Here is a 53877-nt window from a genome sequence, read left to right as displayed (position 1 = left end):
TCTTCCAGTCGCCGTGGGCCGGGGCCGTGGTCGGCCAGCACGTCGCCGGGGTTGCGCAGGCGGCAGGCATTGATCGACAGGCAGCCGCAGCCGATGCAGTCGGTGAGCTGGTCACGCAGCTGGGTGAGTGTCTGGATGCGCTGGTCCAGCTGGTGACGCCAGCGGGCTGACAGGCTCTTCCAGTCGCCGGCATTGGGCGTACGGCCTTCGGGCAGGGATGCCAGGGCCTCGGCCACCTCCGCAAGTGGAATGCCGATGCGCTGGGCTACCTTGATAACCGCCACCCGTCGCAGCACGTCACGGTGATAGCGGCGCTGGTTGCCGGCGCTGCGCCAGCTGTGAATCAGCCCCTTGTTCTCGTAGAAGTGCAGCGTGGAGACCGGCAGGCCGCTGCGCTCGGCCACTTCGCCGACGCTGAGGGGGTGATGAAGGGTTTCCGGGGTGACCCGAGCCATGACGTTTGACCTCAACCAATATTGAGGTATTAGGGTGGGCGTTTCCGCTTTGTCGTGCAAGCCAGGGCGAGAAACCGGTAATCACAGCGGCGCTCCGCTTGTGCATAATGGGGCACGGCCACCCACTGCCCGTTGACCGGCCGCAAAGGAGAGTACGCGTGAGCGCAGTCATATCCGTCAACAATCTTAGCAAGATCTATGAGTCCGGCTTCCAGGCCCTGAAAAACGTCAACCTGGACATCAATGCCGGCGAAATCTTCGCCCTGCTGGGCCCCAACGGCGCCGGCAAGACCACCCTGATCAGCATTATCTGCGGCATCGTCAACCCCAGTGACGGCGCTGTCCTGGCCGATGGCCATGACATCGTTCGTGACTACCGCAAGGCGCGTAGCAAGATCGGCCTGGTGCCCCAGGAAATCGCCACCGATGCCTTCGAGTCCGTGTGGGGCTCGGTAAGCTTCAGCCGTGGCCTGTTCGGCAAGCCGCGCAACGATGCTTATATCGAGAAGGTGTTGCGTGACCTGTCCCTGTGGGACAAGAAGGACAGCAAGATCATGATGCTGTCCGGCGGCATGAAACGCCGGCTGATGATTGCCAAGGCGCTCTCCCACGAGCCGAAAATTCTCTTTCTGGATGAGCCCACCGCCGGGGTGGATGTGGAGCTACGCCGGGACATGTGGGAAATGGTGCGCAAACTGCGCGAGCAGGGCGTGACCATCATTCTCACCACCCACTACATCGAGGAAGCCGAGGAAATGGCTGACCGGGTCGGTATCATCAACCACGGCGAAATCGTGCTGGTGGACGAGAAGACCCGCCTCATGCAGCAACTCGGGCGCAAGCAGCTCACTGTGCACCTGGCCGCGCCCATGGCCGCCATCCCGGCGCCGTTGAGCAACCTGCCGCTGACCCTGGCGGATGACGGCATGGCGCTGGTTTACGACTACGATGCCAACCAGGAGCGCACCGGCATCGAGGAGCTGCTGCGCACCCTCAATCAGCACAACATCGAATTCAAGGACCTGCATTCCCGGCAGAGTTCGCTGGAGGATATCTTCGTGGATCTGGTCAAGAACGGCGTTAACCGGGAGGCAATGGCATCATGAATTTCTACTCCATCCGTGCCATCTACAAATTCGAAATGGCCCGTACCTGGCGCACGCTCATGCAAAGCGTGGCCTCGCCGGTGATTTCCACCTCGCTGTATTTCATCGTCTTTGGCTCGGCCATCGGCTCGCGCATGGTGGCCATCGATGGCGTCAGTTATGGCGCCTTCATCATTCCCGGCCTGATCATGATGTCGCTGATGACGCAGAGCATTTCCAATGCTTCCTTCGGCATCTACATGCCGACCTTTTCCGGCACCATCTACGAGGTGCTGTCGGCGCCGGTGTCGGCGCTGGAAATCGTCATCGGCTATGTCGGCGCCGCGGCTACCAAGTCCACCATTCTGGGCTTGCTGATTCTGATTACCGCGCGCCTGTTCGTGGACTACCAGGTGCAGCACCCGGTGATGATGCTGGCCTTTCTGGTGCTCACCGCGGTGACCTTCAGCATGTTCGGTTTCATCATCGGCGTGTGGGCGGATACCTTTGAAAAACTGCAGATCATTCCGCTGATGATCATCACACCGCTGACATTCCTGGGCGGCAGTTTCTATTCCATCAAGATGCTGCCGGAGTTCTGGCAGACCGTAACCCTGTTCAACCCGGTGGTTTACCTGATTAGCGGTTTCCGCTGGAGTTTCTTCGGCGTGGCGGATGTGCACATGGGAGTCAGCCTGGGGATGACACTGGTGTTTCTGCTGGTGTGCATGCTGGCGGTGTGGTGGATCTTCAAGACCGGCTACAAGCTGAAAAGCTGACCCGCGAGCCGGGCTGACAATTGCAGCCCGGCGCCAGTCGTGGTTAATTGAATGTTGTGGGGAGATGGTATTCCTCCCGGTCGCGCGGCGACCAAACCACTGTGCCTGGCACAGTTGATGATGCCTGCCAAACGTGTCGGGGGACACGGGGTGCAGGCTGCCTGCGTGTTTCCCGCCGGACGTTCACTCAACTCAGGAAAAACCGATGTGGTTATCTGTTGTTGCCATTGGTGCCGGAGCGGCAATCGGCGCCAACCTTCGCTGGCTGCTGGGCATGTGGCTTAACGCCCTGTTCCCGGCCATTCCTCCGGGCACGCTGGCGGCCAACCTGCTTGGCGCCTGGCTGATCGGCATGGCCATCGGCCTGTTTGCCTGGCTGCCTCAGCTGGCGCCGGAATGGCGCCTGTTTCTGATCACCGGCATGCTCGGTGCGCTGACCACCTTTTCCACCTTTTCGGCGGAAATGTTCACCAACCTGCAGACCGGCCGCTGGGGCATGGCCTTTGCCGGCATCGCCATCCATGTGGTCGGCAGTCTGTGCATGACCGGCCTGGGCATGGCCACCCTGGCCCTGATCCGCAACCTGATGGGAGCCGCACGATGAACAAACTGAAAACCGGTTATGAAGTCATCTTTATCGCGCCCCAGAATCGCCGTCACGAGGGCAAGCTGGTCACCGACCGGGTGATTGAGGAGGCCGAAAAGCTGGGTCTGCACCGGGTCACCAAGCGCAGTGATCTGGAGGGCACTGGCCACAGTGGTCACACCCATGCGGCGCACTTTTTCGAGCTGGCCGACCAGCCCATCGAGCTGATCTACCTGCTCGATGACGCCACCGCCGACAAGCTGATAACGGCGGTGGATGCCGCCGGTATTCCGGTCTTTTGCGTGCAGTGGCAGGCCGCGTTCGGCGAGCTTGGCGGGTAATCAGGCAGTGGCGTCAGGAGGTGGCGTTGCCGGCGTCAGGCCGGCGCCACCAGTTGTTCGCCGCGCAGGCGGTTCACATCCGCCCGGGGCGGTGCGCCGAACATGCGGCTGTATTCGCGGCTGAAGTGAGACGGGCTTTCATAGCCCACCCGGTAGCTGGCAGTGGCCGCCTCCAGCCCTTCGGTGAGCATCAGACGGCGCGCTTCATGCAGACGCAGCTTCTTCTGGAACTGCAGCGGCGACATGCGCGTCACCTGCTTGAAGCTGTGGAACAGGGACGACTCGCTCATGTTCACCTGGTCGGCCAGGTCGCGCACGCGCAGCGGCTCGGTATAACGGTGCTTGAGCACCGCAATCACCTTGGAAATCCGGTTGGCCTGGCTGTCGGCGGTGGCGAACTTGCGCATGCGCGCGCCCATCTCGCCAATCAACGCCCGGTACAGAATTTCGCGGAACGCCAACGGTGCCAGCACCGGAATATCATCGGGCTTGTCGAGCAGGCCCAGCAGGCGAGTCAGGGCGTTGCCCATGGCCTCATCCATTTGTGCAATACACAGCCCGCAGGTGATTTCCGGGCAGGGCGAGTCCGGATCGACGCTGTCGATCTTGTCGCCCAACTCCAGCACCAGCTCGCTGACCTGCTTCGGGTCCACGGTAATCTTCAGGGCCAGGTAGGGCTCGTCCTCACTGGCATCAATGACCTGGCCCAGCACCGGCAAGTGCACGGAGCTGGCCAGATAGGTCAACGGGCCATAAACGATCTGCCGGTCGCCCAGCTGGATGCTCTTGCTGCCCTGGATGATGAACACCAGCGACGGGTCATACACCGAGGACATGCAGCTGCTCGGCACATGGGAGCGGAACAGCTGCACACCGGTAAGCGCCGTGGGGTTCGGTTCGCCGGCCCGGAGCGCATGCCGGGAGACAATGTCGGCAAGCGCGGTGGCGATATTGCCGGCGGCGATGTTGCTGGAAGATGCCATACCCACTCCCTGAAGCAGTCTGAATGGCCGTATACAGGCCAGGGGCACCAGTATAAGCACGGGGTTTGCCGGAAAGGGCGCTCGGCGGGCAAGGTTTGCAGGATTGGGCAATCACCTCGCAGAAATGAGCAATCAGGCAAGCCGCCGGCGAGGATGGTGCAACCGCGCCGGGCTTTGCGGAACCTGCACCATGGTACGCGGCCTTCCTGCACATTTCCCGCAGAATTGATGAAATAACCGTGACATATCGGTGACATCATGCATTTTCAGTCGGCGCCAATTGCCTGAAACCCGCGTGCTGGGGGCTTTTCAGGCACGATGAGGCTCCCGGTTGTGCCCCTGCTTGCGCTCAAAGTCTGGAGAATCAGGCAATCACCGGGCAGTAACCGGATACCGCCGGTGGGGCCGGCCTGGCTATTCTGGCTGCCATGATCGGGTGAGGGGAAGCGGCCCCGGCGATTTGCACAGGCGCCGCCGGCCGACCCGGGTTCCAGGGGCGGCTTTCTTTTCGGTGCCACTATTGACCTCAACTTAACTTGAGGAATTAACGTGTCGCCGAATCGGGGGCAAAACGTATCGGACCTGTCGTTCCTGCCCGCCCGTCACAACCCTAACCGTCTCAACGGGAGCAAGAAGTCATGGAAACGATCAATGCCGACAGTGCCGGTGGGGCCGGCCTGTTTCTGGGAATCACGTTGCTGGTGCTCGCCGCGGTAATGCTGGCGGGCTGCGATGCCCGCAGCGAAGCGGCGCCGGCCATGCAGGCACCGGCGGTGGATGTGGCCACCGTGCAGGCCACCCCGGTGACCGTGTGGGGCAGTTTCACCGGCCGCGTGGCCGCCCCGGAGACCGTGGAGCTGCGCCCCCGGGTCAGCGGTTATATCAACAAGGTGGCCTTTGAAGAAGGCGCCATGGTGGAGCAGGGCGATCTGTTGTTCGAGATCGATCCGCGCCCCTATCAGGCCAGGGAACGTGCTGCCCGCGCGCGCCTGGCCACCGCCCGCAGCGAACTGTCGCTGGCGGACAGCGAGGCCGGCCGCGCCAAACAGCTGCTCAGCAGCCACGCCATTTCCCGCGAGGAATACGACCGCCGCAGCGCCGCGCAGGCCAATGCCCGGGCCCAGCTGGACGAGGCTCGCGCCGCGCTGGACAGCGCCCGGCTGGACCTGGAATACACCCGTGTCACCGCGCCGATTACCGGCCGGGTGGGGCGGGCCTACGTGACCCGCGGCAACCTGGCCAGCAGTGACCAGACATTGCTGACCACGGTGGTGTCGGTGGACCCGCTCTACGTCTACTTCGACAGCAACGAGCAGACCGTGCAGCAGAGCCCGGATTTTTTCCAGCAGGGAAAAGGCCCGGCGGTGCATATCGGCCTGGCTGGCGAGCCCGGTTACCCGCATCGTGGCCAGGTGGACTTCATCGACAACCGCCTGAACGCCAGCACCGGCACCCTGCAGTACCGGGCGGTGGTGGCCAACCCCGCTGGCACTTTTAAGCCGGGCCAGTTCGCCCGGGTGGAAATACCGGTGGCCCAGCTCAGCGACGCCCTGCTGGTGGACCAGAAAGCGGTACTCACCGACCAGGACCGCCGCTACGTCTATGTGGTGGACAAGGACAACAAGGTGGCCCGCCGCGACGTGCAGCCCGGGCGCCGGGTGGATGACCTGCTGGTGATCCGCGATGGCCTCAAGCCCGGTGACCGGGTGGTGGTCAATGGCGTGCAGAAGATCTTCGGGTCCGGCATGCCGGTGGTGCCCCAGGACGTGGCCATGGCCAAGCCGGACAGCAGCTCGCAGCTGGCTGCCATGCCCTGACCGTCTGTTAAAACCGTCAGGTCGTTTATTCAGGTAACGCCCCTCTCCCCTTGCGGGAGAGGGGCTGGGGGAGAGGGGGCGAGGCAGAGACCGAATCAATGCCAAATCATTGAGATGTCGTTGCCCCCTCTAACTCCCCCTCAATGAGGGGGAGAACTCCCTCCCCTGCCAAGGGGAGGGCTGGGGTGGGGTCGCTGCCAAGCTGGCCTGCCTCGCTTGCCGCAATCCCGTATCATGATCACAACCTGCCAACGGAATTGTTCATGATCGTTCGCGACCGCCCCAATGCCTTTGCCCTGCTGATCACCCTGCGCGGCTCCATCGTGCTGGATATCCTGCCGCACATGTTGCTGGTGGCGCTGTTTGCCGCCGGGCTCACTGCCGCCCATCACTATGGCTGGCTGGATATCAGCAGCCTGACGGTATTGCCGATCACGCTTCTGGGGTTGGTGCTGTCGATCCTGCTCAGCTTCCGCAACAACGCCTCCTACGAGCGCTGGTGGGAAGCGCGTAAACAATGGGGGCAGATGGTCTACGAGATTCGCAGCCTGGCCCGGGCCAGTGCGTCACTGCTGGGCGACGGGCATCCGGCGCGCCGGCGCATACTCTCTCTGGTACTGGCCCATGCCCACGCCCTGCGTGGGCAACTGCGCGGCGAAGATGTCAGCGACACACTGACAACCTGGCTGAGCAAGCAAGAGCTGCAACATGTGCAGGGGCTGCGCAATGGCGCGGAGGGGTTATTGCAACAGGTGGGTGGTGAGCTGGGCGTGCTTTATCGCGAGGGCGCACCGGATTCGGTGGGGCTGCAAATGCTCAACCATCATGTCACTGCCCTCAGTGGCATCCAGGCGGCCTGCGAACGGATTGCCCATACCCCGTTGCCGTTCGCCTATACCCTGCTGGTGCATCGCACCGCCTACATTTACTGCTACCTCTTGCCGTTCGCTCTGGTAGGGGCGGTGGGCTGGGCCACGCCGGTGTGCGTGGCCGTGGTGGCCTATACCTTCTTCGGACTGGACTGCCTGGCCGAACATCTGGAAACACCCTTCGGGCGTGATGCCAACGACCTGCCGCTGGATTCCCTGTGCCGTATCCATGAAATTTCCGTGGCGGAAGCACTGGGCGACATCGCGCCGCCCCCGTTGCAGGTGGTCAACCACCAGCTGATGTAATTATGCCTCGCGCAAATTCTCCAGCATCTTGTGGGCCAGGCTCACGAAGGTGCTGACTTCCTCTTTGCTCATACCCTTGAGCAGACGTTTCTCCACCGCTTTTTCCGCCTCCACCGTACGCGCCATCAGCTCGCGGCCCGTGTCGCTGAGCGCCACAATCTGGCTGCGCCTGTCGCCGGGGTGGGGCGTGCGCGTGATCAGTGCCATGGCCTCCAATTCCTTGAGCAGCCGGGTAATCTGTGCCTTGTCGCGGCCGGTAATGGTGGCCAGCTGGTTGGCGGTACAATCCGGCTGGCTGCGGATCAGGTGCAGGGTGCGCACATGCATGCCGTTGAGCGGCAGGCCATAGTCGCGGATAGCGCGCTTGGTGCTGACCTTGAACTGGAAGGCCAGTTGCCACAGGGCATGGCGGATATCGGAGTCCGGGTTCATATGGTTGACTTTATCAATTAATTTGCTTTATGGTTGATATTGTCTACTAAATAGTCCGGGGCAACAACTTCGGCCCCATCGCCCTGCGAGGTTTCCCATGCCAAGACCGGCTCCCCGTATTCTCGAGGTGCGCCGCACTGAGTGTCTGACCCCCAACATGAAGCGGGTCGTGCTCGGTGGCGACAACCTGGATGACTTTCCCGAAGGCCATGAAAGCGCCAACTTCAAACTGCTGATCCCCCGCCCGGGGCAGGCCACCATCGCCCGCCCGCCCTTCGGCGATCTGCCCGAGCACGAACGCCCGGTGGTGCGCACCTATACCTTGCGCCACTTTGACCGGGGGCGCGGCGAGGTGGTGGTGGATTTCATGATGCACAGTGACCACGGCCCGGCCTCTCACTGGGCGGCCACCGCTCGCCCCGGTGACCGGGTCGGCTTCGCCGGCCCTGGCCAGCCCAAGTGGGTGGATCTTGAGGCGGACTGGTTTCTGTTTGCCGGCGACATGTCGGCCCTGCCTGCCATCGCCGCTAACATCGAGCGCCTGCCCAGGGGTGCCAAAGGCCATGCGGTACTGGAAATCATGGATCCGGCGGACAAACAGCCATTGCCGTTCCCGCCCGGATTGCAGGTGCACTGGCTCCTCAACCCGACCCCGTCACAACCGTCCACCGCTCTGGTGGATGCGGTCATCGACCTGCCCTGGCAGGCTGGCTCGCCGTCCGTGTGGGTGGCCGGTGAAAGCGGCGCCGTTCGCGCCATCCGCCGTTACCTGGTCAGCGAACGTGATATCCCGCGCCGGCGCCTCTATGCCAGCGGCTACTGGCAGATCGGCATGACCGAAGATGTTCACCAGGTGGCAAAACGCAAGGCCCCCTGACCCCCTCTAGCTCCCCCTCAACGAGGGGGAGGACCGTTTTTTGCTCCCTCCCCTGCCAAGGGGAGGGCCGGGGAGGGGGTGGCTCTCGTCAACACCGCCACCCCACCGTAGGCGCGACGCTGGCGCCGCTCCTGACAAACCGTCGTTACGTTTTGCCGGTACCGGTAAGGGGAATGATGTTGTTGGGGAATTCCCGGCTGGCCACCTCCCGGGAAAAATCCCGGGCCACCTGCGCAATGGTGCGGCTGGCGTGGGCGTACTGTTTGGAAAACGGCGGCCAGTAATCCCCCAGGCCCAGGGCATCATTGATCACCAGCACCTGGCCATCACAGTCCGGCCCGGCGCCAATGCCGATGGTGGGAATGCCCAGCTGTTCGGTGAGCCTGGCGGCCAGGCGGTAGGGCACATGTTCGATCACCAGCATGAAGGCGCCGGCGGCTTCGATGGCGCGGGCATCATCAAGAATCTGCTGCGCCTGGGTGTCGGTCTTGCCCACCTGCTTGAAACTGGTGGCGGTCTGCGGCGTCAGGCCGGTGTGGCCGACTACGGCAATGCCGGCGTCCACCAGCGCGCGGATCTCCGCTACCTTGGCGCCCTCCAGCTTGATGCTGTCGGCGCCAGCGGCCAGCAGACGGCGGGCGCTGGCCAGGGCGGTTTGCGGGTCGCGATCGGTGCGGTAGGGCAGGTCGCCGATGATATGTGTCTTTGGCGCGCCCCGGCGCACCGCGCCGATGTGGTATTCCATGTGTTCCAGTGTCACATCACGGGTACTGTCGAAGCCCATCTCCACCATGCCCACGGTATCGCCCACCAGAATCACCGGGATGCCCGCTTCCTCGATATTGCGGGCCACCGGGCAGGTATAGGCGGTGAGCATGGCAATCGGCTGGTTGCCCTTGCGGGCCTGAAAGTCCTTCGGTTGCAGAATCATGGGCTGTCCTCCAGTTGGGCGGTCAGGGTTTGCGTGTGGCGTTGGCGGCGTTGATCGTGCCCTGGGCCAAGGCCACAAGATGCGCCTGGCCGTCCCGGAAGGCAAATACCTCGCACTGGCACACGGCCTGGGTTTTTCCGGAGGCGATCACTGTGGCGCGGGCCTCCAGAGTCTCGCCGATGGCCGGGCGCAGATAATTGATCTTGTACTCAGACGTCACCGAATCGCCCAGCACGGAGCCTCCTGCATAGGTGAGGGCATTGTCGGCCAGGTAGCTGACCACGCCGCCATGCACAAACCCGTGTTGCTGCTTCAGCTCATCGCGCACGGCCAGTGTCAGCACCGCCTTGCCCGGTTCAAAGTCGGTGAGTTCCGTGCCCAGCAGGGCACTGAAAGGTTGGGACTGGAGAATCTGTTTGCCGAAATCGAGAAGGCTTTGTTCAGTCATGGGAATCCTGCCATTGCGAGTAAACCGGTTGATCCACACAGGCCAGCCAGGGCACATCCTGGCTGGCCCAGATGTGGGCGATGGGAGTCATGCCGGGGTCATCATCCAGCGTGGCGATGCGCACGATTACATGGGGCTGTTCAAGGCGCTCCGCCATCAGGTGCGAACCACAATGCCGGCAGAAATGACGCAGCTTGCCCGGTGAAGATTCAAAACTGGATAACGCCGAGGTGCCCTTCAGCCAGCGGAAGTGATTGCGCATTACCCCGGCGGTGGTGGCAAAGGCGGCCGCATGGGCCTTGCGGCAACGGTGGCAGTGGCAGTGCACCGGTGGCATGTCCAGACGGTCAATTTCGTACTGCACTGCCTGACACAGGCAGCTTCCTTTCAGGCCGGGCATGGCTGGCTCCATCGAAATGAGTCATCCAGTAAAAGCCAGCGCCTGATAAAAATCCATGGTGGCAGTCGTCAGTTCAGGCCTTGAGTATCAGCACCGAGCCACAACCGATCATCAGGCCGCCGCCCAGCCGGCGGGGCGCCGACGTGAGGCGGGCGGCCAGCCGATCATGTAGCCGCGAGGCCGCCCACACATAGCCCAGCTTGACGCCGCCCACGGTCAGTGTGGTCAGTGCCAGAATGATGAAGATGTCGGTGGCGGTCAGCCGGGTCAGGTCCACCAGCGTCGGTAGCAGGCTGGCATAGAAAAAGATTGCCTTGATGTCCCCCAGTGTGACCAGCAGCCCGGCGAGAAAGTCGCCGGCCGGGTGCTGTCCGGCGGAGGTACTGGCACGCGATTGTCGCAGCAGGCAGATGCCCAGCCAGATCAGGTAGGCGCCGGCCAGATATTTCACCGCCGTGAAAAAGGCGCCCAGTAACCCGGCGAGCATGGTCATGCCCAGCAGGGCCAGCATCACAAAGAGAAGATCCGCGCAGACAATGCCGGCGGTCACCCGCACACCCTGGCGTCGACCGGCGGTGGCGCTGCGCGTCACCACCAGTGCCACACTGGTACTGGGCATGGCCGCCAGCGGCAGCATGATGCCCACAAGTAGCAGGCAGTCAGTCAGCGACATGGGCGCTCCTTCACGGTGGAGCCGAGGTTTGAGCCTGTCAGACAGTGGCCGGGAATGCCCCGATTATGTCGCACTGGCCCCACAAGGTCTGCACCTGATCGCGGAACCGCTGCGGGTCGCCGTTACTGAAAAAGGCGGTCTGACCCACGGTGTCGGCTGAGGTTGGGCGCAGGCGGTTTTCCTGGCTCAGGCGGCGGCGGGTTTCCCGGGCCACCGCTTCCTCGGTGCTGATAATGGTCACGCCGGGGCCGGCCACCTCGGCGATCAGGGGTTTCAGGTGCACATAGTGGGTACAGCCCAGCACGATGGTATCCGCCCCGCGGTCCAGCAGGGGCTGAACATATTGCGCCACCACCTGCCGGGCTTGCGGGCAGTCCAGCTGCAGTGATTCCACCTGACGAACCAGTTCCGGGCAGGGCATTACTTCCATCTTCACATTCCCGGCCACCTTGGCCGCCAGGCTGAGAAAGGATTCGGTAACCAGCGTCTTGGGGGTGGCCAGCACGCCCACCACGCCGCTGCGGCTATTCAACACCGCCGGCTTGATGCCGGGCTCCACACCGATAAAGGGCAGGGCATAACGCTCGCGCAGGGCACGGATACAAGTGGTGGTGGCGGTATTGCAGGCCACCACGATGGCCTTGGCCTGCCGCGTGACCAGAAAATCGGTGACCGCAAAGGCGCGGGCCAGGATGGCCGCGTCGCTCTTTTCGCCATAGGGGGCATGGTGGGTGTCAGCCACATAGGCGATATCTTCCCCCGGCAACAGCCGGTGGATCTCGCGGGCAATGGGCAAGCCGCCAATGCCGGAGTCGAAAATACCAATGGAGCCAGTGTCAGCCATATTGTCGAGGGCGTTTCTGCCTTGCCTGTGGCGCATGAATACAGTTGGTGGACGGAAGGAAACTGGAAAATGCCGCGCATGGCAAGTGACGGGCACGACTTTGGGTGGTGTTAGCAGGCTCCGGTGAGGTTTTGCGGGGCGCGTAGACCTTATAAGTATTGACTTATATATAAGTGGGTGCTTATATGATTGGCATGACGCGATCACCGGAACAGGAAAACCGAATCTTCCAGGCGCTGGCAGACCCCAGCCGCCGGGCCATCTTTGAGGCCCTGACCCAGGGGGAGGCGGCGGTCAACGATCTCAAGGCGCGATTCCAGATTTCCCAGCCGGCGGTTTCACAACACCTGGCCAGTCTGCGTGAAGCGGGGCTGGTGGCCAGCCGGCGAGATGGGCGGCGCATTTATTACCGTATTGAACCTCAAGGTATGGAGCCGCTGATTGGCTGGATTGAACACTACCGGGCATTCTGGACCGAGCGCGTTGACCGTCTGGAGCAATTGCTGAACAGGATGGACCAATGAAGCTATCCGACATCACGGCACCGTCGCAGACAGAGGCGCTGACACTGGTTTTTGAACTGGCCCATCCGCCGGAAAAAATCTGGCGCGCGCTCACCATTCCTGAGCTCATGGCGGAGTGGCTGTTGCCAAGTACCGGCTTCAAGCCGGAAGTCGATACCGCCTTTACCTTCCAGGCGCCCCCCCAGGAAAATTGGGATGGCTTGGTACATTGCCGTTTGCTGGCGATCCATGCCCCCCGCCTGCTGCGTTACAGCTGGTGTGTCGGTGACCTGAACACGCAAGTCACCTTCACGCTTGAACCTGATGGCACGGGTACGCGACTGGTGCTGGACCACGCAGGCTTCGGGCGCGACCAGAACCGCAACTTTGCCGGTGCACGCCATGGCTGGAAAGCCATGGGGCAGAAGCTGGCTGATCTGCTGGACGAACAGGACTAACTGATGACAGGGAGCAAGTCATGAACATCACCTTATGGTTTTTGCAGACGGCACTGGCGCTACATACCGCCGTCGGAGCGATATGGAAATTTTCCCATTCTGCGCAGCAGACCATGGTGTCGTTGCAGGCTATCCCTCACAGTCTCTGGGTGGGCATGGCTATTGTCGAGCTGGTGGCCAGTGTGCTGTTGATCCTGCCGATGTTCAGTCGTCCGGCTGGCCGCCTGGTACCGTTGGCGGCATTGTTCATCATGCTGGAGATGCTGGTGTTCTGCCTGTTGTATCTGAGCGGTGGTCAGCAAGGTGTCGGCCCGCTGGCGTACTGGCTGGTGGTGGCGGCTATCGCCGCATGGATCGCCTACGGGCGTTACAAGCGAAAACCGTTGTAAAGGGAAGGCAATGGTAATGAAAAAGAACCCATCGGCAAGCGACGAAAACACCGCAGCGGATATAGATGCAATGATTCGGGCCCTGGGCGACTGGCGTGGCGAGGTGCTGGCTCGCCTGCGCGCCCTGATCCTTGAGGCCGTGCCGCAGGTGCGCGAGGAGATCAAATGGCGCAAGCCCAGCAACCCGGCCGGGGTGCCGGTATGGTCCTGTGGTGGCATTCTCTGCACCGGTGAAACCTACAAGGACAAGGTCAAATTCACCTTCATGAAGGGCGCTGCCCTGCCGGATCCGGCGGGGCTGTTCAATGCCAGCCTGGGCGGCAACGCCCGCCGTGCCATTGATATCAAGGCCGACGACAGCTTGGATGAGAGCGCCTTCAAGGCCCTGATCCGCGAAGCGGCCCGGCTCAACGGCTGACAGATTGCTAACAAAAAGACACCAAAGCCTGTCAGCGCATACCTGATATGGGTGATGTGTTGCCCCTGGCAGGCGGCTAGGCTCTTTTCAAAGCAAAGGTTCGCAGGGACGCGTTCGCCCTTGATGGGGGGGCAAGCCCGGCCGCCGGCGCATCCACCTGAAAGGAGCAAAAGCGATGACACGCAATCTGTTGGCAATCCTGCTGGGGCTGACCCTGGCCTGCGGGGCCTGGGCAAGCGGAGCCCTGGCAATTGATAGCAATCAGGGCGATCAGTACGGCTTCAGCTACAACTACAGCACCATACAGCAGGCCCAGGCCAGGGCACTGAGTGAATGCGGCTACGGTTGCCGCGTGGTGCAAACCTTCTCCCGCGGCTGCGCCGCCTATGCCGCCGACCAGAGCCCCGGCAGCTCCGTGTACGGTTGGGGTACCGCCTCCAGCGGTGGGCAGGCCCAGAGTACTGCCATGCAGTATTGCATCCGCCAGGGTGGGCGTAACTGCATGGTGCGGGCATGGGGGTGTGACTCGAACTGATCAGGAAGATGTCAGCCTGACAGTGACAGAGCAGGACCGACTTTGTCTGATGCGTGTTCGCCAAACAGGTCGGTCTTGCTGTCAAAAGACTATGAAATCCATGAAGTCATGCAGACATGGACGAGCCATAGTTCTGCCAGAAAAAAGAAAAGGCTCATGACCAGATCAAAGGTAACCCAGAGTGCTGATCTGGATTGGTATTCCTGGACGAGCCGGCTTCGATAAGATGAAGAAAGAATGAGGCCCCAGATACGGTAAAGGTAAGGAAAGCTGCTTCCAATTTGGCCAATGAATTCCAGAAGGTCAGACATGGTTTTTGCCATTCTCACTTTTATGGGTGGTGCTGGTTCCGGAGCCACAACCTCTCTTCCTGAGATGCCCTTGATCCCTCTACGAAAATGCTGCCACATCAAAAGGACTCGATGTAATGGCAAATGTCTTACATGGGAGCGTGGCAAGCGCGGCTTTCTGGAGCGGAAAATCGCCGGGCAGGGAGGGTCTGCCCGGCGGGGTGGGTCAGTCTTTCAGGACTTCGAACTTGAGGCCGGCGTTGTTTTGCAGGCGGTTTATCAGGGCGTCGCCGAGCAGGGTGGCGGTGGTCCAGAAGCCGCCGGGCTTGTCGGCGGGGACGTCCTGGGCCAGGCAGGCAGCGGCCTGGCCGAGCATTTTGGCGGTGGAGCCGTAGCCCGGGTCGGCGTCGCCGGTGACCTTGGTCTTGAGGGTGTTGCCGCCGGCGGTGTGGCCGATGAAGCGCACGTCGTAGAAGCCGGCTTTCTGGGCTTCCGGGCTGGGGCCTTCGCCGGGTTGCGGCACCACGAACTTGTTGAGTAGCCAGCGGCCGGGTTTGAGGGTGGCGGTGCCGAAGAAGGCGCCGAGACCCACGCCCATGCCGGCGGCCTTGAGGCGGCCGCTGGTGCCCTTGCCGGTGAGCATACGCTCGCTGTAGGTAAAGTTGTCGCCGTAGGCGTTGCCGCTGAGGGCGTTGGAGCGGTGCACGATGCGGCTGTTGATGGCCTCCATCACGAACGGGGTGCTCCAGGCGTCGAATTCCGGCTCGTAGCGGGTCAGGGTCATTTTCGGCTGACGGGCGTTAAAGGTATGGCCGGGCGGGCAGAGCAGGTAAGGGTCGGCGAGCTTCTTGCGCAGGGAGGGATCTTTGGTGATTTCCTCGGCGATGTTCATCATGCTGGCCACGGTGCCGCCGGAGACACCGCCCTTGGCCACTTTTACGCGCAGGGCCACGTCGGTGCAGGGCTCGCCGAACTGTTTAACGGCCTGTTGCTGCAGGAAGAACACGCCCATGTCCGAGGGAATGGAGTCGAAGCCGCAGCAGTGGACGATGCGCGCGCCGCTCTCTTTGGCGCGGCTTTCGAACTGTTCCAGCATGGCGGCGATCCACTGGGCCTCGCCGGTCAGGTCGCAGTAGTCGGTGCCGTTGTCCACGCAGGCGCGCACCATGGCATCGCCGTAGAGCGCGTAGGGGCCGACGGTGGAGATGACCACGCGGGTCTGTTGGCAGAGGGCGTCGAGGCTGGCGTCGTCGTTGGCGTTGGCGACGATCAGCGGCAGCCTGGCGGCGGCGCTGCCCAGTTTGGCGCGTACGCTTTCCAGTTTCTCCTGCGAGCGGCCGGCGGCGGCCCATTTCAGCTCGCCGTCCACGCCGTAGGTGTCGGTGTAGTACTGGCAGAGGATCTGGCCAACAAAGCTGGTGGCGCCGAACACCACTACATCATAGGTCGTGTCTGTCATGGAGCTTCCCTGTGAGCAAAACGTTGTGCTCATGCTACGCCTGCGAGCGGCGCTGGCAACAGGGCCGAAGGAATAAGGCGTTGAGCGGGTGGGTCAGGGGGGCGGTGAAGATGTGACAGCTCTCCTTGCCCCTCTCCCTAACCCTCTCCCCGGCGGGGAGAGGGGATTGGGTTTACTTGTGGAGAATGAAGTCCACTTTTTCGCGCACGGCACAGTCCGGGCAGGGCCAGTTGTCGGGGATCTGTGCCCAGCGGGTGCCGGCGGGGAAGCCTTCGCTGTCGTTGCCCTGGGCCTCGTCATAGATGTAGCCGCAGTTGGGGCATTCGAAGCGGTGGGTGATGTCGGTTTCCTTCTCGGCTTCGCGGGCGGCCAGCAGGGCTTCCCGGGAATAGTCCGGCTCGGAGTCGGCGCTCTTGTACTGCACCGGCGCCTGTTGCCATTTGGCCAGCAGCTTGTCGCGTTTGCCCGGCTGCAGGTTGGCCCGGCTCAGGTCGCCCTGGTAGTGCTGGTAGACCAGCGGGTCCATCTTCTGGAACCAGACAAAGGGAATGTAGGCCGGAATCAGCATGGACGCATAGCCGGATGGCAGTTGCGGGCTGTCGTCGAAGTGACGCAGGGCCTGAAAGCGCCGGGTGGGGTTGGCGTGGTGGTCGGAGTGGCGCTGCAACTGGTAGAGGAACAGGTTGGTGACGATATGGTTGCTATTCCAGCTGTGGCGCGGTTCGCAGCGTTCATAGCGACCGTCGGCCTTTTGCTGGCGCAGCAGGCCGTAGTGCTCCATGTAGTTGATCACCTCCAGCAGGGAGGCACCGTAGAAGGCCTGCAGCAGCAGGAAGGGCAACACGACCCAGCCGAACCAGACGGTCAGGGCACCAAACAGCACCACGGTCATCAGCCAGGATTGCAGGTTCTCGTTCTTCAGGGACCAGAGCGGCTGCTGGCAACGTTCCAGACGTTGTTTTTCGATCCCCCAGGCGGATTTGACGCTGCCGATCATGGTGCGCGGCAGGAAGGCCCAGAAGGATTCGCCCATGCGCGAGCTGGCCGGGTCTTCCGGGGTGGCCACGTTCTTGTGGTGGCCCTTGTTGTGCTCCACGAAGAAGTGCCCGTAGGCCACCGGTGCCAGGGTGATCTTGGCCAGCCAGCGCTCGCTCTTGCCTTTCTTGTGGCCTAGTTCATGGGCGGTATTGATGGCGATGCCGTTCACCGCGCCAACGCTGAACACCAGGCCGACCAGGCCCCACAGGGGCGTATCGCCCTGGGCCACCAGCCAGGCACCCATGAAGGTGGCCAGGTACTGGGTGGGGATGTAGGCATAGACGATCAGGCGGTAGTACTTGTCATCTTCCAGTTGCTGAACGGCGGATTCCGGAGGGTTGTTGGTGTCGGTACCCACTACCCAGTCGGCGAACGGGATCAGTGCATAGACCAGGAAGGGGCCGCCCCACAGCAGGCCCGGCCAGGACCAGGCAAAGATATAGAGGGCCAGAAACAGCACCGCCAGTACCGGAATGGCCGGGCTCAGCAGCCACAGGTAGCGCTTGCCGTCGTGCCAGGGGGTGGCGTTGCCTTGTTCTAATGTAGCCATGGTACACCTCGCTGTTTTGTGTCCATACACCCTGTTTACTTTCACGCTATACCCGTGGCCGGCGCGAGCCAATAGCGGTTTTGTATCCGCGGGCCGGGAGCGATATGCATGGAGATTCAGGGATAAAAAAGCCCCGCGGGCGGGGCATAAAGGGGCTGCCTGGGGGAAGGTCTCAGGCGGCCTCCCCCTGGCGCAACTGGTACTTGCGAATCAGAGCCTGCTTGCGTGCCGGGTCCATGTTGATGTTGTCCACGTTGGTGCCGACCTGTGCCAGCAGCCGCTTGTCCATCACCGCGTACCACAGCGGCGGGATGTAGCTGACCAGGAACATGCCGAAGTAGCCGTTGGGCAGGCTGGGCAGGTTTTCGAAGTGGCGCAGGCTCTGGTAGCGCCGTGCCGGGTGGGCGTGATGGTCCGAGTGGCGCTGCAGGTGGAAGGTGGCCCAGTTGGAGAAGGTATGGTTGCTGTTCCAGCTATGGTGCGGCTGGGTACGCTCGTAGCGGCCGTTGGCGTCCTTCTGGCGGCGCAGGCCGTAATGCTCAATGTAGTTGGCCGAGGTTAGCTGGAAGGCGCCCCAGAAGGCCACCGCCAGAATCACCGGCAGGATCGACAGGCCGAACACGGCGGTCAGCGCGCCCCAGGTGACCAGGGTGATCAGCGCCGGTTGCAGGATCTCATTGTGCAGGCTCCAGACCGCCTTGCCTTCGCGTTGCAGGCGGGTCTTCTCCAGCTGCCAGGCACGCTTGAAGGCGCCGGGCATTTCTCGCCAGACAAACTTCCAGATGCTTTCGCCCATGCGCGAGCTGGCCGGGTCTTCCGGGGTGGCCACGTCACGGTGGTGGCCCTTGTTGTGCTCGATGAAGAAATGGCCGTAGGCGCAGGGCGCCAGCACGAACTTGGCCAGCCAGCGCTCGGTGCGGCTTTTCTTGTGGCCCAGTTCATGGCCCAGGTTGATGCCGAAACCGCATACCCCGCCGAGCAGGATGATCATGGCAATAATGCCGTGCAGCGGCAGCGGCTGGGTGGCCATGAAGGCGATGCCGAACAGGTAGACGCCCCAGATGATGGGCACCAGGGCGTAGGTAATCCAGCGGTAGTAGTTGTCGGCTTCCAGCTGCGGTACCACCTCTTCCGGCGGGTTGCTCAGGTCTTCGCCGATCAGCAGGTCCAGCACCGGCACCACCAGGTAGTAAAAGGCCAGGGGTAGCCACAGCCACAGGGCATTGTCGGTGGCCAGGTAAAGGCCGGGGCCGAGAAACACCAGCGACGGAACAAACAGGGAAGTGACCCACAGATAACGTTTGCGGTCGCGATACTGGATACCGGACGGGCCGGTGAAAACGCCTGCCTTGCTCATCATGCACTCCTTGATGCCATTCAATGGGGTCATGGTGCGCCGACAGGGGCGGGGCGAGCACCGCAGAAGGTGGCAATAAATCGTCATAAAGTGACAGATTAAACAGGCTGTTTAGGGGTAGGATGGGGGCAGGAGGCCAGTACAGACTATGAGTCAACCGCAGACTGACCGGCTACGCCCGGCTATTCATCCCACCTACAGCCGGTTGCTGTGTGCTCACCTGCAGCAGCTGGGCTTTGATAACGCGACCATCTTCGCGGGCACCCGGCTGCACTGGGAGCAGTTGCTGAGCGAGCACCGTTATCTCAGCCTGGAGCAGCTGGGCCGACTGATTCACCGCGCCGTGGACCTGACCGGTCAGCCCTGGATCGGCCTGGATATCGGTGGCATGACGGCGGTGTCCGCCCACGGCTCGCTGGGCTATGCGGTGGTGTCGGCGCCGGATGTGCGCACCGTACTGGAGGTGGTGACCCGCTATGTGGGTGTGCGTCTGCGGCTCACGGAGATAGCGCTGGAGGAAACCGACAGTGGCGTGGCGCTGGTGCTGCACGAGCGCATGGATCTGGCGGAAACGCGGGAGTTTATCCACGGCGGCCTGTTGGCCACCTATTTCCAGCTGGTGGATACGGTGTCCTCCCGGCGCCTGCGCGATGCCCGGGTGTCACTGCCCTTCGAGGCGCCGCCCTGGGCGGCGGTCTACGAGGAGCGCCTGGGCTGCCCGGTGACCTTTGGCGCGCCCCGATTTCGCATCGAGCTCTCCGCCGCGACGTTGGCCACGCCCTGCCTGACCGCCGACCCGGCCCTGCATCGCACTGCCGTGCGTGATTGCGAGCATCAGCTGCGGCAATTGCAGGGCGGTGGCCCGCTCAGTCAGCAGATCGGCAATTGCCTGCTGGAAAGCACCGACTACCCGAGCCTGGAGGCCATGGCCGACCGTTTTGCCATGTCGCGGCGCACCCTGATTCGCAAACTCAAGGCGGAGGGCACCAGTTACCAGGAGCTGCTTGATGAAGTGCGCCGGGAGCTGGCCGCCTGGTACCTGCTGGAAACCCATGAACCGATTGAGCGCGTGGCCGAGCGGCTGGGCTATCAGGATACTTCCAATTTCAGCCGCACCTTCCGGCGCTGGTTCGGGGTGACTCCGCTGGCCATGCGCAACCGCGCCAGTTAAGGGTCAGTCCGGCCGGTACATCTGGAAATGCTGCCCGGCACTGATGCCGTAGTACGACGCCGGGCCGCCGGCGCGCAGAATCGGCTCGGCGGCGTGGGTCTGGTAGACCCCGTCCTTGAGCAGGCGGCGGTCAATATGCACGCCGACCACTTCCCCCAGTACCAGCCAGCTGTCGGTTTGCTGGCCATCCGCGCCGGTCAGGCGAATCAGCTGGCTTAGACGACATTCGAACGATACCGGCGTTTCCTTCACCCGGGGCACGCCGATCAGCCGGGAACCCTCCGGCGTCAGTCCGGCCAGCTGGAATTCGTCTACCTCCGGCGCCACGGCCGCGCAGCTCTGGTTCATGGCATCGGCCAGCGGTCGGGTGGCCAGATTCCAGGCGAACTCGCCGGTGGCTTCGATATTGGCCACACTGTCTTTGTAACCGACGCTGGAGAAGCCAATGATCGGCGGCGTGTAGTTGAAGGCGTTGAAGAAACTGTAGGGGGCCAGGTTGAGAATGCCCGCCTTGCTGCGAGATGAAATCCAGCCAATCGGTCGCGGACCGATGATGGCATTGAAGGGGTTGTGGGGCAGGCCATGGCCCTGGCCAGGCTGGTAAAAATAACGGTCGGTCATTGGTGGTCCCCGGCGTCGGCAGGATCAAGCGTTATCCTCGCCGCGCCGGGTAGAGAGTACAAGCTCTGTTGCCGGCTCAGTCGTCCTTGTCGCCCACCTGATGGCGCATTTTCTGCAGGCGTTCCTTGAAGTCGTCCATGGTTTTTTCCATGCCGTCCTTGAAGTCCTCCAGCATTTCCCCGGCCTGGCTGCGGCCTTCCTCGAGGCGGGTGGCCATCTGTTTACGCTGTTCCTTGAGGTCGGCCAGGGCTTCCTTGGCTTGCTGGCGGGCTTCCTCGCTCAGGTCGATCAGGCGGTGCTCAAGACGGTCGAGCTGGTAGTCCCAGTTCTTGAGAGTCTCGCTGATTTTTTCGATACGTTGCTGATGTGACGCCATGGGAACCTCCCTGTGTGAGTGTGAGGCTCTACTATGGCACCACCGAGGAGGCGATTATTGACGCCGGTCAAGGTTGCGCAAACTGATCCATATAGCACCGATCACAGCGCCCAGCCCGGCCAGGGCCATGTCTTTCTGGGCATCCCAGGCATCGCCCTGGGTGCCCAGATAGGCCTGGCCCAGGTCGCCACCAAAGCTAATGGCAGCCAGCCACTCGATGATTTCGTAAACGGCGGAAATGGCCAGTACCAGTGTCACGCCCAGGGCTGCCTGCCAGCGGCGGCTGGCGCTTAGGCGCTGCTGAAAGATTTCCGCGAACAATGGCATGAACAGCAGGCCGAACAGGCCGTGTACCAGCCGGTCGAAATGGTTGCGTTGCCAGCCGAGAGCTTCATTGAGCGAGCTGCCGAACAGCTCTGTGGTCCAGTGGTTGTAGGGCACTTCCGCGTAGGTGTAATGGGCGCCGAGAATATGCAGCAGGGCAAACAGGAAGATGGCGGTGCTGGCGGTGCGAGACGGGTGATAACGGCGCCAGCCTATCCATACCAGTGGCACCGAGATAAACACCAGCATGTTCTCCAGCAGCCAGTCATGGGGATAGAGCGGGTCAATGGCCAGCGGTACCCAGGCGAGCCAGAACAGGCAGAACAATATCAAGGCGTAGCGGTTATCCGACGATGACGGCATGGCTTCTTCCGGTTCGGGCTGCGGCCTTAGGCGCAGCATTTCTTGTATTTTTTGCCACTGCCGCAGGGGCAGGGATCATTGCGGCCCGGCTTGAGGGCCTGCACCCGGGCATCACCATCCCGGTAACGCCAGTGGCCGTCGACCTTCTCGAAGCGGGACTGCTCTTCCAGTACCGAAAAGCCCGCGGCATCCCGGCAGGTGGCGCGAAAATGTACCCGGCCCTGATCCCCCTGCGACTCGCTGGCGAGGATCTCCAGCCCCAGCCATTGTTCCTCGCCGTCCAGTTGCAGAGTAGCCGGGCGGGTGTGCGGGTGCCAGCTTTCGCGCAGGTAGTCCGTGAGGCGCAGGACAAAGGCGCTGTAACGCGAACGCATCAGCGCTTCCGGGCTGGCGGCCGCCGTGCCCTGGTGAAGGGGCTGGCAGCATTGGGTATAGGGCAGGCCGGATTGGCAGGGGCAGGCAGAGGTCATGGGTGCGTGCTACCGGGTTGAAAAAATTGTCAGGGTTACGGGTCGAGTAACATCTGTTCCAGAGTAAAAACGTGCTCGTCGTGGGCGCCGAGTTTGCGCAGGGCCTCGGCCAGCTGCAACAGGTAATCCCGGTTGTGGCCACTGGGGCCGCGGCTGTCGGCAATCTGCCGGGCCATGGCCGGGTAGGGGGCCGGGCCCAGAAAAGCGGCGTTATCTGCGGTGGCGATATAGACCAGACCGTCGGCCTGGTCGCCATCGTTAAAATGCAGGGCGGTGGTAAAGCGCAGGTAGCCGTTTTTCTCACGCACATCCAGATGATCGAACACATCCGGGGTAATGCGGTAGGCCATACCCACGCACTCGGCCTGCGGGCTTTCGATCAGGGTGACCACCCGGCCCGGTTTGTCCGGGGTGCCGCGATGATCGTGGGACCCTTGCCAGAAGCGACGGGCCCAGCCATGGATACGTGCCGGTCGGCATTCCAGATAGGGGAAGTCGACCTTGTAGATCAGCGAGCCATAACCGAACAGCCACACCGGGGTGTCCGGTTGCAGCGCGTGGCGGCGACGGTTTTCCCCGCGGGTATCCAGGTGCCCGGCTTGATCGATATCATCGGCGCCTTCACGCGGGCGGGTTATACTGCCGGTGCATTCTGACAACGGTTGATCCTTTCCATGAAAGACGTGCGCGAAGAATACCATGCTGATGGCCTCACCGAGGCGGACCTCCACGACGACCCGCTGGCCCAGGCGCAACGCTGGGTGGATGAGGCCATCGATGCCGGCCTGCCGCTGCCCAATGCCATGACGCTGGCCACCGTCAGCGCCGATGGTCAGCCTTCCACCCGGGTAGTTTTGCTCAAGGGCATCGAGGGCGGCGGCTTCACCTTCTTTACCCATTACGACAGCCGCAAGGGTCGCGAGATCGAAGGCAACGCCAGGGTGTCCTTCACCATGTTCTGGCAGCCTTTTGACCGGCAGATGATCGTGATCGGTGAAGCCCACAAGGTCGATGAGGAAGAGTCGCAGGCCTATTTTGCCTCGCGCCCCTATGGCAGCCAGGTCAGCGCCGCCATTTCCCCGCAGAGTCAGCCGGTGACCCGTGAATGGCTGGAAGCCCAGGTGGAGGCCCTGCAACAACAGCATCCCCAGGCGCCGGTACCCAAACCTGCCCAATGGGGCGGCTACCGCATCGTGCCCACGGAAATCCAGTTCTGGCACGGTCGCCCGAGTCGCCTGCACGACCGCTTTCGCTATTTCAAACAGGCCGATGGCCGTTGGCATCGCGAGCGTCTCGCCCCCTAACCGCGCCGTCGTTTTTCTTTTGTAGGAGCGACGCTCGAGTCGCGAAAGGGGGTGCGATCAGACCGGTTCGCGACTCGAGCGTCGCTCCTACGGGGCCGAGGGTTTGCGTTGCCAGAGCGCGGCCAGCACGGAGTTCTGCATGCCCACTTCGATGACTAGGGTGCGAGCCTGTTTTCGCTATCGAAGGCAGGCGTACGGAAGTTGGGCGCGGGAGGGTCTTGCGCCGTAGGGAGCAACCGCCCTATCTAGTTTTGAACGCAATATTTTCCTTGCGCCCTATAGCCTGAAGGGCAGCTTCCGTTTTTTGGAATGACGTTCTTGGGGTTCGGTTTGTTTGCCACACAATAATTACCTTGGGCGCTCCAGCCAGAGGGGCAGGTTCCATCTTTGGTAATGGCCGGTCTTGCATTTGCATTAGGCACACACATGTTTCCTTGAGAGGAATATCCGCTTGGGCAGGCTCCATTTTTAGGTATGGGCATGGGCTGCATGGTCATCTTTTTCTCCTGGTTGGTAAAGTTATAGAGAGGGGACTATTGAAACCGTGAATTGCATTTTTCAGTCCATTCTTGCATTACATCGGATCTGATCATTGCCTCTTCACCCTTTTCTTTTCTAAATTCGGAGACAAGGTAGTCAATGCAGTCGTCGGGTGTCTTGAATTTTGTTCCTGTTAGATAGTCATGGGGGAAGGCTCCAGCAGAAGATAAGGCTAGGGTTGCATTGACCATGGGGGACATGCCTATGGCTTCCAAGTATTGCTTGTTCTTTTCGCCTGGAGTCTCTGCAATTGAGGATCTGTAGGAAATGGGGTGAGTGATGCTGGTCCCGTTGATGTTTATTTCAGACAGGTCGGGGATATCCCTGAATCCAATTTTCAAAGCTAGCGCTTGTCTACCAAACTCCTTCCACTGTCCGGAAATTTCTTGATTCCTTTGATCGTAATTGATGGCTTTATCGAGAAGCGTTAAGGCGCTATTAGATTCTGGTGTATCATTTAATTGTAGGACTACATCGGATGAGCAGGAATAGCGTTTTGCATCCTTCTCGTAATTTTCAGTCCGGATATTTGCTACGGACAGTGATGCACTCTCTTGAATTGAGGAGATTACGGGAGTTGGGTCTCCGCCAGCGTTTTTGATGGTTTTTTCAAGTTCTGAGAAGAAAATCTTTTTCACTAGGTTTAGGGTGGATGTGTCTGAGCATTTCGGTGGCTCTGAAGAGCAGCCTGAAAGTAATAAAATGGCTAATGATGTATATGTTGATTTCTTTATTTTCATGTTTTTCCTTTATGTATCTTAAGGGAGCCCAAGCCATATGAGCAGTAGCCCGGCTGGCAATGAAAGGAAAAATAGCCCCCAAAGAGTGCCAATATTAGTTTCATCACCGAATTTTTCGGAGTCTCTGGTTGCCCTGGAAAATAGTGCATGGCCAGAGAGTCCGCCGAGTAAGAGAAGGCCTATTCCAACAATAAGCAGTATGGATTGAAAGATTGACATGGTAATGTTTATTCCACATCTATTTCTCGAACACGTTTTCTTGTTCTGCAGGCTTCGACTTGTTTTCTTATGGTTTCCCTGAGTTGTTCTGTGTTGGGTATGGCTTTCAGTACTATTTGTGGATGTGATCGATCAGATGTTTCAAGAATAATATTTCCTAGTGAAAACAGTCTTAGGAAAAAAGGCTGATCCATTTTGTAATCCCGAACCCTGTATAACTCTAGTTCATCTGTTTTCTTGTTGAGTACGCCGTGTCGGGTTCGTAGCCTTTCGGTTGTTAGCTCGTATTTTGTGTTTTTAATTTGAGCCCATCGCCACAGAATTATAAAAAGAGGGAATATTAACCAGAAGAAAATTCCCATTATAATAAATGTTCCTAGGTTTACTACTTGAGATGGAGTTCCAAACCATATGTCTTTTTCTTCTTGCATGATTTTCCTCTATGGGCGTTGTTGTTAATTGGCATCGGAAAGGTCGGTTAAAAGCCTTTTGTTTAAAAGAACAGCATTGCCACAAAATCGAATGAGTAATTTTTCTAGAAAAACAGACTCTTCACGACTTTGCTTGTTGTTTTCTCCAAGGATGACGTAGCTGAAGGAATGAGCGACGCGCTGATCCAGGAAGGCACGGTTCTCGGCATGATGGCGAAGTCGTTTACGTATGTTGCCCTGCCCAATGTAAGTGATGTATCCGCGCCGATCATGAATGACATAAACACCAACGATATTGGTGGGTACTTGCCGAATTTCTTGCGGGGTATAAGGGAGCCCCGAGAATATTTCTCGCCCTTGGCTTTTATTGATCTCTGGGCTAATGGGTTGAGGAATGGAGAAGGCTTTCTGAATCTTCTCTTTGGTGGCTTTCTGGGGGTTGATGGTGGTGCCATCCAGGATCATGCTGATGGCGGGCAAAGAGACTCCAGAGTGCTTGGCGAGTTCGGCAGGCTCAATACCTTCTTTCTGCATGGCTTCTACGAGCCAATCAGCAAAGACTTCATCATCACGGCGGCTCGTTCTTGTGCGCCTTTTTTGCGACGAGGCGGTGAGCCGATATGCTTTTAACAACTCCTCAAGTGCTTTTATATGTTTGCTGATATCGCTTGACTGCCATTTCTTGTTTTTTAGCAAGCTAATCACCGCAGGGCTGACATAGAGAGCCTCTGCGATATCTGCTTGGCGTAGACCAGTGCTATCGAGCAATAGGCGGATCATGTCCGATGCAAGCTGTTTGTCTGTGGTTCTTTTAGGCGTCATGGCATCCCTGTGGACGATATCTGGTGTCCATCCATGGACGGTTGTTGGTTATTTGTTCATTAAAGTGGTGATTTAATTCGTTATTTAACTAATAATTTAACATTAGAGTTGAACTGAAAGTCAACCCGAAACTAAACAACAAGTTCAGTTTTCGGGAATGAGTGAAAAAGCCGAGTTTGCCGAGCGTTTGAAGGCCGCGTTGATCGCGGAAGGTTATGAACCGCGCCCTTCAGTGGTTGAACAGAACTTCAATCTAAGATACTGGGGGCACCCTGTTACCTTTCAGGCTGTGCGCCGCTGGCTGCGTGGTGAATCCATTCCGGAGCAAGATAAGCTGATGGTGTTGGCTGAATGGCTCGGTGTTGAGCCTTCGACGTTAAGGTATGGTGCACCAGCTACGGGTAGGGAAATATCACCGAAATATGGTTATGAATCGGAAGAAATTAGCGCGGATGATCGTTTTTTGATCAAGGCGTTGCTCTCCCTATCGCCTTCCAGAAAGAAAACAGTGAAGGACGTGATTCAGGCTTTCATTGATGCAGATCGCATGGCCAGAAAGAGGAAGGGGTAATCGGTTAGGATATAGCGTCCGGTCAGATGGATAGGGCGGGCTCTTTTTACCTCAACCTAACTTGCCTCGGTGGGTTTATGTTTTCCCTGTAGGAGGCTGCTTACAGCCGAATCAGACTTGCGTTCCTCGTTGAGGGGCAGTTACAAGTAAGCTCCTACGGGGTCGAGGGTTTGCGTTGCCAGAGCGCGGCCAGCATTGAGCCCGACAGGTTGTGCCAGATGCTGAACAGTGCGCCGGGCAGGGCGGCCAGGGTGGAGAAGTGTTTGACCGCCAGCGCCACGGCCAGCCCGGAGTTCTGCATGCCAACTTCGATGGCCAGGGTGCGAGCCTGCTGGCGATTGAGACGCATCAGCCGGGCGCCGGTGTAGCCGCCGAGCATGCCCAGACCGTTGTGCAGTACCACGGCCACGAACACCAGCAACCCGGCATCGGCAATACGCCCCTGATTCAGTGCCACGATGATGCCGATGACCCAGACAATGGCCGCCACCGAAACCAGCGGGAACAGATTCCGTAGCGGTGTCAGCTGGCGGTGGAAAACACTGTTGATCAGGCAGCCGCCAACCACCGGCAGCAGAACGATCTGCGCCAGCGACAACAGCATCCCGCCCACCGGTACGGGAATGCGTTCGCCCAGGTACAGCCAGGTGAGCAGCGGGGTGGCCAGCACCGCGATCAGGGTGGAGGCAAAGGTCACCGTCACCGACAGTGCCACATCCGCCCGTGCCAGGAAGGCAATCACATTGGAGGCCGTGCCGCCCGGGCAGGCCCCCACCAGCACCAGCCCCACCAGTAATTCCCGTGGCAGATCCAGCAGCTGGCCGATGCCGAAGGCCAGCAGCGGCATCAGCGTGTATTGCAGCACCACGCCCAGGCCAATCACTTTCGGGGCCTTGATCACACGCAAAAAATCCTCGCCGGTGAGTGTCATGCCCATACCGAACATGATCACCATCAACAGCGGCACGATGGCGCCTTTCTGGTCGGTAAGCAGGGCCGGTTGCCAGTAGGCCAGGGCGGAAAACAGCAGCGCCCAGAGCGGGAACAGTTGTGTCAGGCGATTGAGCATGATGTCGGTCTTGTCAGGCATGAGAGGGCAGGTTAGCACAGCCGGCGTGTTTGGCGTTTCGGCCGGTGGATGCTTTATGCTGCCTTTTCTTGGTGGGTGCGTTGCCCGCCGCTGACAGTATCAGGAGAGCGATGATGAGCGAGATTATCAACCGGCCCGTGGATTATCAGGTGCAGGGTCGCGACTATCAGGGGCATCTGCTTTATCAGGACAAGGCCACCCCGGACCGGGCACTGCTAATGGCCCCGAATTTTGCCGGCATCAGTGCGGCGGCCATGGCCCAGGCCGAGAAACGACTGGATGCCCGCACCGTGATTCTGGTGCTGGACCCCTTTGGTGTGGACGTTCGGCCGCAGGATGCCCAGCAGGCCATGGAGGCCATGACCCGGGCCCGCGCCGATGTGCAACAGTTACGGGAGGTGTTGCTGGCGGCGCTGGCGACCCTTCGCCAGGAAGCGGGCAAACTGGGGGTAGCCGAAGACCGGGTGGCAGTGTTCGGCTTCTGCTTCGGCGGTGCCTGTGCGCTTGAGCTGGCCCGCTGCGGCGCTGATGCCCGCGCCTTTGTCAGTTTTCATGGCCTGCTGACCACCCAGCAACCGGCCACCGCCTCACCTGCCGGCCCGGTGCTGGTGCTCAACGGGGCCGATGATCCCATGGTCAGCGCCGAAGACCAGCAGGCCTTCAAGGCCGAAATGGATGCCGCCCAGGCGGACTGGACACTGGTCAATTACAGCGCCACGGTGCATTCGTTCACCGACCCCAATGCCAATATTCCCGGTCGCTCCGTCTACAACCCGGTGGTGGCCCGCCGGGCCTTTGCCGCCATGGACGATCTGCTGGAAGAAGTGTTCGGGGGTTTATAACACCAGCGCCAGCAACAGGGGCAAGGTGAGGAAGGAAACCAGCGTGGAAACCATCACCATGGCTGCCACTTCCTCGGCGCCCCGGTTGTAGCTTTTCGCCAGCAGGTAGTTGAAAACCGCCACAGGCATGCTGGATTCAATCAGTACCACGCCACGCAGGGTGCCGGTGAGATCAAACAGACTCACCGCCGCCCAGCCGATGGCAAAGCCCATCAACAATCGCAGTAAGGCAAAGGCGGCGCCCTTGCCCAGATGGTGTACCTTCAACTGCGACAGCGACACGCCGAGCGTAATCAGCATCAACGGAATGGTTAGATCCCCCACCAGCTTGACGCTGTTATAAAGCCACGGCGGCAGCGAAAGGTCCCAGGCCACCATGGCCACCGCCAGGAATACCGACAGCAGAATCGGGTGGCGCAGCAGTTTCAGTGACATTCCCTGGCCACTGACAATGGCCAGCCCCAGAGAAAACTGCAGCACCGAGTAGACCATCATCCAGGCCAGCGCCAGCGCCAGCCCGGGTTTGCCGAAAGCCAGCATGCACAGCGGAATACCCATGTTGCCGGTATTGGCAAAGGTCAGTGACGGCAGAAAAACCCGAAAGGATTGCCCGCTGAGGCGAATGGCCAGCGCGCTGAGTGCCAGCGTGGTCAGCAGCACCAACAAGGCCACCCCGCCGATATGCCCAAGCGCTGCCATGTCCAGATCCGAGCGCCCCAGCGTCGCCACGATCAGGCACGGCGTACTGACGGTAGTCACCAGCGACGTCACCATGGCCGTATCAAACGGCCGCCCCGCCCGCGCCCAGACATAACCCAGCCCGGCACACAGCAGCACGGGAGCAATGATGGTCCAGATGGTGGCAAGCATGGGCGAATCTGCAATGGCGTGTGGAGCGTGCAGTCTGAGAGCTGCAGCACCCGCTGTCCATTGCCGTGCCGACTGGTGTTCTTCCCGCAGGCGCGCCTGTGCCCTCTGGGTATGACTGCAAGCGAGGCCTACCCCTTCGCTTGCAGGCAAGCTCCTAGCATTCACGTGTATGAAGTGGTGTTGGGCTGGCATCAATGGATGCGGTGGCTGAAAAAAGGACGGATTGTTTAGCGGGAGTGCTTGCGGAATTGGCCGGGTGTCATGCCGGACCATTGCCGAAAGGCGTGGCTGAAATTGGTCTGGTCGCTGTAGCCCAGTTGTTCGGCAATCTGGTCCAGTGACAGTGTGGTGCCCAGTAGCAATCGCACGGCGTTTTCCTTGCGGAAGTGGGTGAGTATTGCCTGGAAGTGGGTGTGCTCACGGGTGAGTTGTCGTTTGAGTGTGCTGCGTGACATGTTGAGTGCCCGGGCGATACTTTCCTGGTTGGGGGCAATGCGTCCTTCTGTCAGCAGCTGACGGATTCTGGAAACCAGCGGAACGGTTTGCTGCTGGCTGGCCAGTTGCCCTGCCAGTTCCTTGAGAAGCCGATGGTGGGTCAGGCTGTCAGCATATTGGCAAGGTAGATCCAGCGCGTTTGACGGGCAGGTGAGCGAAGAAATAACACCGTCGCATTGCCAGTTTTCCGGCAGTGCCGGTGCCAGATCATGCACACCGTATTCCTTTGCCACGCAGATCCTGAGCGGTGGTGTCTGGCCTGTCAGCAGGGTGCAAAGGCGTTCCAGTCCGGCGCAGCCATAGAGAACCAGCAGGGAATCGAGCATGGCGGAACCGCTGTGAGGCTGAATCTGGATATGCCCGCTTTCTTCGGTTTCGTAAAACCGCAGGCTGACCGCATTGGTCAGTAATGGCAGAAACCGGTACAGCCCCAGCGCCTCGCGCAGCGTGGGCGCGGTCATGATCAGCAGGCTCAGGTTGCCCTGACTGGTGAGGGTGACCTGTTGGCCAAATTCAAAAGCCAGACGCTGGGGGTGAATATCCGGCCAGGCGTTTAGCAGCGCTTCCAGCGATTGAGGTGACAGCCTGGCTTCGCTCAGTTGTAGCGGGTCCAGTCCGGTTTTTACCAGATGCTGTTTCAGGTAATCGGTGGTCGCCACGGGTAACAGGCTGCTGTCCATCAGCTGAACCAGATAGTGGCCGGGTATGTAAGGGCTGGCAGGGGTCATGGTCACCGTGGTCGTGGTTGGCTGAGCCAAATTCACAATAAAACAGGCCCTGGTCACATGGGGGCCGGGGGCTATCTCTGTCCATACTTAACTTGCCATTGATCAATGGCAAGGTGGTAGTGATAAACGCTGCCAATCTGTTTATCGCCCGTTTGGGCCTGCAGACCACGGAGATGTGCCATGAATGCTGTGACTCGTATCGGCAAGAAGGTGCGCCGCCTCGCCGGCGCCACGGTGGGGATTCCTCCGCGCCAGATCGACTTTCATTTTGCCGAGACAAGCCCACGCTATATGTACGGCAACAACGCCACGGCCTCTGTGCATTTCGCGGTGCTTTCCGGATTCTTCCCGCCCGGAGAGATGTTTTTTGTGGAATCCGTGCGACGTTATCGTCACCGCATTGCCGATCCGCAACTGAAGGCGGAAGTATCCGGCTTCATTGGCCAGGAGGCGATTCACAGCCGTGAGCATGAACGCCTTAATGCCTTCCTGACCGAGCGGGGCATTGATACCTCGGTGGCGGAGAAGAGTGTCAAAGCCGGGTTATGGCTGTTGTCCCGTCTGCCGGCCAGTCAGCAACTGGCTTGTACCACCTTCATGGAACACTTCACCGCGTCCCTGGCCGAACAGTTGCTCACCGATGAAGAGTTTCGCCGCCGGGCCGACCCGGAGCTGCTGACGCTTTGGGAGTGGCATGCACTGGAAGAGCTGGAGCACAAGTCAGTGACCTATGATGTCTATAACCTGATAGGCAATCGCTGGTATCAGCGGCTGCTGGCCTTGCCGCTGGTCATAGCGAGTCTGACCCCCGGGCTGCTGATCAGCTGGTCCTGGATGGTGGCCAGAGAAGGCCGGGCAACGGACTGGAAGGATATTGCCCAAGGGCTGTCGTTGCTGCTGGGCCGAAAAGGCTTTATCACCGGGATACTGCCGTTGATGCCCGAGTACTTTGCCCGCAATTTTCACCCTGCCCAGCGCGATACTTCGGCGTTGGAGCAAGCCTGGCGGGAAAAACTGTTTGGTGAGAATGGCCAGCTGAGGGATGTCTGGCGCAACGCCAGCTGATGAGCCAGGTCATGTCGACGCGATAACGCGGGATGGATTTACCGCAGAGATCACCGAGCACACAGAGCGCTCATCCTTGTTTTCCTCGGTGATCTCCGTGCTCTCTGTGGTGAAAGCGATTCTGGATGTGGCTGTTTGTCACCCCGCCAGTGACGCGCCGACAAGCATGGTCAGACCGTCAGGTAGCTTTTGATCAGGGTGTCATCCAGTTCGCTCATGGCGCCTTCGGCGACCTTGCTGCCGCGATCGAGGATAGCGAAGCGGTCGGCGGTGGCGCGGGCGAAGTGGAGTTTCTGTTCCACCAGTAACACGGTGAGCCCTTCTTCCTTGTTCAGGGTTTTGATCACGCGGCCGATCATGTCGACGATGTTCGGCTGAATGCCTTCGGTGGGTTCATCCAGAATCAGCAGTTTCGGGTCCAGGGCCAGGGCCCGGCCGATGGCCAGTTGTTGTTGCTGGCCACCGGACAGGTCGCCGCCGCGGCGGTTGCGCATGTCGTGCAGGACCGGAAACAGTTCATAAATACGGTCGGGGATTTTCTTGCTGCGGTCCAGGCGTGCCTGCAGGCCGGCTTCCAGGTTTTCTTCCACGGTCAGCAGCGGGAAGATTTCCCGGCCCTGGGGCACATAACCGATACCGGCGCGGGCCCGTTCTTCGGCGGCCTGGCGGGCGAAGTCCTGACCCTTGAATTCGATGCTGCCGCTTTTTACCGGCAGCAGCCCCATGATGGTTTTCAGCAAGGTGGTCTTGCCCACGCCGTTGCGTCCCATGACGCACAGGCATTCGCCCTGGGTGAGGCCAAGATCCACATCCCAGAGGGTGTGAGATTCGCCGTAGTACTGGTTGACGTTGTTCAGTTTCAGCACGGTTTTACTCCGTAACATGGTTCGACGCCGCTGTAGGAGCGTGCTTGCACGCGAACCAAGCCTCTTCGCTTGCAGGCAAGCTCCTGCAGTGGTCGATTATTCGCCCAGGTAGACTTCAATTACCTTCGGATCATTCTGCACTTGTTGCATGGTGCCCTCGGCCAGCACGCTGCCCTGATGCAGCACGGTGACGGTACTGGCAATGGAGCGGATGAACTCCATGTCGTGTTCCACCACCACCACCGAATGTTCACCGGCCAGGCTTTTGAGCAGTTCGCCGGTGCGTTCCACTTCCTGGCGGGTCATGCCGGCAATGGGTTCGTCCACCAGCAGCAGCTGGGGTTTCTGCATCAGTACCATGCCGATTTCCAGCCACTGCTTCTGGCCGTGGGAAAGCAGGCCGGCGACCTTGTCGCGATCATCCAGCAGGCCCACGGTGGCCAGCGTCTGTTCGATCCAGTCGCGCTGCTCACCGCTGAGCTGGCTGAACAGCGAATGCCAGGCGCCCTTGGGCGCGTTCATGGCCAGCTCCAGATTTTCGAAGGCAGTATGTTCCGGGAAGACGGTGGGCTTCTGGAACTTGCGGCCGATGCCGGCGGTGGCGATATCGGTTTCGCTCATGCGCGTCAGGTCCAGGGTCTGGCCGAAAAAGCAGGTACCACTGTCCGGCCGGGTCTTGCCGGTGATCACGTCCATCATGGTGGACTTGCCGGCACCGTTGGGGCCGATGATGCAGCGCAGCTCGCCGGTCTTGATGTAGAGCGTCAGATCATTGAGGGCCTTGAAGCCATCGAAGCTGACGGTGATGTCTTCCAGATAAAGGATGTTCTTGCCGGCGTCCACCTGGCCGGGCAGTACCGGCCGGGTGCCCTGGCGCATGAAGTCGAATACCTGGTCGCGGCGGAAGGTTTCCCGCAGGGAATCAAGCGCAGTCATTGCTCGTCTCCTGGTCGGTGTTGCGGCTTAGCCGGGCTTTCAGTTTTGGCCAGTTCTGTTGCACCACGCCGGTGAGGCCCTGGGGCATGAAGACGGTGACCAGCACGAACAGACCGCCGAGGGCGAATAGCCAGGCTTCCGGCATCAGGCCGGTGAACACGGTCTTGCCGTAGTTGACCACAATGGCGCCGATGACCGCGCCGTAGAGCGTGGCACGACCGCCCACGGCCACCCACACCACCAGCTCGATGGAATTGAGCGGCGAGAATTCACCGGGGTTGATGATGCCCACCTGGGGCACATACAGCGCCCCGGCAATGCCGGCCAGAATGGCGCTCACCGTGAATACCCAAAGCTTGTAGTGCTCGGTGCGGTAGCCGACAAAGCGGGCGCGGGATTCCGCATCGCGCACTGCCAGTACCACCCGGCCCAGTTTGCTGCCGGTGATCCAGCGACACAGCACGAAGGCCACGGCCAGGGCCACGGCGCTGGCAATCAGCAGGCCTACCCGGGTGCTGTCCGCCTGCAGGGAAAAGCCGAGCAGATCCTTGAAGTCGGTGAGACCGTTGTTGCCGCCGAAGCCCAGCTCGTTACGGAAGAACGCCAGCATCAGCGCATAGGTGAGCGCCTGGGTGATGATCGACAGATAGACGCCGGTGACCCGCGAGCGAAACGCCAGCCAGCCGAACACGAAAGCCAGCAGACCGGGCACCAGCAGAATCAGGAGGGCGGCAAACCAGAAATGATCGACGCCATGCCAGTACCAGGGCAGCTCCTTCCAGTTCAGAAAGACCATGAAGTCCGGCAGGGTCGGATTGCCGTAGACGCCGCGATCACCGATCTGGCGCATCAGATACATGCCCATGGCATAGCCGCCCAGGGCGAAGAAGGCGCCATGGCCCAGGCTGAGAATGCCGCAGTAGCCCCATACCAGATCCAGTGCCAGGGCCAGCAGGGCATAACACAGGTACTTGCCCATCAGGGTGATGGTGTAGGAACTGACATGCAGGGCCGAGTCCGCCGGGAACAACTGGTTGCACAGGACGGCCAGCAGGGTGGCGGCGAACAGTACGCCGATGAAATGTCTGGCCGTGCGGTCGGTGAGTGCGGTCTTGAAGGTTGAGTGACGCATGGTTTATTCCTCCGCTGCCCGGCCACGTTGCGGGAACAGCCCGCGGGGTTTGCGCTGAATGAACAGGATGATGAAGACCAGCACGACAATCTTGGCGAGTACGGCGCCAGCCACCGGCTCCAGGAACTTGTTGGCAATGCCCAGGCCGAAAGCGGCGGTGAGCGTGCCCCACAGGTTGCCGACACCACCGAACACCACCACCATGAACGAGTCGATGATGTAGCTCTGACCCAGGTTGGGGCCCACGTTGGTGAGCTGTGCCAGGGCCACCCCGGCGATGCCGGCAATGCCGGAGCCGAGCCCGAAGGTCAGGGCGTTGACCCGTTCGCTGCGGATACCCAGGGCGCGGGCGGTATTGCGGTTCTGGCTGACCGCGCGCACCTGCAGGCCCAGCCGGGTTTTCTTCAGCAGGGTGAGCAGGGCCAGGAACACGGTCAGGGCAAAGAAGATGATGTAGAGCCGGTTGAAGGTCAGCGAGAACACCGGGTTGATCTGCCAGGCGCCGCTCATCCAGTCCGGCGTGACCACGGTACGGTTCAACGGCGAGAAGATGACCCGCACGGCCTGCTGCAGAATCAAGCTGACACCGAAGGTGGCCAGCAGGGTTTCCAGCGGTCGGCCATAGAGATAACGAATCACGAATCGCTCGATCAGGATGCCGACCAGGCCGGACACCAGAAACGCCGCCGGGATGGCGATGATCAGCGACCACTCATGGCTGTCGGGCAGCAGTTGCTGCACCACATAGGTGGTATAGGCCCCCAGCATGATCAGCTCGCCATGGGCCATGTTGATCACCCCCATGACACCAAAGGTAATGGCCAGGCCGATGGCAGCGAGAAGCAGCACCGAGCCCAGGCTAAGGCCGAAGAAAATGGTGTCGGCGGTCTGGAAACGTTCGATGCGCGCTTCGATACGATCAATGGATTTCCGTGCGGCCGCTTTTTCCACCTCGCTGTCGCTTTGACGGAGTACCTGGTTGAGGGTGTTTTTTACCGTCGGGTGCAGGTCGCTGCCCAGCGCGTCGATGGCGTTGAGGCGAGTGGTCAGGTCGTCGCTGTGCAGCGCGGCAATGTTAAGGGCGGTGGTGATTTCATCCAGCACCCGGCTGCGGGTTTCCACCTCACGACGCTGCGACAGGGCGGCGAGCATGTCCGGGTCCAGGTTGCCGATCAGCTGATTGGCGGCCTGGTAGCGCTCGTCGCTGTTTTTACTGTTGAGGCTGCGCAGGGCCAGCTGGTTGTTGATCACGGTACGCAGGTGGTTGTTGATGACCACTGCCCGGGCATCGCGACGGCCGACCCGGGCCAGCGGTTGCTCGGTCACCGGATCATACAGTTGCCAGTCGCCGTCGACTTTCTTGCCCAGCACAATGCGATCCTGATCTTTCCAGTGCAGCAGGTCGCGGTCCATCAGGGCGTTGAGTAGCGGTACCACCCGTGGGCTGTCCTGCTCGGCCAGCTGGCGAATGGCGGCTTCCTTCTTGTCGAAGCTGCGTTCGGTCAGCGGTTGCAGGATCGTGTGCAGGTCCCTGGGCGCCGGGTCGGCAGTGGTGGCCGACTCGATGGTGGTGCTGTTCTTTGGCGCCTCGGCCCAGGCAAGGCTGCACAACCAGGGCAGTAACAGGGCAAAGGCCAGGCGGCAGATACGGTGACCCATGGCGGGCTCCTTCAAACAATGGGCTGAGTGTTGAAAAACGAGCGCGTGCGGACGCTTTTCAACACGCAGTGAAAACCGGTAAAGGCCCCGGGCGCCTGGCGCCCGGAGCAAGTTGCGGGTGGTTTATTCGGCAGCGGCCTGGCCGCCGCAGGTTTTGGTTTTCACGTTGTAGTTGCCGCAGTTGATCGGCGCGGTCCAGTCGGAGATCAGGTCCTTGGAGCCGGGCAGGAAGTCAGACCAGGCATCGCCTTTCACCAGGCCGTCGGTCTGCCAGACCACGGAGAACTGACCATCGTCCTGGATCTCGCCGATCAGTACCGGCTTGGAGAGATGGTGGTTCTTGTTCATCACCGCCATGCCGCCGGTGAGGTTGGGGGTTTCCATGCCGATCATGGCCTTGGCGACCTTGTCGGTATCGGTGGACTTGGCTTTCTCTACGGCTTTTACCCACATGTTGAAGCCGATGTAGGTCGCTTCCATGGGATCGTTGGTCACGCGCTTGTCGTTACCGGTGTACTGGTGCCATTCGTCGATGAACTTCTCGTTGGCTTCGGTATCGACACTTTCAAAGTAGTTCCAGGCGGCCAGGTGGCCGACCAGCGGGCCGGTGTCGATGCCGGACAGTTCTTCCTCACCCACGGAGAAGGCCACCACCGGAATGTCTTCCGCTTTTACGCCCTGGTTGGCCAGTTCCTTGTAGAAGGGCACGTTGGCATCGCCATTGATGGTGGAGACCACGGCGGTTTTCTTGCCCTGGCTGCCAAAGTCCTTGATGTTGCTGACGATGGACTGCCAGTCGGAGTAACCGAACGGCGTGTAGTTGATCATGATGTCTTCATCGGGAATGCCCTTGGATTTCAGGTAGGCTTCCAGAATCTTGTTGGTGGTACGCGGATACACGTAGTCGGTACCGGCCAGCACAAAGCGCTTCACACCCAGGTCGTTGAGCAGGTAGTCCACCGCCGGGATGGCTTGCTGGTTCGGCGCGGCACCGGTGTAGAAGACATTCTTGGAGGACTCTTCGCCTTCATATTGTACCGGGTAGAACAGCAGGCCGTTGAGTTCTTCCACCACCGGCAGTACCGATTTGCGGGAGACCGAGGTCCAGCAGCCGAAGATCACGTCAACCTTGTCCTTGGTGATCAGCTCACGGGCCTTCTCCGCGAACAACGGCCAGTTGGAGGCCGGATCCACAACGACCGGTTCCAGTTTCTTGCCCATCACGCCACCTTTGGCATTCTGCTCCTTGATGAGCATCAGCACGGTGTCCTTGAGGGTGGATTCACTGATTGCCATGGTGCCGGACAGTGAGTGGAGCACACCCACCTTGATGGTATCGGCGGCCATTACCGCACCGCTGTAGAAGATGGCGCTGGAGGCAACAATGCCTGCGGCCATTTTTTTCATGGAACGTTTGAACGTCATGGTGTTTCCCCTTGCATTACCTTGGTGTTTGTAGGCCCTTGCGGGCCTGCCTCGTCCCTGTCCTCGAACCCAATCGGGCTCAGCCGTGCAAAGCTGCGTGGTGATGCAGCGTTCCCTGAACTAATGGTTGGCAGCCTGCTGGCTGCTCATTCGTGCCTCGTGCAACATGTGAACGGTGATTTTCCGTACCTCGTTGCGGGACTCTTCAATGTGAGCCCGTAATAAAATCTGTGCCTGTTCCACCCGGCGGTGCAGGATCGCCTCCAGCACCGCCTGGTGTTCGTTGTAGGTGGCCTCGATGCGCGGTGGCTTGGTGAAATCCAGCCGGCGGATGATGCGCAGCCGTTCGGTAAGGTCGTGGTGGATGCGTGCCATTTCGTGGTTGCCGGCGGCTTCCACCAGCCGGGTATGGAAGCGCTCGTCCAGGCCGCTGACGGTGACACCGTCGCTGAGCCGCTGGGCCACCGGCAGGCACCAGGTGGCCACCAGATCATCAAGATTGCTGAGCTCGTCCTGTTGTTCGCACAGCTTGCGCACCGCGGCGCATTCCAGAATGGTGCGCACGTCGTAGAGCTCTTCGAAATACTTGAAGTCGAATGGCTTGACCTGCCAGCCGCTGCGATAGAGAACATCCACATAGCCTTCGCGTTGCAGACGGAACAGCGCTTCGCGAACCGGTGTACGGGAAGCACCGACGCGCTCGGCCACTTCGTTCTCGCTGAAGCGGTCGCCGGGCATCAGGCGGAAATCGAAGATGTCCTGCTTGAGTGCCAGGTAAATCCGTTCCGCCAGATTTTCCGTTTTCTTTGCGCGTGCATTCATGCGGTTACCTCACCTCGGGCTTGCCGGTCGCCGTCAGGCGGCGTTGCCGGTGTCGATCACCACCACCGGGTCGCCGGCATTGATGATGGCGCCGGGCTGGCAGTGCAGGCCGGTGACCGTGCCGGCCACACTGGCGGTGATTTCGAATTCCATCTTCATGGCTTCCACGATCACCAGGGGCTGGCCTTCGCTGACCTGGGCGCCTTCTTCCACCAGCAGCTTCCAGACATTGCCGCTGATCTCGGCGCTGATCAGGTGGCCGTCCACCTCGCCGATGTCCGCTTTGCTGCCCATCAGGGCGGATTCGATGGCGGCGTCCTCGTCCTGCCAGCGCGCCACTTCCTCGCGGAAGGCGGCATCGCGTTTTTGGTTGAAGGCGGTGATGCTGTCCGCGTTGTCTTCCAGGAACTGACGGTGCTCGGCCAGGCTGAACGGCTCTTCGGTGACCTCCACCTGCAGGTGGCCGTGGCGGAAGGCTTCACGCATCTCGGTGAGCTTTTCTTCACTGACCGGGTAGTAGCGCACCTGGTCGAAGAACTTCAGCAGCCAGGGTTCACCATCCTTGAACTGCGGGTTCTTCAGGTGCTTGTTCCAGATTGGCAGGGTGCGGCCGACCAGCTGGTAGCCGCCGGGGGAATCCATGCCGTAGATGCACATGTAGACACCGCCGATACCCACCGTGCCTTCGGCGGTGAAGGTTCGCGCCGGGTTGTACTTGGAGGTCATCAGGCGGTGGCGAGGATCAATGGGCACGGCACAGGGCGCGCCCAGGTAGACATCGCCCAGGCCCAGTACCAGATAGCTGGCGCTGAACACCGTATCGCGGACCTGGTCGATGTTATCCAGGCCGTTGATACGGCGAATGAATTCCACGTTGCTGGGCAGCCAGGGCGCGTCGTGGCGGATGGTTTCCTGGTAGCGTTTCACCGCGTCCAGGGTGGCGCTGTCTTCAAACGCCATGGGCAGGTGCAACACGCGGGAGGTGACCACCATGTCATCGACACTGCCGATGGTGTTTTCCCGGGCCAGCAAGGTCTCTACCAGATCCTCCTGGGCCAGCCGGCGGGAATCGTAGTGCACCTGCAGGCTGCGCACCCCCGGCGACAGTTCCAGAATGCCGTCCACCGGGTCGCGTTTGAGGCTTTCCATCAAGGCATGCACGCGCATGCGCAGGGCCAGGTCCAGCACGTTATCGCCGTACTCGATCAGGATGTATTTGTCGCCGGCCTGGCGGTAGACGATGCGCGGCATGTGTCCGTCGGCATCGCGCTCGGCCAGCATGGTTTGCGAGGTGAAGGCGCCGCTGTGGTCAGCCAGTTCCGGCTGCACCACGGGAATCCGGCCCAGGGTTTCCACCGAGGCATCCTGGGCATCTTCCAGGGCCCGGGCCTGGGCAAAGCTGATCGGCGAGAAGCGGATGCTGTCACCGGGTTTGAGCTGGCCGACCTTCCAGAGTTCGGCCTTGGCGATGGTCACCGGGCAGACAAAGCCGCCCAGGCTGGGGCCATCCTTGGTGAGGATCACGGGGAAGTCGCCGGTGAAGTTGATCGAGCCGATGGCGTATTCGTTGTCGTGCACGTTGGAGGGGTGCAGGCCGGCTTCGCCGCCGTCGGTGCGGGTCCAGCTGGGTTTCGGGCCCACCAGGCGAATGCCCAGACGGTTGGAGTTGTAGTGCACCTGCCAGTCGGCCTGGAAGAATTCTTCCATGGCCGCGTCACGGAAGAAGTCCGGCGCGCCATGGGGGCCGTACAGTACCTTGATGTCCCAGTGCTGGGGATAGTCGGGAATCAGGTTGTCGGCCACCGCATGCGGGTCGGCCACCGGGGCCGGCGTCGGGCAGCCGGCCAGTTGTGGCTGGCAGATGGCCAGCACATCACCCTTGCGCAGGGTGCGCCCGCCGTGGCCACCGAACTGGCCAAGCACGAAGGTGGATTTGCTGCCCAGGTAGTCGGGCACGTCGATGCCGTTGCGCACGGCAATATAGGTGCGACAGCCGCTGTCCACCTTGCCGGTGACCAGGGTCTGGCCGGCCTTGACACTGACCGGTTGCCAGAAGGCCACCGGCACATCATCCAGGCTGGCCTCGCAATGGGCGCCGGTGAGCGCGATGACGGTGTCGCAGTGGAATTTGAGGCTGGGGCCCACCAGGGTGGCTTCCAGGGCGGCGGCGCCACTGTGGTTGCCCACCACCCGGTTGGCCAGGCGGAAGGCAAAGTCATCCATGGGGCCGGAGGGTGGCACGCCGATATCCCAGTAACCGACCCGGCCGGGGTAATCCTGCACCGTGGTGTAGGTGCCCGGCTCGACAATCTCGACGGCCGATGGGGTATAGGCAAAGGTTTCCAGGTAACGGGTGGAGACGGTGCCGGCGATGACGTTGTCGTCGCGCAAAATCTGACGCAGGTAATCCAGGTTGGTGGCGATGCCTGACAGCCGGGTTTCGGCCAGCGCGGTCTGCATCTTCTCCAGCGCCTCGGCACGGTCGCGGCCATGAACGATGACCTTGGCCAGCATGGGGTCGTAGTGCGGGCTGACCACGGTGCCGGTATCCACCCAGCCGTCCAGGCGGATGTTGTCCGGGAACGAGACTTCGGTGAGCTCACCGGGGCTGGGCTGAAAATCCTTCAGCGCATCCTCGGCGTAGATGCGCACTTCCATGGCCGCACCCTGGCTGGTGTAGTCGCTATCCAGCGGCGGACGCTGACCGCCGGCCAGGGATACCATCCAGTTGACCAGGTCCACCCCGAACACCGCTTCGGTGACACCGTGCTCCACCTGCAGGCGGGTGTTCACCTCCAGGAAATAGAATTCGTCGCGCTCGTCGTCATAGATATATTCCACCGTGCCGGCGGAGCGGTAGTTCACCGCCTCGCCCAGGCGCACGGCGCTGGCGTGCAGTTTTTCGCGGGTGGCCTGGGGCAGGTTGGGGGCCGGGGTTTCTTCCACCACTTTCTGGTTGCGCCGTTGCAGGGAACATTCGCGCTCGCCCAGGGCCAGTACCCTGCCGTTGCCGTCACCGAAAATCTGCACTTCCACGTGGCGGGCACGGGCCACGAAGCGTTCGATAAACACGCCGCTGTCGGAGAAGAAGCTTTCGCCCAGGCGTTTCACGGATTCAAACGCGGCCACCAGTTCCGCTTCGCTGTTGCAGCGCGACAGACCGATGCCGCCACCGCCGGCGGTGCTTTTCAGCATGATCGGATAGCCGATCCGCGCCGCCGCGGTTTTGGCGTCATCCAGGCTTTGCAGCAGGTCGGTGCCGGGGGCCAGCGGCACGCCGGCCTGCTCGGCGATGGCTCGCGCTTCATGCTTGAGGCCGAACTGGCGCAACTGGTCCGGGGTGGGGCCCACAAAGGCAATGCCGGCGGCATCACAGGCCTCGGCAAAATCGGCGTTTTCCGACAGGAAGCCGTAGCCGGGGATGATACCGTCGGCGCCGGTGTCTTTGGCCGCTTGCAGAATCCGCTCCGCTTTCAGGTAGCTGTCCGCCGCGGTCTGCCCGCCCAGTGCCACCGCCTGGTCGGCGGCGCTGACGTGCTGGCTGTTGCGGTCGGCGTCGGAGTAGACCGCCACCGAGGCAATGCCCATGTCTTTCAGGGTGCGGCAGATGCGTACCGCGATTTCTCCCCGGTTGGCGATCAGGACTTTGCGTAACATTTCTCTGTCTCCTCGGTGTCTCTCATGGCGTGTTGCAGGTGTCGCGGCAATTCAGCTGGCGTTGTTGCGTTGCGCAATGTAGGCCCGCCAGCCCCCCAGGGCGGTCACTTCGGTGGCGGAGGCAATGGCCCAGGGTTCACAGATGAAGCCCTTCACCCAGCGACCGTCCTCGGTCTCCAGGCTGCCGATGCCCAGCGGTGCCGGAATCAGGCTGACGAAGCTGCCGAAGTTCGCCATCGGCATCTGCCACAGTTCGATCAGAATGCTGTCGCCGGCGGCGTCATCGCGGATCAGTCCGGGCTTGGGCGGCGTGGTGTTGGCCAGCGCATAGAGGCGATAGCAGGGTGCCGTGCGGGTGGCCTCCAGCAGCACGGCGTGGCGTTCGGTGAGCTGGCTGTTGAGCGGCATGCCCGACAGGTGGGCGCCAACCACCGCCACGGTGATGGTGTCGTCGTCATCCAGGATGCGGGCAACCGGCGCCGGCGGCGCTAGCGGCTGGCCAGTGGCGCCGGCGGTCCAGGGCTGTTGTTGTTGCCAGCGGCCGGCGAACTCGGTCAGCGCCAGGTCCTGCCAGGCCGGGGCAATCAGGGTGAAGCCGCCGGGCAGGCCGTCGTCACGGAAGCCACCGGGCAGGGCCAGGGCGCACAGGTCCAGCAGATTGACGAAGTTGGTCCAGGTGCCCAGCTGGCTGTTGAGCGTGATCGGATCATCGCTGACTGCCGCGCGGGTATGGATGCCCGGGGCGGTGGGCACCACCAGTGCATCGACACTGGCCATCAGGGCGTCCGCCTGACGCTTGAGTTCGGCCAGCTGGTACTGGGCGCGGAAGGTGTCGGCGGCACTGAGAGTGGCGGCGGGTTCGAGAATGTCGCGGATCACCGGCAGGCAGGCGTTGGGTGTTTCCTTCAGCAGTGACTCGGTGACAGTAAAGCGCTCGGCCACCCAGGGGCCCTGGTAGAGCAGGGCGGCGGTGTCCTGCAACACCATGGTGTCCAGCTCCACCAGCTCGGCAAGATCCGCCAGTTGCGTCAGCTGTTTTTCCCACAGGGCTTTTGCCTGGCTGTCGCCGAACCAGGGCAGATCTTTGGGAATACCCAGGCGGGGGCGGGCCGGCAGGCTGGTGGCCAGCCGGTCCGGTGCCGGGCGGCTGAAGGCGTCGGTCGGGTCGAACTGGCCGAGGCGTTGATAGAGGGTGCGGGCATCGTCCACGTTGAGGGCAAAGATCGACACACAGTCCAGGGTACGGCAGGCCGGCACCACGCCCCGGGTACTGATGGCTCCACGGGTGGGCTTGAGGCCCACGGTATTGGTAAAGGCCGCCGGCACCCGGCCGGAGCCGGCGGTGTCGGTGCCCAGCGCAAACGGCACCAGGCCCAGGCTGACGGCGGCGGCGGAGCCGGAACTGGAGCCGCCGCTGATGTAATCGCTGTTGAACGGGTTGGGCACTTCGCCGTAGGGCGAGCGGGTTCCCACCAGGCCGGTGGCGAACTGGTCCAGGTTGGTCTTGCCCACCACGATAGCGCCGGCTTCGCGCAGTAGACGTACGGCACCGGCGTCGGCCTCGGCGATGTAGGCAAAATCCGGGCAGGCGGCCGTGGTGGGCAGGCCGGCCACGTCGATGTTGTCCTTCACCGCAAAGGGAATACCGTAAAGCGGCAGGGACAGATCGGTGAGTACTTCGGCCTGTTTCACCAGGCTGGCTTCATCAAGCAGGTGAATCCACAGGGCGCGCTCGCTGTCATGCAGGTGCGTCGCCAGTTGTTTCATGGCCTGTACCGGGGTGATCTCACCGCTGCGGTAGGCCGCCTGCCATTGTTGAAGAGTCCAGCCAATCATTCGTTAGCACACCTGGTTGTACACAAGTTGGTATGCCTGGAAGTGCAAAGCCGGTGCCAGCTTTCCGGTTTGGTGCTAACTATTTGTTATTTATTGGGTTTGTGGGCGGCTTGCCGCGGTGGACGGTGCCCGGCTGGCAGGCTGCCGTGCGCCAAGGCAGGGCGCCTGCGCCGATGCAGTGCATATGGCAGTGATAGGCTGACGCGATGGCAACCTCGCTGGTGCTGTGCAATATTGGGTTATATACAAATGTTATTGGAGTGTTTATGTCACGGCGCGCACTGGTGGTGGAGGGCGGCGCCATGCGCGGCATCTTTGCCGCCGGCGTTCTGGATGCCTTTCTGGAAAGCGGACACCGCGGTTTCGATTTTGCCGTGGGCGTGTCAGCCGGTTCCACCAACCTGATTGGCTACCTGGCCGGCGATCACGGCCGCAGTCGCCGCATCATCACCGACCACGCCTGCCGGCCGGATTTCATCAACTGGAAACGCTTTGCCAGCGGTGGCCACCTGTGCGACGTGCACTGGCTGTGGCACCAGTCCCTCAAGGAGGTCCCCCTGAGTCTGGAGCGCCACTGGCAGGGCGAGATTCCGCTGTGGGTGGTGACCACCTCGGCACGGGATGGATCCCCCTGTTACTTCCGGGCCCGGCCGGACAATCTCGATCATCTGGTCACCGCCTCCTGCTCGATTCCGCTGGCCTACCGGGGCTACCCGGCGGTGGAAGGCCAGGCCATGACCGATGGCGGGCTGGCCGATTCCATCCCGGTGCAATGGGCCTACCGGCAAGGGGCCCGGGACATTACCGTGGTGCTGTCCCGCCCGCAGGGGTATCGCAAGCGGCCGGATTCGCTGGCGCCACTGTTGCGGCCTTTCATGAAGGATGCGCCGGGTGTCTATCACGCCATGCGCCGCCGGGCCCATGTCTACAATGCCTCGCTGGATTTCATCGCCTCGCCGCCGCCGGATTGCCGGGTGCGGGTAGTGGCACCGGACGAGGACTTTCCAGTGCGGCGGTTAACCACCGATGGGGCCAGGCTGGCGCGGGGCTATGAGCAGGGACGTCAGGCCGGGCAGCAGATAATGGCTACAATCCTCTAAGTGGGCTATACGGCAAACAGCTGGGCCTGTATGGGGGTGGCAAACAGCCTGGCGCCGACCTCCGTATCTTTGGGAAGCTGTTGTGAAGCCAGCTCTACATGGATGTCCTGTCCCGATGTGGAGACCAGACCAAGCCGGATAATCGGGCCGAGACGTTTGAGAGATGCCACCGTGACAGGAATAGAATTGTCTGATGCCTGGTTGTGTAGCGTTATTTCGTGTGGACGCACGTAGCCGGCCAATTTCGCTGATTCTTGCAGACGTGGCGGTGTTTCGAGCCTGAAGTCACCGAAGTCCGCCCAGCCATCTTTAATGTTGCCTTCGAAACGATTGGTTTGACCAATAAATTCACAGACGAAGGGTGATGCAGATTGCTGCTGTATTTCATCGGGCGTTCCAATTTGCTCGATTCGCCCTTGATGGATAACCACGATACGGTCGGCGACTTCCATGGCTTCTTCCTGATCGTGGGTGACGAAGATAGAGGTGATGTGTAGCTCGTCATGCAGCCGTCGTAGCCACTGGCGAAGATCCTTGCGTACTTTGGCGTCCAGCGCGCCAAAGGGTTCGTCTAGCAACAGTACCCGTGGTTCCACTGCCAGTGCGCGAGCCAGGGCGATGCGCTGCCGCTGACCACCGGAGAGCTGGTCCGGATAACGGTCGGCCAGCCAATCAAGTTGTACCAGTTCCAGTAATTCATGAACCCGTCTGGCAATGTCAGCCTTGGAGGGGCGCAGGCTCCGAGGGCGTACACTCAGACCAAAGGCAACGTTGTCGAAAACGGTCATGTGGCGGAACAGGGCATAATGTTGGAAGACGAAACCCACATTGCGGTCGCGTACATGTTTGCCAGTGGAATCCTCGCCGTGAAAAAGGACTTGCCCACTATCGGCATATTCCAGGCCGGCAATGATGCGAAGTAGCGTGGTTTTGCCGCACCCGGATGGTCCGAGGAGGGCAACCAGTTCACCGCTGGGAAAACCCAGAGAGATATTGTCGAGCGCCTGAAAGGCACCAAAATGTTTGCTGAGATGACGAACTTCAATACTCATGTTTATGGCTCCTTGCGCGCTGCCTGGCTGGCAAGAAAGCGTTCATGCCGCTCTTTCCACTCCAGCAGGGATTTGACAAAAAGGGTGGCTAGCGCCAGTAGCGCCAGCAGTGATGCACAGGCGAAAGCGGCAGCAAAATGATATTCGTTGTAGGCAATCTCGATATGCAGGGGCAGCGTGTTGGTCTGCCCGCGAATGTGCCCTGACACTACGCTGACCGCACCGAACTCCCCCATGGCCCGGGCATTACAGAGAATGATGCCGTAGAGCAGCCCCCATTTAATGGCGGGCAACGTAATGCGGCGAAAGGTCTGCCAGCCGCTGGCGCCCAGTGTCAGCGCGGCTTCTTCATGACTGGTGCCCTGTTCTTCCATCAGCGGGATCAGCTCACGGGCAATGAAGGGGAAGGTCACGAAGATGGTGGCCATGACTATGCCGGGAGTGGCAAAGATGATCTTGATATCGTGTTCGGAAAGCCAGGACCAGAGAGGGCCATGGCTGCCATAGAGCAAGACATAAGTGAGCCCGGCAATGACGGGTGATACCGCAAAAGGAAGATCAATCAGGGTGATGAGAAATTGTTTTCCCCGAAATGAAAACTTGGTAATCGCCCAGGCCGCCGCGACACCAAAGATCACATTCAGTGGCACGGCGATGCCGGCGGCGATCAATGTCAGCCGGATGGCGGCCCAGGCATCCGGCTCTTGCAGTGCTTGCCAGTAAACCTGCCAACCACGGGAGAATGCCTCGCTGAAGACCGCAGCCAGGGGCAAGGCCAGAAACAGAAACAGGAACGCAATGGCCAGGCTGATCAGAAGCCAGCGCACGGGGCGGCTTTCCTGTGTCACGTTGCTGATGCGGGGTGCATGGCTATTGCCCAGTGTAGTGATGGTGCCAGCCATTATTTGCCTCCGGTTTTCTTGGCGCTCCAGTGCTGGAGGCTGTTGATGATCAATAACAGGGCGAAAGAAACCAGCAACATGGCCACGCCCAGGGCTGCTGCGCCGGCGTAGTTGTACTGCTCCAGCTTGGTGATGATCAGCAGTGGTGTGATTTCCGTGCGAAAGGGCATGTTGCCACTGATGAATACCACCGATCCGTATTCCCCCACGGCACGGGCAAACGCCAGCGCGAAGCCGGTCAACATGGCCGGTAGCAGTGCGGGGAAAAGAACACGGCGGAAGGTCTGCCAGCGATTGGCCCCCAGGCTGGCGGCGGCTTCTTCGATTTCAGCTTCCAGTTCAGCCAGTACCGGTTGAACGGTGCGAACCACGAAAGGCAGGCCAATGAATGTCAGTGCGACGACCACGCCCAGAGGGGTATAGGCCACCTTGAAATTGAGCAGGTGGCCGACCCAGCCGTTGGGCGTGTAGAGCGCAGTAAGCGCAATGCCAGCCACCGCCGTGGGCAGGGCAAAGGGCAGATCGACCAGTGCATCGATGAATTTTTTGCCGGGGAACGGGTAGCGCACCAGCACCCAGGCGACCAGCAGCCCGAATATCAGATTCAGGCTGGCGGCCACCAGTGAGGCACCAAAGCTCAGGCGGTAGCTGGCTACCGCCTGAGGTGCGCTGATCGTTTGCCACAGTTCCCCCCAGCCAAGGTTGCTGGCTTCGATGAACAGGGCTGCCAGTGGGATGAATACCACCAGGCCGGCATAAAACGCGGTGTAGCCCAGGGACAACCCGAAGCCGGGTATGACCGATCGTTGGCGCATGCTGTGACCTCAGTTGCCGGGCTGATAAATATGATCGAACACGCCACCGTCGTTGAAGTGTGTTTTCTGGGCTTTTTGCCAGCCGCCAAACGCATTATCCACGGTAACCAGGTTGACCTTGGGGAATTGATTCGCGTACTTCTTCACGAATTTGGGGTCGGTGGGGCGGTAGTAGTGCTTGCCGGCCAGATCCTGCCCGGTGGGGCTGTAAAGAAATTCAAGATAGGCCTGGGCGATGTCCAGGGTGCCATGTTTCTTGGCATTCTTGTCCAGCACGGTCACCGGCGGTTCGGCGAGAATGGAAATGGAGGGCACCACGATTTCGAATTGATCCTTGCCCAGTTCGTTGATCGCCAGGAAGGCTTCGTTTTCCCAGGCAAGAAGTACATCACCGATGCCTCGTTTGACGAACGTATTGGTGCTGCCACGAGCGCCGGAATCGAGTACCGGTACATGCCGGTAGAGTTTGGTGATGAAATCGCGCGCTTTTTCATCCGAGCCGTATTTCTTTTTGGCATAGGCCCAGGCGGCCAGATAGTTCCAGCGAGCACCACCGGAGGTTTTCGGGTTGGGGGTAATCACTTCCACACCGGGTTTGATCAAATCGTCCCAGTCATGAATGCCCTTGGGATTGCCCTTGCGGACCAGTAGCACGATGGTGGAGGTGTAAGGCGCGCTGTTGTTCGGCAAACGGCTTTGCCAGTTTTTCGGGATGATGCCAGTCTTTTCGGAAATGGAATCAATATCGTAGGCCAGCGCCAGGGTTGCCACATCCCCTTCAAGACCATCGATGATAGCGCGGGTCTGTTTGCCGGCACCGCCGTGCGATTGACGAACGGTGATGGTTTCTCCGTGCTCCTTTTGCCACTTCTTGATGAAAGCAGCGTTGAACTCCTTGTACAGTTCACGGGTTGGGTCATAGGACACATTGAGAATTTCCCGGTCAGCGAAGGCCGGGGCGGAAAGTAGTGTTGCAAGGCCGAAGACGGCAAGCAAGGAACGGAATGACATGGTGTTGCCTCCAGAATATAGCGTTTAGTTCAACGTCATGGAGACCTCCGGTTTTCCGGTCAGCCGGGTATTGTCGCCGCAATGATTAGCCGTTGCGGCGAGGGGTGAAACGGTATTTCTCTTTCCTCTCCACTTGCACCAGTTGACCTTCATGGACGGTTAGTTCCAGGGTGCCAAAGCGGAGATCCTTGATCAGTGATGCCACCAGGCTCGCCAGTTCGGCGTCGCTTTGCGGGGCTTGGGGTTGTCGTTGCTGTGTCATAAGGCGCTCTCAGAATTTGTATTCCAGACCCACGCCGACACTGGTATCGGTCAGGTCGGCCTTGTCGCGTTCGGTGCGAGAGCCATACACATAGGCGCGGCTGGTCTTGGCCAGTTGGTAGTCCGCGCCGAGGGCGGCCAATGTGATTTTTTCATCGCTCTGGTCTCCTTGGGTTTCGCCGTATTGTGCTTTCAGTTTGATACGCTCGATTTTCCAGGCGGCACTGGCCAGCCAGCTGTTATCTTCACCCTTGCCAGAGGCAGCGTTTTCGGAGCGTTGATAAAGGGCGCCTAGCTCCAGGTCGCCGGGTTTGATCTGTGCCACGACGCGGGTGATGTTGGCACGGCTGAAACCATCGACGGAGCGACGCGCTGCCTGGTCCTGATCATGGGCCAGGGCGGCGTACCAGATGCCCTGTTGGTAGGTCAGGGCAATGGATTTGGTGTCCGCCAGGCCATCGTCGGCAACACCGTCTCCGTCGGTGTCCACATTCTGCTCGCCTGGGGCGGCGGCCAACGTCACGGCCAGGCCAGAGAAGGAAGGGGTTTCATAGCGGATCAGGTTATTGACCCGGTTCTGACCGCCAAGCAAATTGTCGATATCCCCGCGCAGATCATTGAATTGATCCACTTTGCCTTCGGCATTTTTCAGTGGGCTGTCGATCTTACCGGCGGTCAGGGTGCCGAAGCCGCCCTGCAGGCCGGCAAAGATATTGCGTTGGCTGAAGGTTTGGCCGCTGCTGTTGCCTTCATCCACGTCAATGCCGAATTCAGCCTGGTAAATGGCTTTCAGGTTCGCCACATCGAGATCTACATCACCCTTGATTCCAAGGCGCGAGGCATTGGAATTCAGTTCCCAGGCATCTTCAGCGGCAGGGTTCACCACTGAGGCGCCTTCCAGGTCGGCACTCTCAATAGAAATATTGAGTTTCCCGTAGACCTGGGGACTGGCGTATACGCTCAGCGGCAAGGCAAAAGAGAGGGTGGACGCGGCAAGCAAAAGTCTTTTCTTCATGGTGTTCTGTTCCTAACTGACAGCGGGCAGGCGATGAGCCCTGAATATGTCTTTGGCCGAAAGGCCACCAGAGCCACCCGCTGTCGGGTAGGCATGCGGTGAGTGGTCACCGTTGGAAGGAGAGTCTGCCAAGAATTTCTTGCTCCAAAAAGGAATAAATAATTATTTATCTATTCCGTTTTTGAATAATCGAGATGGCCAGTTTTGGAATAAAGAAATAAAAAACAAGTCTTTTACGGAATAAGCCGGTCAGGATTAGGGTGATCGGACATTGACTGAACCCGAGGATGCAACCATGCCCCTGACCGAGCTGGTTGCCTGGTTTAATCGGGAGCAGCGGCGTCAGTATGGTCAACTGGTTCATACCGACACCCCCTTACGCACGTCAGGCCACGAGGTCACCGGAGTGTACGCGGGTTTTACCTTGCGCTCCGAATTCCAGGCAATTTTTGATTCCCGTACTGGCCACCCTGTGGCTTTCGAGGCGCTATTGCGCGCCACCACCGCACAGCGAACGCCGGTGACGCCGGCCAGTGTATTCAGCGTGCCCAGTAGTGCGGAAGAGGTGATCTATCTGGATCGCCTGTGCCGCACCCTGCACGCGCTGAACTTTCTGCTTCAAGGCGGTGAGCAAAAGGCGGTCCTGACGTTGAATGTGCACCCCCGCCATGTCGCTGCGGTGAATACGGACCATGGACAAGCTTTTGAATCGGTGTTGAGCCAGTGCGGCCTGAGCCCATCAGGGATCGTGCTGGAACTCTCCAGCCGTGCATTGCACCGCCCCGAGCACCTGATTGACGCGGTGGCCAATTACCGGCAGCGAGGTTATCAGATCGCGCTCGATGGGGTGAGGCAGGTGCCGGATATCTCACATCTACAAGCCTTGCAGCCTGACTGGGTCAAGTTTGATCCGACCATCAGCGAGTTATCGCACAATAAGCTACGCGTGTTATTGGACAGTGCCAGGGAGGGGTTGAATCAGCCCGCGAAGCAGGTTGTTCTCGGTCTTTCTCCCTCTCCGCTGAATCGTTCCATTGTTGAGTTGGTGCAAGCCAATATGGCGGCGCCAGCGCAGCCGCGTCTTCATACACGGTGTTTGCCGGATGTGCCCGTTGATGCGCGTGTTGCTGGAGCGATTCGCTATGCCTGAATTTTCTTCCCCACTGTTTGGTGGACGCCGTATCGAGACCTCGCCTTCGCGGGTCATCATCGTGCCGGGTTTGCATGGCAGTGAGCCGCAGCATTGGCAAAGTCATTGGCAGAATTCGCTCAATCATGTCAGTCGCATCGAGGTGGGGGACTGGGAGACCGCCGACCTGGGGTGCTGGCGTGCCGGATTGGTCGCTGCCTTGCAGGCGGAGCCTACCCCCGCCGTGCTGGTGGCGCACAGTTTCGGTTGCCTGGCCAGTGCCGCTGTGGCGGCGGATTATCCCGGTCGCGTCTCCGCTCTGTTTCTGGCGGCCCCTGCCGACCCGGCAAAGTTTGGCGTCAGCCACGCGCTGCGGCCATTGCCGTTGTCTATTCGTGGGCTGCTGATCAGCAGCAATACCGACCCCTGGATAAGTGTCTTTCAGGCGTACTGCCTGGCCCGCCGCCTGCGTACGGATTATCACAATGTAGGGGATCGTGGTCATATCAATGTGGCCGCCGGGGTTGGCAACTGGCTGGAAGGGCGCTGGCTGTTCGAGGATTTTCTGTATCAATCAGGGTTGTGGGTGGATTGGGCGGAGCCGCCTTATGCCACCTTATGTCATCTTTAATTCCCATTCACTGTATGAACCGAAAGGAGGTTTTCATGGCTTTGCAACTTGGTGATATTGCTCCGGATTTTACCCAGGATTCCACCGACGGTGAGATCCATTTCCATGACTGGGCGCGTGATGGCTGGGTGGTGCTGTTTTCCCACCCGAAGGATTTCACCCCGGTATGCACCACCGAACTGGGTGAAGTGGCGCGGCTCAAACCGGAGTTTGAAAAGCGCAACGTCAAGGCTATCGGCCTGTCGGTGGATTCTCTGGCTAGTCATCATGATTGGAAAGGGGATATCGCAGAGACCCAGGGCAGTGTGCTGAACTTCCCCTTGTTGGCAGATGAAGACCGCAAGGTCAGTGAGTTGTACGGCATGATCCATCCCAATGCCAACGACACCTTGACGGTGCGCTCGGTGTTCGTGATCGACCCGAACAAAAAAGTCCGCCTGACCCTGACCTACCCGGCCAGTACCGGGCGCAACTTCGATGAGTTATTGCGGGTGATCGACAGCTTGCAGTTGACCGACAGCCACAAGGTGGCCACACCTGTGAATTGGAAAACGGGCGGAGATGTCATCATCGTGCCCGCAGTTTCCAATGAGGAGGCGGCAGCGCTGTACCCCGATGGATGGGATGAGAAGCGGCCTTATCTGAGAATAGTCAGGCAACCAGGGAACGGTTGATTCAGGAGGGCGACATGCTGCTTTTTCTTGTGGGTGTATTGGTGGGCGCCAATATAGGCGTGCTTTTGTTGGCCCTCTGCAGGGCAGCTGGAAGTCATGCCTGATTAGCGCATTTATGCAACGGTAGCGGCGCGTCTTGGCGAGTGAAGAGCAAGGCTTTCTTACGCTCCGCCAGTGCGCTTGCTCGTGCAGGAGTATTCCATCCGGGTGGGGAGCAGGCGGGCCTGCGCTCAGAATTTGTGAGAATGAGAGCTGTTTTCACTTTATTTGCAATTTTGCCGACCCGCTTCTGCTTTATGCTGGCGGCCAGTCGGGCAGGGGGCCCGTGATACCGGAAGCACAATGATGAAACTTTCCCGCGAGTGGGCCACGCCATTGACCATGGGCGTCTTTACGCTGATGGCCGTCACCGGCGTCTTGATGTTCTTTCACCTTAATAGCGGCCTGAACAAGCTGTTCCATGAGTGGGCGGGCTGGCTGATGATTGGCGGCGTGTTGCTGCATGTGCTGGTTAACAAGACCAGTTTCAAACGGCACTTCGTGGCCGGCAAGACCGGCCCGGTGATCATGCTGGTGTGTGTGCTGGCGCTGGCGGCGTCGTTCTTTTCCCTGCCGGGCATGGGCCCGGGCAAGCATGGCGACAACCCGGCCATGCTGGCCTTCAGTGCGGTCAGTCAGGCGCCGCTAACCCAGGTGGCGCAACTGGCCGGCAAGCCGGTGGAGCAGGTGATCACGGAGTTGGCGCAGGCGGGCATTATTATCGACGACCCGCAGGCCAGTCTGGCGCAATCGTTGGGCAGGGATTTTCGCCGTCAGGGCGCGGCCTTGCGTACCGTCTTTGCCAACGCTGAGCGGTAACTCCGGGCAAGGCGCAATGCTGTTCATTTAGATCGTAATCTCGGTTTTTTGTGGGAGCGTGCTTGCACGCGAAGCCTTCATTTCCGAATGCTCCATTGGCGCGCAAGCATGCTCCCACACAGACCCTGAAATTACGTGAGCGGCATTACAGGCAAGACGGCGATTAATCGGTGGCCGGTGGGCAGTGCCAGACGGCGGCCTTGAGTTCGATGCGGCGGATGCCGCGACGGT

The 53877-nt window shown here is 60.5% G+C and carries 60 protein-coding genes and 1 riboswitch (2 of these 61 running past the window's edge); of the genes, 22 read left to right on the top strand and 38 right to left on the bottom strand.

The window, feature by feature from the left end:
* Positions 1 to 455, bottom strand: partial view of a redox-sensitive transcriptional activator SoxR gene (gene soxR, locus A11A3_RS01260; protein WP_008927443.1) — the 5' portion only. It extends 16 nt beyond the left edge of the window; 455 of the gene's 471 nt are visible here — the first part of the coding sequence; its start codon is at positions 453 to 455; its stop codon lies off the left edge, out of view.
* A 158-nt stretch (positions 456 to 613) separates the two neighbouring features.
* On the opposite strand from soxR, the gene A11A3_RS01255 reads away from it, so the two are divergent.
* From A11A3_RS01255 to A11A3_RS01240, 4 genes are all read left to right on the top strand, one after another.
* The gene (locus A11A3_RS01255; protein WP_008927442.1) at positions 614 to 1561 is read left to right on the top strand and encodes an ABC transporter ATP-binding protein; all 948 of its coding nucleotides are present in this window, start codon (positions 614 to 616) and stop codon (positions 1559 to 1561) included.
* A complete protein-coding gene (locus tag A11A3_RS01250) occupies positions 1558 to 2319 on the top strand; it encodes an ABC transporter permease (RefSeq protein WP_008927441.1) in 762 nt (253 codons plus the stop codon). Before A11A3_RS01255 ends, A11A3_RS01250 begins: the two co-directional genes overlap by 4 nt.
* Before the next feature lie 51 nt (positions 2320 to 2370).
* Positions 2371 to 2453: riboswitch (Fluoride riboswitch) on the top strand.
* 71 nt (positions 2454 to 2524) lie between these two features.
* A complete protein-coding gene (gene crcB / locus A11A3_RS01245; RefSeq protein WP_008927440.1) occupies positions 2525 to 2923 on the top strand; it encodes a fluoride efflux transporter CrcB in 399 nt (132 codons plus the stop codon).
* On the top strand, positions 2920 to 3246 hold the full coding sequence (locus A11A3_RS01240; protein ID WP_008927439.1) for a DUF190 domain-containing protein: 327 nt from the start codon (positions 2920 to 2922) through the stop codon (positions 3244 to 3246). The genes crcB and A11A3_RS01240 overlap by 4 nt, the downstream gene beginning before the upstream one ends.
* 35 nt (positions 3247 to 3281) lie before the next feature.
* Here the strand turns inward: A11A3_RS01240 and A11A3_RS01235 are convergent, their stop codons facing one another.
* On the bottom strand, positions 3282 to 4229 hold the full coding sequence (locus A11A3_RS01235; protein WP_008927438.1) for an AraC family transcriptional regulator: 948 nt from the start codon (positions 4227 to 4229) through the stop codon (positions 3282 to 3284).
* A 638-nt stretch (positions 4230 to 4867) separates the two neighbouring features.
* Here A11A3_RS01235 and A11A3_RS01230 point away from each other — a divergent pair.
* Together A11A3_RS01230 and A11A3_RS01225 are read left to right on the top strand one after the other, a co-directional pair.
* Positions 4868 to 6046 (top strand): efflux RND transporter periplasmic adaptor subunit, encoded by a 1179-nt coding sequence (locus tag A11A3_RS01230; protein WP_008927437.1) that lies wholly within the window; start codon positions 4868 to 4870, stop codon positions 6044 to 6046.
* A 263-nt stretch (positions 6047 to 6309) separates the two neighbouring features.
* Entirely contained in the window at positions 6310 to 7221 is a 912-nt protein-coding gene (locus A11A3_RS01225; protein WP_008927436.1) for a bestrophin family protein, read from the top strand.
* Here A11A3_RS01225 and A11A3_RS01220 read toward each other — a convergent pair whose 3' ends face one another.
* Complete coding sequence (locus A11A3_RS01220) at positions 7222 to 7653, bottom strand: MarR family winged helix-turn-helix transcriptional regulator (RefSeq protein WP_008927435.1); 432 nt, start codon at positions 7651 to 7653, stop codon at positions 7222 to 7224.
* Positions 7654 to 7750: 97 nt separating this feature from the next.
* On the opposite strand from A11A3_RS01220, the gene A11A3_RS01215 reads away from it, so the two are divergent.
* Positions 7751 to 8530, top strand: a complete 780-nt coding sequence (locus A11A3_RS01215) for a siderophore-interacting protein (protein ID WP_040296552.1) — start codon at positions 7751 to 7753, stop codon at positions 8528 to 8530.
* A 145-nt stretch (positions 8531 to 8675) separates the two neighbouring features.
* On the opposite strand, the gene panB is transcribed toward A11A3_RS01215, so the two are convergent.
* The 5 genes from panB to murI form a co-directional block, all read right to left on the bottom strand.
* The gene (gene panB / locus A11A3_RS01210) at positions 8676 to 9461 is read right to left on the bottom strand and encodes a 3-methyl-2-oxobutanoate hydroxymethyltransferase (RefSeq protein ID WP_008927433.1); all 786 of its coding nucleotides are present in this window, start codon (positions 9459 to 9461) and stop codon (positions 8676 to 8678) included.
* A 22-nt stretch (positions 9462 to 9483) separates the two neighbouring features.
* Positions 9484 to 9909 (bottom strand): PaaI family thioesterase, encoded by a 426-nt coding sequence (locus A11A3_RS01205; protein ID WP_008927432.1) that lies wholly within the window; start codon positions 9907 to 9909, stop codon positions 9484 to 9486.
* Positions 9902 to 10309: a GFA family protein gene (locus A11A3_RS01200; RefSeq protein ID WP_008927431.1), complete on the bottom strand. Its 408-nt coding sequence runs from the start codon at positions 10307 to 10309 to the stop codon at positions 9902 to 9904. Before A11A3_RS01200 ends, A11A3_RS01205 begins: the two co-directional genes overlap by 8 nt.
* A 73-nt stretch (positions 10310 to 10382) precedes the next feature.
* Positions 10383 to 10982, bottom strand: coding sequence for a LysE family translocator (locus A11A3_RS01195; protein ID WP_008927430.1), 600 nt, complete (start codon positions 10980 to 10982; stop codon positions 10383 to 10385).
* A gap of 37 nt (positions 10983 to 11019) precedes the next feature.
* A complete protein-coding gene (gene murI / locus A11A3_RS01190; RefSeq protein WP_008927429.1) occupies positions 11020 to 11826 on the bottom strand; it encodes a glutamate racemase in 807 nt (268 codons plus the stop codon).
* Between the two features lie 194 nt (positions 11827 to 12020).
* Here murI and A11A3_RS01185 point away from each other — a divergent pair, with 194 nt between their 5' ends.
* The 5 genes from A11A3_RS01185 (at position 12021) to A11A3_RS01165 (ending at position 14129) form a co-directional block, all read left to right on the top strand.
* Positions 12021 to 12350, top strand: coding sequence for an ArsR/SmtB family transcription factor (locus A11A3_RS01185; protein ID WP_040296589.1), 330 nt, complete (start codon positions 12021 to 12023; stop codon positions 12348 to 12350).
* The gene (locus A11A3_RS01180) at positions 12347 to 12787 is read left to right on the top strand and encodes an SRPBCC family protein (protein ID WP_008927427.1); all 441 of its coding nucleotides are present in this window, start codon (positions 12347 to 12349) and stop codon (positions 12785 to 12787) included. The genes A11A3_RS01185 and A11A3_RS01180 overlap by 4 nt, the downstream gene beginning before the upstream one ends.
* Positions 12788 to 12807: 20 nt before the next feature.
* Complete coding sequence (locus A11A3_RS01175; protein ID WP_008927426.1) at positions 12808 to 13176, top strand: hypothetical protein; 369 nt, start codon at positions 12808 to 12810, stop codon at positions 13174 to 13176.
* A gap of 16 nt (positions 13177 to 13192) precedes the next feature.
* Complete coding sequence (locus tag A11A3_RS01170) at positions 13193 to 13594, top strand: DUF1801 domain-containing protein (RefSeq protein ID WP_040296551.1); 402 nt, start codon at positions 13193 to 13195, stop codon at positions 13592 to 13594.
* A gap of 175 nt (positions 13595 to 13769) precedes the next feature.
* The gene (locus A11A3_RS01165) at positions 13770 to 14129 is read left to right on the top strand and encodes a DUF4189 domain-containing protein (protein ID WP_008927424.1); all 360 of its coding nucleotides are present in this window, start codon (positions 13770 to 13772) and stop codon (positions 14127 to 14129) included.
* A gap of 516 nt (positions 14130 to 14645) precedes the next feature.
* Here the strand turns inward: A11A3_RS01165 and A11A3_RS01160 are convergent.
* The 3 genes from A11A3_RS01160 to A11A3_RS01150 all read right to left on the bottom strand — a co-directional run bounded on the left by A11A3_RS01160 (position 14646) and on the right by A11A3_RS01150 (position 18823).
* On the bottom strand, positions 14646 to 15878 hold the full coding sequence (locus A11A3_RS01160) for a saccharopine dehydrogenase family protein (protein ID WP_008927423.1): 1233 nt from the start codon (positions 15876 to 15878) through the stop codon (positions 14646 to 14648).
* 172 nt (positions 15879 to 16050) lie between these two features.
* Complete coding sequence (locus A11A3_RS18215; protein WP_008927422.1) at positions 16051 to 17466, bottom strand: fatty acid desaturase; 1416 nt, start codon at positions 17464 to 17466, stop codon at positions 16051 to 16053.
* Between the two features lie 172 nt (positions 17467 to 17638).
* A complete protein-coding gene (locus A11A3_RS01150) occupies positions 17639 to 18823 on the bottom strand; it encodes an alkane 1-monooxygenase (RefSeq protein WP_008927421.1) in 1185 nt (394 codons plus the stop codon).
* A gap of 148 nt (positions 18824 to 18971) precedes the next feature.
* Between A11A3_RS01150 and A11A3_RS01145 the strand changes: the two genes are divergently transcribed.
* Positions 18972 to 19994, top strand: a complete 1023-nt coding sequence (locus A11A3_RS01145; RefSeq protein ID WP_008927420.1) for an AraC family transcriptional regulator — start codon at positions 18972 to 18974, stop codon at positions 19992 to 19994.
* A 3-nt stretch (positions 19995 to 19997) separates the two neighbouring features.
* Here the strand turns inward: A11A3_RS01145 and A11A3_RS01140 are convergent, their stop codons facing one another.
* The 5 genes from A11A3_RS01140 to A11A3_RS01120 form a co-directional block, all read right to left on the bottom strand.
* Positions 19998 to 20615, bottom strand: coding sequence for a flavin reductase family protein (locus tag A11A3_RS01140; RefSeq protein ID WP_008927419.1), 618 nt, complete (start codon positions 20613 to 20615; stop codon positions 19998 to 20000).
* A 76-nt stretch (positions 20616 to 20691) separates the two neighbouring features.
* Positions 20692 to 20991 (bottom strand): sll1863 family stress response protein, encoded by a 300-nt coding sequence (locus A11A3_RS01135; RefSeq protein WP_008927418.1) that lies wholly within the window; start codon positions 20989 to 20991, stop codon positions 20692 to 20694.
* Between the two features lie 54 nt (positions 20992 to 21045).
* Positions 21046 to 21717 carry a DUF2238 domain-containing protein gene (locus tag A11A3_RS01130; RefSeq protein WP_008927417.1) on the bottom strand — a complete coding sequence of 224 codons (672 nt, stop codon included), beginning with the start codon at positions 21715 to 21717 and terminating at the stop codon, positions 21046 to 21048.
* Complete coding sequence (locus A11A3_RS01125; RefSeq protein WP_008927416.1) at positions 21705 to 22148, bottom strand: YchJ family protein; 444 nt, start codon at positions 22146 to 22148, stop codon at positions 21705 to 21707. The genes A11A3_RS01130 and A11A3_RS01125 overlap by 13 nt, the downstream gene beginning before the upstream one ends.
* A 35-nt stretch (positions 22149 to 22183) precedes the next feature.
* Complete coding sequence (locus tag A11A3_RS01120; protein WP_008927415.1) at positions 22184 to 22807, bottom strand: gamma-glutamylcyclotransferase; 624 nt, start codon at positions 22805 to 22807, stop codon at positions 22184 to 22186.
* A 15-nt stretch (positions 22808 to 22822) separates the two neighbouring features.
* Between A11A3_RS01120 and pdxH the strand changes: the two genes are divergently transcribed.
* Entirely contained in the window at positions 22823 to 23452 is a 630-nt protein-coding gene (pdxH, locus tag A11A3_RS01115; protein ID WP_008927414.1) for a pyridoxamine 5'-phosphate oxidase, read from the top strand.
* 245 nt (positions 23453 to 23697) lie between these two features.
* On the opposite strand, the gene A11A3_RS17645 is transcribed toward pdxH, so the two are convergent.
* The 4 genes from A11A3_RS17645 to A11A3_RS01100 all read right to left on the bottom strand — a co-directional run bounded on the left by A11A3_RS17645 (position 23698) and on the right by A11A3_RS01100 (position 26204).
* Positions 23698 to 23949 carry a hypothetical protein gene (locus tag A11A3_RS17645; RefSeq protein ID WP_157375204.1) on the bottom strand — a complete coding sequence of 84 codons (252 nt, stop codon included), beginning with the start codon at positions 23947 to 23949 and terminating at the stop codon, positions 23698 to 23700.
* 36 nt (positions 23950 to 23985) lie between these two features.
* Entirely contained in the window at positions 23986 to 24732 is a 747-nt protein-coding gene (locus tag A11A3_RS17640; protein ID WP_157375201.1) for a hypothetical protein, read from the bottom strand.
* A gap of 227 nt (positions 24733 to 24959) precedes the next feature.
* Positions 24960 to 25382 carry a PH domain-containing protein gene (locus A11A3_RS17370; RefSeq protein WP_008927412.1) on the bottom strand — a complete coding sequence of 141 codons (423 nt, stop codon included), beginning with the start codon at positions 25380 to 25382 and terminating at the stop codon, positions 24960 to 24962.
* A gap of 24 nt (positions 25383 to 25406) precedes the next feature.
* A complete protein-coding gene (locus A11A3_RS01100; protein ID WP_008927411.1) occupies positions 25407 to 26204 on the bottom strand; it encodes a GIY-YIG nuclease family protein in 798 nt (265 codons plus the stop codon).
* Between the two features lie 157 nt (positions 26205 to 26361).
* On the opposite strand from A11A3_RS01100, the gene A11A3_RS01095 reads away from it, so the two are divergent.
* Positions 26362 to 26775 (top strand): transcriptional regulator, encoded by a 414-nt coding sequence (locus tag A11A3_RS01095; RefSeq protein ID WP_008927410.1) that lies wholly within the window; start codon positions 26362 to 26364, stop codon positions 26773 to 26775.
* Between the two features lie 154 nt (positions 26776 to 26929).
* Here the strand turns inward: A11A3_RS01095 and A11A3_RS01090 are convergent, their stop codons facing one another.
* On the bottom strand, positions 26930 to 27865 hold the full coding sequence (locus tag A11A3_RS01090; RefSeq protein ID WP_008927409.1) for a bile acid:sodium symporter family protein: 936 nt from the start codon (positions 27863 to 27865) through the stop codon (positions 26930 to 26932).
* Positions 27866 to 27978: 113 nt separating this feature from the next.
* Between A11A3_RS01090 and A11A3_RS01085 the strand changes: the two genes are divergently transcribed.
* Positions 27979 to 28707 (top strand): dienelactone hydrolase family protein, encoded by a 729-nt coding sequence (locus A11A3_RS01085; RefSeq protein WP_008927408.1) that lies wholly within the window; start codon positions 27979 to 27981, stop codon positions 28705 to 28707.
* On the opposite strand, the gene A11A3_RS01080 is transcribed toward A11A3_RS01085, so the two are convergent.
* Together A11A3_RS01080 and A11A3_RS01075 are read right to left on the bottom strand one after the other, a co-directional pair.
* Positions 28702 to 29577, bottom strand: a complete 876-nt coding sequence (locus A11A3_RS01080; protein WP_008927407.1) for an AEC family transporter — start codon at positions 29575 to 29577, stop codon at positions 28702 to 28704. The genes A11A3_RS01085 and A11A3_RS01080 overlap by 6 nt on opposite strands.
* A 227-nt stretch (positions 29578 to 29804) precedes the next feature.
* Positions 29805 to 30800, bottom strand: a complete 996-nt coding sequence (locus A11A3_RS01075; RefSeq protein WP_008927406.1) for a helix-turn-helix transcriptional regulator — start codon at positions 30798 to 30800, stop codon at positions 29805 to 29807.
* Between the two features lie 180 nt (positions 30801 to 30980).
* On the opposite strand from A11A3_RS01075, the gene A11A3_RS01070 reads away from it, so the two are divergent.
* Positions 30981 to 31865 carry a metal-dependent hydrolase gene (locus tag A11A3_RS01070; protein WP_008927405.1) on the top strand — a complete coding sequence of 295 codons (885 nt, stop codon included), beginning with the start codon at positions 30981 to 30983 and terminating at the stop codon, positions 31863 to 31865.
* A 170-nt stretch (positions 31866 to 32035) separates the two neighbouring features.
* Here the strand turns inward: A11A3_RS01070 and urtE are convergent, their stop codons facing one another.
* The 8 genes from urtE to atzF all read right to left on the bottom strand — a co-directional run bounded on the left by urtE (position 32036) and on the right by atzF (position 44198).
* Complete coding sequence (gene urtE / locus A11A3_RS01065; RefSeq protein ID WP_008927404.1) at positions 32036 to 32731, bottom strand: urea ABC transporter ATP-binding subunit UrtE; 696 nt, start codon at positions 32729 to 32731, stop codon at positions 32036 to 32038.
* A gap of 96 nt (positions 32732 to 32827) precedes the next feature.
* Positions 32828 to 33667 carry an urea ABC transporter ATP-binding protein UrtD gene (gene urtD / locus A11A3_RS01060; protein WP_008927403.1) on the bottom strand — a complete coding sequence of 280 codons (840 nt, stop codon included), beginning with the start codon at positions 33665 to 33667 and terminating at the stop codon, positions 32828 to 32830.
* Entirely contained in the window at positions 33654 to 34799 is a 1146-nt protein-coding gene (urtC, locus tag A11A3_RS01055; RefSeq protein ID WP_008927402.1) for an urea ABC transporter permease subunit UrtC, read from the bottom strand. The genes urtD and urtC overlap by 14 nt, the downstream gene beginning before the upstream one ends.
* Before the next feature lie 3 nt (positions 34800 to 34802).
* On the bottom strand, positions 34803 to 36458 hold the full coding sequence (gene urtB / locus A11A3_RS01050; protein ID WP_008927401.1) for an urea ABC transporter permease subunit UrtB: 1656 nt from the start codon (positions 36456 to 36458) through the stop codon (positions 34803 to 34805).
* Between the two features lie 123 nt (positions 36459 to 36581).
* Positions 36582 to 37883 carry an urea ABC transporter substrate-binding protein gene (urtA, locus tag A11A3_RS01045; RefSeq protein WP_008927400.1) on the bottom strand — a complete coding sequence of 434 codons (1302 nt, stop codon included), beginning with the start codon at positions 37881 to 37883 and terminating at the stop codon, positions 36582 to 36584.
* 120 nt (positions 37884 to 38003) lie between these two features.
* The gene (locus tag A11A3_RS01040) at positions 38004 to 38705 is read right to left on the bottom strand and encodes a GntR family transcriptional regulator (protein WP_008927399.1); all 702 of its coding nucleotides are present in this window, start codon (positions 38703 to 38705) and stop codon (positions 38004 to 38006) included.
* 33 nt (positions 38706 to 38738) lie between these two features.
* The gene (gene uca / locus A11A3_RS01035) at positions 38739 to 42362 is read right to left on the bottom strand and encodes an urea carboxylase (RefSeq protein WP_008927398.1); all 3624 of its coding nucleotides are present in this window, start codon (positions 42360 to 42362) and stop codon (positions 38739 to 38741) included.
* 51 nt (positions 42363 to 42413) lie between these two features.
* Positions 42414 to 44198 (bottom strand): allophanate hydrolase, encoded by a 1785-nt coding sequence (gene atzF / locus A11A3_RS01030; RefSeq protein WP_008927397.1) that lies wholly within the window; start codon positions 44196 to 44198, stop codon positions 42414 to 42416.
* 266 nt (positions 44199 to 44464) lie between these two features.
* Between atzF and A11A3_RS01025 the strand changes: the two genes are divergently transcribed.
* Positions 44465 to 45298 carry a patatin-like phospholipase family protein gene (locus tag A11A3_RS01025; protein WP_008927396.1) on the top strand — a complete coding sequence of 278 codons (834 nt, stop codon included), beginning with the start codon at positions 44465 to 44467 and terminating at the stop codon, positions 45296 to 45298.
* A 5-nt stretch (positions 45299 to 45303) separates the two neighbouring features.
* On the opposite strand, the gene A11A3_RS01020 is transcribed toward A11A3_RS01025, so the two are convergent.
* From A11A3_RS01020 to A11A3_RS01000, 6 genes are all read right to left on the bottom strand, one after another.
* A complete protein-coding gene (locus tag A11A3_RS01020) occupies positions 45304 to 46350 on the bottom strand; it encodes a sulfate/molybdate ABC transporter ATP-binding protein (protein ID WP_008927395.1) in 1047 nt (348 codons plus the stop codon).
* Between the two features lie 2 nt (positions 46351 to 46352).
* Positions 46353 to 47252 (bottom strand): sulfate ABC transporter permease subunit CysW, encoded by a 900-nt coding sequence (gene cysW, locus A11A3_RS01015; protein WP_008927394.1) that lies wholly within the window; start codon positions 47250 to 47252, stop codon positions 46353 to 46355.
* On the bottom strand, positions 47252 to 48067 hold the full coding sequence (cysT, locus tag A11A3_RS01010; RefSeq protein WP_008927393.1) for a sulfate ABC transporter permease subunit CysT: 816 nt from the start codon (positions 48065 to 48067) through the stop codon (positions 47252 to 47254). The genes cysW and cysT overlap by 1 nt, the downstream gene beginning before the upstream one ends.
* Positions 48068 to 48076: 9 nt before the next feature.
* A complete protein-coding gene (locus A11A3_RS01005) occupies positions 48077 to 49078 on the bottom strand; it encodes a sulfate ABC transporter substrate-binding protein (RefSeq protein WP_008927392.1) in 1002 nt (333 codons plus the stop codon).
* Positions 49079 to 49163: 85 nt separating this feature from the next.
* The gene (locus A11A3_RS17365) at positions 49164 to 49340 is read right to left on the bottom strand and encodes a YezD family protein (RefSeq protein WP_008927391.1); all 177 of its coding nucleotides are present in this window, start codon (positions 49338 to 49340) and stop codon (positions 49164 to 49166) included.
* Between the two features lie 9 nt (positions 49341 to 49349).
* Positions 49350 to 50354 (bottom strand): porin, encoded by a 1005-nt coding sequence (locus A11A3_RS01000; RefSeq protein WP_040296549.1) that lies wholly within the window; start codon positions 50352 to 50354, stop codon positions 49350 to 49352.
* A gap of 295 nt (positions 50355 to 50649) precedes the next feature.
* Between A11A3_RS01000 and A11A3_RS00995 the strand changes: the two genes are divergently transcribed.
* From A11A3_RS00995 to A11A3_RS00980, 4 genes are all read left to right on the top strand, one after another.
* Complete coding sequence (locus tag A11A3_RS00995; RefSeq protein WP_008927389.1) at positions 50650 to 51504, top strand: EAL domain-containing protein; 855 nt, start codon at positions 50650 to 50652, stop codon at positions 51502 to 51504.
* Complete coding sequence (locus tag A11A3_RS00990; RefSeq protein ID WP_008927388.1) at positions 51497 to 52114, top strand: RBBP9/YdeN family alpha/beta hydrolase; 618 nt, start codon at positions 51497 to 51499, stop codon at positions 52112 to 52114. Before A11A3_RS00995 ends, A11A3_RS00990 begins: the two co-directional genes overlap by 8 nt.
* Before the next feature lie 35 nt (positions 52115 to 52149).
* Positions 52150 to 52788, top strand: a complete 639-nt coding sequence (locus A11A3_RS00985; RefSeq protein WP_008927387.1) for a peroxiredoxin — start codon at positions 52150 to 52152, stop codon at positions 52786 to 52788.
* Between the two features lie 342 nt (positions 52789 to 53130).
* Positions 53131 to 53646: a DUF4405 domain-containing protein gene (locus A11A3_RS00980; RefSeq protein WP_051011719.1), complete on the top strand. Its 516-nt coding sequence runs from the start codon at positions 53131 to 53133 to the stop codon at positions 53644 to 53646.
* A gap of 163 nt (positions 53647 to 53809) precedes the next feature.
* Here A11A3_RS00980 and A11A3_RS00975 read toward each other — a convergent pair whose 3' ends face one another.
* Positions 53810 to 53877, bottom strand: partial view of a hypothetical protein gene (locus tag A11A3_RS00975; RefSeq protein ID WP_008927385.1) — the 3' end only. It continues 262 nt past the right edge of the window; the window shows 68 of its 330 coding nt (coding positions 263–330); the start codon falls outside the window, past its right edge — the gene reads right to left on this strand; it ends in the stop codon at positions 53810 to 53812.

This window comes from Alcanivorax hongdengensis A-11-3 (assembly GCF_000300995.1).
In the GTDB taxonomy this organism is placed as follows: Bacteria; Pseudomonadota; Gammaproteobacteria; order Pseudomonadales; family Alcanivoracaceae; genus Alcanivorax; species Alcanivorax hongdengensis.
The sequence above is the reverse complement of the archived record's forward strand: the minus strand, read 5'-3'. Positions and strand labels throughout refer to the sequence as shown.

Bases quoted from the DNA above. Each gene is read 5' to 3' on its own strand.
- A11A3_RS01250 (WP_008927441.1), top strand. From the start codon at position 1,558: ATGAATTTCTACTCCATCCGTGCCATCTACAAATTCGAAATGGCCCGT.
- crcB (WP_008927440.1), top strand. From the start codon at position 2,525: ATGTGGTTATCTGTTGTTGCCATTGGTGCCGGAGCGGCAATCGGCGCC.
- A11A3_RS01240 (WP_008927439.1), top strand. From the start codon at position 2,920: ATGAACAAACTGAAAACCGGTTATGAAGTCATCTTTATCGCGCCCCAG.
- A11A3_RS01235 (WP_008927438.1), bottom strand. From the start codon at position 4,229: ATGGCATCTTCCAGCAACATCGCCGCCGGCAATATCGCCACCGCGCTT.
- A11A3_RS01230 (WP_008927437.1), top strand. From the start codon at position 4,868: ATGGAAACGATCAATGCCGACAGTGCCGGTGGGGCCGGCCTGTTTCTG.
- A11A3_RS01225 (WP_008927436.1), top strand. From the start codon at position 6,310: ATGATCGTTCGCGACCGCCCCAATGCCTTTGCCCTGCTGATCACCCTG.
- A11A3_RS01220 (WP_008927435.1), bottom strand. From the start codon at position 7,653: ATGAACCCGGACTCCGATATCCGCCATGCCCTGTGGCAACTGGCCTTC.
- A11A3_RS01215 (WP_040296552.1), top strand. From the start codon at position 7,751: ATGCCAAGACCGGCTCCCCGTATTCTCGAGGTGCGCCGCACTGAGTGT.
- panB (WP_008927433.1), bottom strand. From the start codon at position 9,461: ATGATTCTGCAACCGAAGGACTTTCAGGCCCGCAAGGGCAACCAGCCG.
- A11A3_RS01205 (WP_008927432.1), bottom strand. From the start codon at position 9,909: ATGACTGAACAAAGCCTTCTCGATTTCGGCAAACAGATTCTCCAGTCC.
- A11A3_RS01200 (WP_008927431.1), bottom strand. From the start codon at position 10,309: ATGCCCGGCCTGAAAGGAAGCTGCCTGTGTCAGGCAGTGCAGTACGAA.
- A11A3_RS01195 (WP_008927430.1), bottom strand. From the start codon at position 10,982: ATGTCGCTGACTGACTGCCTGCTACTTGTGGGCATCATGCTGCCGCTG.
- murI (WP_008927429.1), bottom strand. From the start codon at position 11,826: ATGGCTGACACTGGCTCCATTGGTATTTTCGACTCCGGCATTGGCGGC.
- A11A3_RS01185 (WP_040296589.1), top strand. From the start codon at position 12,021: ATGACGCGATCACCGGAACAGGAAAACCGAATCTTCCAGGCGCTGGCA.
- A11A3_RS01180 (WP_008927427.1), top strand. From the start codon at position 12,347: ATGAAGCTATCCGACATCACGGCACCGTCGCAGACAGAGGCGCTGACA.
- A11A3_RS01175 (WP_008927426.1), top strand. From the start codon at position 12,808: ATGAACATCACCTTATGGTTTTTGCAGACGGCACTGGCGCTACATACC.
- A11A3_RS01170 (WP_040296551.1), top strand. From the start codon at position 13,193: ATGAAAAAGAACCCATCGGCAAGCGACGAAAACACCGCAGCGGATATA.
- A11A3_RS01165 (WP_008927424.1), top strand. From the start codon at position 13,770: ATGACACGCAATCTGTTGGCAATCCTGCTGGGGCTGACCCTGGCCTGC.
- A11A3_RS01160 (WP_008927423.1), bottom strand. From the start codon at position 15,878: ATGACAGACACGACCTATGATGTAGTGGTGTTCGGCGCCACCAGCTTT.
- A11A3_RS18215 (WP_008927422.1), bottom strand. From the start codon at position 17,466: ATGGCTACATTAGAACAAGGCAACGCCACCCCCTGGCACGACGGCAAG.
- A11A3_RS01150 (WP_008927421.1), bottom strand. From the start codon at position 18,823: ATGAGCAAGGCAGGCGTTTTCACCGGCCCGTCCGGTATCCAGTATCGC.
- A11A3_RS01145 (WP_008927420.1), top strand. From the start codon at position 18,972: ATGAGTCAACCGCAGACTGACCGGCTACGCCCGGCTATTCATCCCACC.
- A11A3_RS01140 (WP_008927419.1), bottom strand. From the start codon at position 20,615: ATGACCGACCGTTATTTTTACCAGCCTGGCCAGGGCCATGGCCTGCCC.
- A11A3_RS01135 (WP_008927418.1), bottom strand. From the start codon at position 20,991: ATGGCGTCACATCAGCAACGTATCGAAAAAATCAGCGAGACTCTCAAG.
- A11A3_RS01130 (WP_008927417.1), bottom strand. From the start codon at position 21,717: ATGCTGCGCCTAAGGCCGCAGCCCGAACCGGAAGAAGCCATGCCGTCA.
- A11A3_RS01125 (WP_008927416.1), bottom strand. From the start codon at position 22,148: ATGACCTCTGCCTGCCCCTGCCAATCCGGCCTGCCCTATACCCAATGC.
- pdxH (WP_008927414.1), top strand. From the start codon at position 22,823: ATGAAAGACGTGCGCGAAGAATACCATGCTGATGGCCTCACCGAGGCG.
- A11A3_RS17645 (WP_157375204.1), bottom strand. From the start codon at position 23,949: ATGACCATGCAGCCCATGCCCATACCTAAAAATGGAGCCTGCCCAAGC.
- A11A3_RS17640 (WP_157375201.1), bottom strand. From the start codon at position 24,732: ATGAAAATAAAGAAATCAACATATACATCATTAGCCATTTTATTACTT.
- A11A3_RS17370 (WP_008927412.1), bottom strand. From the start codon at position 25,382: ATGCAAGAAGAAAAAGACATATGGTTTGGAACTCCATCTCAAGTAGTA.
- A11A3_RS01100 (WP_008927411.1), bottom strand. From the start codon at position 26,204: ATGACGCCTAAAAGAACCACAGACAAACAGCTTGCATCGGACATGATC.
- A11A3_RS01095 (WP_008927410.1), top strand. From the start codon at position 26,362: ATGAGTGAAAAAGCCGAGTTTGCCGAGCGTTTGAAGGCCGCGTTGATC.
- A11A3_RS01090 (WP_008927409.1), bottom strand. From the start codon at position 27,865: ATGCCTGACAAGACCGACATCATGCTCAATCGCCTGACACAACTGTTC.
- A11A3_RS01085 (WP_008927408.1), top strand. From the start codon at position 27,979: ATGAGCGAGATTATCAACCGGCCCGTGGATTATCAGGTGCAGGGTCGC.
- A11A3_RS01080 (WP_008927407.1), bottom strand. From the start codon at position 29,577: ATGCTTGCCACCATCTGGACCATCATTGCTCCCGTGCTGCTGTGTGCC.
- A11A3_RS01075 (WP_008927406.1), bottom strand. From the start codon at position 30,800: ATGACCCCTGCCAGCCCTTACATACCCGGCCACTATCTGGTTCAGCTG.
- A11A3_RS01070 (WP_008927405.1), top strand. From the start codon at position 30,981: ATGAATGCTGTGACTCGTATCGGCAAGAAGGTGCGCCGCCTCGCCGGC.
- urtD (WP_008927403.1), bottom strand. From the start codon at position 33,667: ATGACTGCGCTTGATTCCCTGCGGGAAACCTTCCGCCGCGACCAGGTA.
- urtC (WP_008927402.1), bottom strand. From the start codon at position 34,799: ATGCGTCACTCAACCTTCAAGACCGCACTCACCGACCGCACGGCCAGA.
- urtB (WP_008927401.1), bottom strand. From the start codon at position 36,458: ATGGGTCACCGTATCTGCCGCCTGGCCTTTGCCCTGTTACTGCCCTGG.
- urtA (WP_008927400.1), bottom strand. From the start codon at position 37,883: ATGACGTTCAAACGTTCCATGAAAAAAATGGCCGCAGGCATTGTTGCC.
- A11A3_RS01040 (WP_008927399.1), bottom strand. From the start codon at position 38,705: ATGAATGCACGCGCAAAGAAAACGGAAAATCTGGCGGAACGGATTTAC.
- uca (WP_008927398.1), bottom strand. From the start codon at position 42,362: ATGTTACGCAAAGTCCTGATCGCCAACCGGGGAGAAATCGCGGTACGC.
- atzF (WP_008927397.1), bottom strand. From the start codon at position 44,198: ATGATTGGCTGGACTCTTCAACAATGGCAGGCGGCCTACCGCAGCGGT.
- A11A3_RS01025 (WP_008927396.1), top strand. From the start codon at position 44,465: ATGTCACGGCGCGCACTGGTGGTGGAGGGCGGCGCCATGCGCGGCATC.
- A11A3_RS01020 (WP_008927395.1), bottom strand. From the start codon at position 46,350: ATGAGTATTGAAGTTCGTCATCTCAGCAAACATTTTGGTGCCTTTCAG.
- cysW (WP_008927394.1), bottom strand. From the start codon at position 47,252: ATGGCTGGCACCATCACTACACTGGGCAATAGCCATGCACCCCGCATC.
- cysT (WP_008927393.1), bottom strand. From the start codon at position 48,067: ATGCGCCAACGATCGGTCATACCCGGCTTCGGGTTGTCCCTGGGCTAC.
- A11A3_RS01005 (WP_008927392.1), bottom strand. From the start codon at position 49,078: ATGTCATTCCGTTCCTTGCTTGCCGTCTTCGGCCTTGCAACACTACTT.
- A11A3_RS17365 (WP_008927391.1), bottom strand. From the start codon at position 49,340: ATGACACAGCAACGACAACCCCAAGCCCCGCAAAGCGACGCCGAACTG.
- A11A3_RS01000 (WP_040296549.1), bottom strand. From the start codon at position 50,354: ATGAAGAAAAGACTTTTGCTTGCCGCGTCCACCCTCTCTTTTGCCTTG.
- A11A3_RS00995 (WP_008927389.1), top strand. From the start codon at position 50,650: ATGCCCCTGACCGAGCTGGTTGCCTGGTTTAATCGGGAGCAGCGGCGT.
- A11A3_RS00990 (WP_008927388.1), top strand. From the start codon at position 51,497: ATGCCTGAATTTTCTTCCCCACTGTTTGGTGGACGCCGTATCGAGACC.
- A11A3_RS00985 (WP_008927387.1), top strand. From the start codon at position 52,150: ATGGCTTTGCAACTTGGTGATATTGCTCCGGATTTTACCCAGGATTCC.
- A11A3_RS00980 (WP_051011719.1), top strand. From the start codon at position 53,131: ATGATGAAACTTTCCCGCGAGTGGGCCACGCCATTGACCATGGGCGTC.